The sequence below is a fragment of the Pantoea sp. X-Soil-YNGN-775 genome (assembly GCF_059730575.1).
Genome location: NZ_AP035945.1, coordinates 1 through 57461, shown reverse-complemented (window position 1 = coordinate 57461; position 57461 = coordinate 1). Strand labels below are relative to the sequence as shown.

Here is a 57461-nt window from a genome sequence, read left to right as displayed (position 1 = left end):
GATTGAAATTAAGCGTTATCGCGGCGCCTTCATCACCCCACATCAGCACTGGAACTTCCTCGACAGCGACGTTCTGCAATGGTCGTTAAAGCATAATCACGATCCGAAGCTTATCGCCGCGATGAACGACGTGCGGGTGCTGGTCGAGCCACAGCTGGCGCGCTGGTCAGCCGAACGCGCCAGCGCCCAGGATCTAGCCGCTATCGAGCAGGCGCTCAACGAGATGATCGCCCGGCGTGACGATCGGGACGCCTTTAACGAAGCGGATATGCGCTACCACGAGGCGCTGCTGGCTTCGGTTCACAATCCGATTCTGCAACAGCTCAGTATCGCGCTGGTTCAGCTCCAGAAAGCAGTTTTTGCCCGCACCTACCGCGCCGATCGCGACAACATGCCGCAAACCCTGCGTGAACATCAGAACCTGTTTGATGCCATTCGCCATCAGGATAGTGACGCCGCAGAGGCGGCGGCTCGCGCCATGATTGCCAGCTCAACTCAACGCCTGAAGGAGGTCGAGTGAGCCTCCGTATCGCTCCCGACTGGGGCCCGGCCAACCTGCGCGCCTGCGACGACCGCGACCCCGTCGTGGTTGAGAGCCGACACTCAGAGGCGGGTGTCACCCGCTTAAACGGCCGCAGCCACCAGCAGGTGTTTGATGAGCTCTGGCAGTACCCGCTTCACCCGATAATAAGAAACACTCGCCAGCTCCCGCGCGATGCGGGATCCGGGTTCGCTATACCCTACGAGAGGATCTCCCGATGAGTGAACATCTGCATCTCAGTACCGTGAAAAAAATGAACCGGCGCATTATGCCGTTCATCATGCTGCTCTACCTGATTGCCTATATCGATCGCGCCAATATCTCCGTCGCCGCGCTACAGATGAATGCCGATCTGGCGATGACCGCCGAGATGTACGGCATCGCCGCCGGCATTTTTTACGTCACCTACATCATCTTCGAAGTGCCGAGTAACGTCCTGCTGACGCGGGTCGGCGCACGGCGCTGGATCGCCCGCATCATGGTGAGCTGGGGGATCATTGCCGCCGGCATGAGCCTGGTCCAGACGCCCACCCAGCTTTATGTGATGCGCTTTCTGCTCGGGGCAGCAGAGGCCGGGTTTACGCCCGGCATTATCTTCTACCTCTCCTGCTGGTATCCGCGTAGCGATCGCGCCCGTGCCATGTCGATGTTCTATATCGGCGCGGCGCTGGCATCGGTGATTGGCCTGCCGCTCTCCGGCAGCCTGCTGAACATGCACGGCATGTTAGGTGTCGAGGGCTGGCGCTGGCTGTTCCTGCTGGAAGGTATTCCCGCTTTCTTCCTCGGCATCGTCACCTGGTTTTATCTTGATGATTCACCGGCCAACGCGCGCTGGCTCTCCGGCGAGCAGCGTAGCTGGCTGCAGCAGACCATTGAACGTGACGAGAAGCAGTCCGCCATTCACCATCATAACTGGCGGGTGGCGCTGAAAAGCGGTCGCGTCTGGGCGCTCAGCCTGCTGTGGCTGCTGCAGGCGTTTGGCACCATCGGCGTGACGCTGTTTCTGCCGCTGATTGTCAAGGCCGTGGCGGAGGACCGCAGTAACCTGATGGTCAGCCTGCTGTCGGCGGTGCCGTTCCTGTTCGCCTGTCTGTTTATGTATTTTAATGGCCGTCATTCGGACAAAACCGGCGAGCGAGCCCGCCATCTGGGATTGCCGTTGATCGCTGCGGGCCTGCTGCTGCTGGGCGCGATGGCGGTTTCGCAACAGTGGCTGGCTTACGGTCTGCTGGTGCTGATGGTGGGCCTCAACTGGGCGATTACGCCGGTCTTCTGGGCCGTCACCACCGAAACCATCTCCGGCGTCGCCGGTGCCGCGTCGATTGCGCTGATCAACGCCGTGGCGAATATTGCCGGCCTCGGTTTTCCGCCGATCATGGGCCGCATCAAAGATGCCACCCACAGCTACAATGACGGTTTGCTGATTGTGGCGGGTGCGCTGGTGCTGGGCGGCTTACTCGGCCTGCTGCTGGGACGAAAAAAAGCCGTCGGGGATGACGGCCAGGTACGCAGTGAGGCGAAATCGAAGCTGCATCTTTAGCCGGTTTGGCGTAGCGTGTGGGGCAACATTTTTATCAGGTTGCCTCCATGCGCGAAAAACAGATCACCTTTGCTGCCCGCCAGCATCAGCTTACCAATATCAATGTCTGGACCGCCGACAGCCAGTGGCTGGCGTTTGACCTGCGTCCCTCAGGCGCGTCGTTTACCAGCCAGACCATTGAGCGCGTCAATGTGACCACCGGCGAGGTTGAGGTGCTGTATCAGGCACGCCACGGTGCCCATGTCGGGGTGGTTACCGTCAGCCCCGATCTGCCGCCGCGCTATGTCTGTATTCACGGCCCGGAGCATCCCGACGCAAGCTGGCAGTATGACTTTCACCATCGGCGTGGCGTCATTATTCAGAACGGCGAGGCGAGCAATCTCGATGCCTGCGATATCACTCCGCCCTTTACGCCCGGCGCGCTGCGGGGTGGTTCGCACGTGCATGTGTTCAGTGCCGACGGGTCACGCCTCAGCTTCACCTACAACGATCATGTAATGCATGAATGGGATAGCCGCCAGGACCTGCGTAACGTCGGCATCGCCGTGCCGCTGCGGGCGGTGACGCCGCAGAAGCAGCATCCACGCGAATATGACGGCAGTTATTTTTGCCTGCTGGTCAGCCGTACCCATGCGCAGCCCGCACCCGGCAGCGACCAGATTAATCGCGCTTATGAAGAGTGCTGGGTTGGCGATCGCGGCTACCAGAAGCCGGACGGCAGCTGGCAGCGCTGGGCCATCGCCTTTATTGGCGATACGCTGGATGCGCAGGGTGAAAAACGGCCTGAGGTGTTTATTGTTGACCTGCCCGAGGCGCTGGAGGATTACGCCCGCGCGGGCGAGGCACCGCTGGAGGGCAATGAGCGACAGTTACCTGCACCGCCTGCTGGCGTGCAGCAGCGTCGCCTGACGGTAAGTCGCGGACTGGCGCTGCAACCACGCCACTGGCTGCGCGCTGCGCCGGACGGCAGCCAGATCGCCTTTCTGATGGCGGACCCGCAGCAGGTGATTCAGCTGTGGAGCGTGTCGCCCAACGGCGGCGAGCCGCGCCAGATCACCCGGCTGAACCACAGCATCCAGTCGGCGTTTAGCTGGCACCCTAATGGTCAGGCGATCGCTTTTATCTGCGACAACAGCGTGATGCAGTGTGAGGTCGCCAGCGGATCGTGTCAGCGGCTGACTGACCGGACAGAGCAACCGCCATCCGGTGACGCGGTAGTCTGGTCGCCTGATGGCAGCCAGATTGCTTATATGCGTGAGGTAAACGGCTGGCGGCAGCTGTTTACGGTTGCGGCGACGACGGCTGCATAGTCGGCATCGGCTGGGCCTGCGCCAGATGTTCCTGGGTATGCGCCAGCTTCTCGCTTTGCAATACCCGCTCGCGCGGTGAGTCGATCGATCTGTCACTGTCGTTGCGATAATAGTCCCACGGTAGTAACAGCGTATCCAGCGCAGCGGAGAACGGCAGATCGATCAACGCCAGCGGTTTCAGTGCCCAGCTGGTGTCGTCATCGACCAGCAGATCGGCGCTGGCGCGGGTGCCAGGATAGTAGCCCTGACTGGCGCCGGTGTGCGACATGACGCTGGAGCAGCCGCTTGCCACAACGGCACAGCAGACTACACCCGCCAGCGGTAACGTTTTCATCAATTTCATTATTATCATCCCTTCAGCCCTGACAGAAGCCTGACTGAGTTGGCTTGCCAGACAACGCCATCACTCTGGGGTGAGGTCCGTACTGGTCCGGCAAAGGTAGTCCTGAGTGTATGTCATTTTCTCAATCTGGCGAAAAAAATTGCGTTTTCCCCCTTGAAAGCTGACGTCCGGCACCCATTTTTAGATTACGGACGCACTCACCGTTGCCGCAAGGGACAGTGAGGTGCCGTATAAAAACCTGTCCCGTAGTGGAAGGTTGCCAAAACTTGCTGAAACTCAGGAGTCTTAATATGCGTAATTTTGATCTCTCTCCACTTTATCGTTCTGCCATCGGCTTTGACCGCCTGTTTAACCTGCTCGAAGCGAATCAAAATCAGAGCAACGGCGGCTATCCTCCGTACAACGTCGAGCTGGTCGATGAAAACCACTATCGCATTACTATTGCCGTAGCCGGTTTTTCTCAGAGCGAACTGGAGATCACCGCCCACGATAACGTGCTGATCGTGCGGGGTGCCCACCCGGAAGAGCAGACCGAACGTAAATACCTGTATCAGGGTATCGCCGAACGTAATTTCGAGCGTAAATTCCAGCTGGCCGACCACATTGTGGTACGTGATGCCCGTCTGGAAAATGGTCTGTTAAGCATCGATCTTGAACGCCTGGTGCCGGAAGAAGCGAAACCACGCCGTATTGAGATTCTGAAATAATCATAAAAAACGCCGCGTCAGCGGCGTTTTTTTTGCCTTCAGGATTGCGTTCGCATCGCTAAACGCTGACCCACTACCCCGCCAAATACGTTCACCAGCAGCCCCAGAATAATGATGGTAGCGCCCAGCATCTGCTGTCCCGACAGGTGCTCATCCAGCACCAGCGCGGCGGTGATAATCCCGACCACCGGCACCAGCAGCGACAGCGGCGCAACGCGCCAGGTTTCGTAGCGGCTCAGCAGGTTACCCCAGATCGCATAGCCTATGATGGTGGCGATAAACGCCAGATAAATTAACGCCAGTATGGTCTGTAGCCCGATATGCAGCAGGCTGTTGAGGATGGCGGCCTGGCCGTCAAACAGCAGCGAGCAGGCAAAGAAAGGCGCGATCGGTACCAGCGCGCTCCAGACCACCAGCGACATGATCGGCACCTTGCGGTTGCGCATAATGATCTTGTTGGTGATGTTACCCAGTCCCCACGACAGCGCTGCCGCCAGCGTCAGCATCATTGTCGTCAGCGTGATACCGGCCGTGGTCTGGCCCTCCATGCCCGCCGTGGCCAGCATAAACATCCCCAGCGTGGCGATAATAATCCCGACAATGTGATTCCAGCGCAGCTTCTCCGCCAGCAGCAGCGCGCCCAGCAGCAGCGTGAAGAACGCCTGCGCCTGCAGCACCAGCGACGCCAGACCGGCGGGCATGCCCAGCTTGATCGCCAGAAACAGAAACGCGAACTGACCAAAACTGATGGTCATCCCGTAGACCACCAGCCAGCGCAGCGGGATCGGCGGACGGCGTACAAACAAGATGGCGGGAAACGCCACCAGGCTGAAGCGTAGCCCGGCCAGTAAAAAGGGCGGCATGCCCTGCAGCCCCAGCTTGATCACCACAAAATTGACGCCCCATGCCACCACCACGCACAGCGCTAACAGCATATCTTTTACCGACATCGGATACTCCTTGTGCCGCTTCAGGCAGTGATCGCCACCGGCGTGGCGATATCCGCACAGCAGTCGTCACCGACAATGCGAAAATAGTCCTCTACCGCCAGCGCAATCGACTTATCCAGCGCACCCGCGTTAAACCATAACGTCCCGACCTGTTGCAGCCGCGTATCGACCCGCAACGCCAGCCGGTCATCAAAACTAAACGGCGGCACCGCCCCCATTACGCAATCGGTCAGCGCCTGGGCCATCTCCGGTGCGGCAAAGGCGGACTTCTTACCGCCGATGGCGCGCGCCGCGCTTTTGAAGTTGATCCGGCAATCGCCCGGCACAATCGCCAGCAGATAACGCGCATCGGCACCCTCCGGCATGCTGACCTCAAGCACCATCGCTTTGGCCGCCTGATTGAGCGCGTTACCGCGTATCTCACTGATCAGATCGGTCTGGCCCACCGCCTGATGCTCTGCCACCCGATAGTTCGCCTGATGCTGATCCAGCAGCGCGATGATTTTTTCAAACGTCGTCATTCCCCTCTCCTTATCTGGCGCAACCTGGATTAACTCCAGGCGATAGCGTGCTTCATTTTTTTATCGGTCAGGCCGAAAAAGAAGCCCATGGTGATGCGGGTATCGCCTTCGACCCGGTCAATTTCGTGATAAAAGGCGGGGTTAAACAGGTAGATATCGCCGCTGCGCGGTGAAAACTCGCAGGTTTCGCTGCCCGCCACCACGCCGCTGCGATAACCCAGCTCACCGGCGGTTTTGAACTGTTCATCCTCCGGCGACCATTTTTTGTTGTAGATGCGCAGCGCGCCGCCGGCGTTGCACTCCTGCAGGCAGACCACGCAGCTGAGCTGATGCAGGATCTGGGTTACCGCCAGCCCGCTGTTGGCGGCATCGCGCACGATGTTGTCGTTATGCAGCGGATTCGCCACGCCGTCGGCATGAAAGCGCACAATCGAACCGGCATACTCACCCCGGCCCGGCTCCTGCGCGGTAGCGAGGCTCTCCAGCCGCAGCGCATGTTGTACCCAGTAGTAGATCTGTTCGCGCAACGTGCTAAGCGACGGCGGCAGCGACGGTTGAATGTCGCGCAGCTCGGTAAAATAGTTGTCCGGCGCCGCCGTATGCCGGGCCAGATAGGGACCGAGCGTGGTGAGCGCACCGTTGGGGTAGTGGGATACGCGGATCTTTTCCCGGCAGTGCTGGAGATCGGTCACCACCGCCTGGCGGACGTCCGGCGTGAGGAAGTTGCGCAGCACCAGCAACGGCACGCGCGCCGTTACGATGTCATCCAGCCAGGTCGACTCCACAAACATGTTGGGATTAATCACGCGGAACTGATTGAAAATAGCCATGTTTCTCACTCCCTAAACGGTATTTCATAGAGTTCATGATTGTTCATTCGCCGCCAGTTGCCGGCGCTGCCTGGTATTGCCACCGGTTCAGAGGCGATCAGGGTACAATCGTCCTGTTGCCGAAAATGCATCGTAAAGTAGTCGGGATAGGGCGTGTCGTGCGGATGCCACTGCCATGCCCAGGCCTTGTCGCGGGTGACAAAAATCGCATTACCTGCACTGCCGCCTGGCGCAACCTGAGCCATTTTTGCCTGCAGATAGTCACGGGTGAAATCAGCCGGGGTGATCTGATCGACCAGATAGTGCAGATACTCTTCCGAATCGAAGCGTGATTCGGCCAGGCCGAGCTGACGATAAATGGTCGGCAGAAAACCGTTGTGCATCATGTACCAGCGATGTCCTGCGCTGTTGCGCCACAGCGGATGCGAGAATTCCAGTCCGTGATTTTTACTCAGGGTGGCGTGGCGCACGTGAACCGCCAGAAAGCGGCTGCGTAGCCGATCGACATCAATGCCCGGCAGCGCGTCGGCAAACGCGCCGGTGCCATGCAGGGTGCGGATCTCACCGTTCTCCAGCCACAGACAGCCCCAGCCGTTAGGATGCTGTTTGATCGGTCCGTCGTGGTCGGCGCTCTCGCCACAGCTCATGACGCGCGCCGCCTCCAGAATGGCGGCGCTGTCGAACCGGCCGTGTGCCAGAATCATTCTGCACATACTGTGTTTCTCCCTGCCGCCGCGGGCTGCGCGGCGATCACCTGATGAAAGGCCGCCAGAATCGGTTCACGTGTCGCCGCGGTCAGGCAAAAGGTCGCCAGAACCCCGGCGTGTCGGGTCAGATCGGCGTATAACGACGATCGCGGTGAAACCTGCAGTGCAGGCAGCCGCAGCGTCGGCATCAGCTGACCCTGCTGATGCTGATCGATCCAGCGCTCGGCCGCCTGCAGCTGTGCCGGTTGCCGCAGCCGCAGCTGGCCCACCGCGCGCGGCGCGGTGAAGGCAAACGCCGGCAGCACCGCGCCCGCCTCGAGGCCAAAGGTCACGTCTGCCCAGTCGATGCCGGTGGCTTCCTGAACCAGCGTTGTCACGCCCATGCCTGACAGCCGAAATCCCATCTCCAGAAAATGCGGAATACCGTTCACCAGGATGAAATCGATATGGAAGGCACCCTGACGATAGCCAAAGGTTTCGCAACAAAACGCCATCAGGCTGGTGAACGAAGATGGCAGCGCGGCCGCTGCCAGCGCCACATGTCCCGATTCGTAAAAGCTGACGCAGCCCTCAGCGTCACGGTGCTGCTCAATCACCTTCTGGCAGCAGGTCAGCGCCTGCGGATGTCCCTGATGCACCACGCCCTGCAACGAGAATTCCTCACCCGATAATCCGCTCTCGACAATGAAACCGCTGAAGCCGCGTCCGCCGTAATTCATCGTCTGTACCAGCTTGTTCACCACCTGGCACAGCTGATCGGCCCGTTCAATCAGCCAGATCCCCAGCCCGCCACCGCCATCCACCGGTTTCACCACGCAGGGATAAAGCAGCGCCTCTTTCGCATCCAGAATGCTGAGCGGTGAGGCGAAGAAGCGGAACTCCGGCTGCGGGAAAGCAGGCCAGGCTTTTTTCAGCGCCATGCGCTGAGCATATTTATCCAGCGGGATAAACGCGGCTGGTGCATCGGGTCCGGCCAGCATTTCCCGAACCCGCCCGGCGCTGGCGTTATAGGCTTCAAAACCGGCCAGCACCACCTGCGGATGCGACAGCAAACCGGCGTGCAGATAAGCCTGGATCACCTCCCACGGGTTTTCCGGTCTATCCAGGCGAACGATCAGATCAAAGGGCAGCGTCAGGCTCAGCGACTGGTAATCAACAAAGTCGCCCATCTCAGCCAGCACGGTAAAATAGCCGTCGCGCTTCGCCACCGCGCAGTAGGGATTGTGCCCGTCACGGGTCGCGCCAATCTGCAGAAAAATCTTTCTCATCGCCTCGCCTTACCGGACTAACGTCCGGAAATGACTTCAGTCACGGTGTCGTTCAGCTCACCGTGGTTAACCTGAATCACCGCTTTATGGGGATCAAAACGCAGTACGCGCGACAGCGGATCGGCGCTCTTGCCGTCCAGCAACGAACTGACCGGGTTGCTCTGCCAGCAGTGACGCATCTGCGTCAGCGTCATGCCGGAAAGCTGGGTTAACTGCTGCGCCAGCGTGCTATCTTCGCTGCGCTGTTCAAGGAGATCGCGGATCGCTGCCTCATCCAGCGCAATCTGCTGGCGGGTCAGCCACTGGCTAAGCTGTTGCCCGTGGGCGAGGAACGGTGAGTAAATCATGCAGATCAGCTGCTCTTCACTGAGACCGAACGCCTCAATAGCGAAGGTCGCTGCCCGCTGACGCTGCTGCTGGATCGCCGCGTCATCCTGATACCGCGCCGCCATTTCGTCGATCAGCTGCGGCGGGAAATCCTTCTTCACCATTAAGCCGAGGGCAAAGCGCACATATTCGCGGATCCCTTCGGCGTAGTTGCGCTGCAGCAGCGTTTCCGCCCGCAGCCCGCGCAGATGGGCCATTAAGGTCGGATTGCCGCAGTCTGACTCGGAGAAGCTGAACATCAGCTCATCGAAACGGAAGCGCATAAATTCACTGAGCAGCGCCCAGTGCGCGCCCGCTTCATAGGCGGTGTCCTGATAGATATTGAAAAACAGCGGATCGCGCGCTAACTGATGGGTAATGCGGTGCGCTGGCGTCAGCTGATCGGCACCGTAGATATCGCTGAAATAGCGTTCGGCGACGCCATCCAGCGTCTGCAGGAAACCGCTAAAGCCGCGGCTTTTATCCGCCACCGGCGCGTCGAACAGCCGCGACAGATGGCGCGCCCAGGCAACATAGGCTGCCTGCTCCTGCGGCGAGTCGCCGGTGATGATCACATCCACGCCACCGTCGTAATCCGCCGCCAGACCAAATGAGTTGACCATGCTGAGGTTGCAGGCGTTGCAGAAGGTCGAGCGCGCATCGGCGCGAAACCGGTGGCCATTCATCAGCACATCGTTGCGATTCTGCTGCCGCACCGCCTCTGGCATTGGCAGATGCCGGGCGTAAGGACGAATCTGTAACCCATCCACCACCAGACATTCAGCCAGCGGATCGTCATGCATCGCCAGCGATTGATAAACCCGGTTGATGTTCTCCATCACGCTGTCGTTCATCGCCGCATGACGATTGGTGCTGACGCGCAGGCGAAAGGTGGCACCGCGCTGCTGCCAGATGATGCCCTGAATATAGCGGACATAGGCCACCACGTAGCTGCTGTCTTTCCCACCGCCATAGGCGAGCAGAACACGGTTATTTTCCAGCTGCTGGCGATCGGGTAACGCCGCCAGCAGACGGTCAGAACAGCGCTGTGCTGAGTCGATGATGGCCGGCGAAAGGTAGCCCTGAATCTCCTTCATCATGGTGGACAGATTATTCATTTTTCACTTTTTCCTTACGCGAATAGAATCACTCAACCGCCTGAACGCCTGATGTCGCAACCGGCGGCCTGCGCGGATGACGATGACGCCCGGCATACCTCTCAGACGCACAATCGCCATGGCGACAGGTCCGTTTAGCGTCATGAATAATTAAGAGATGCAGGCTAAAGTACTTTGAATGTACTCTGTTGAATATGCACAGATCAGCGCGATATGGGGTGGTACAGATGGCCGAAGTTGTCGGGGAACAGGAGAGTCAGAACAGTCGTTACCGCCAGATAGCCGAACAGATCAAGCAGGCGATTCATGCCGGTACGCTGGCACCCGACAGCCGCCTGCCGTCGGTGCGTACCCTGGCGACGCAGTACAACGTCAGCCTCACGACCGCCCTGAAAACATTACGTACGCTGGAGGATGAGCGTTACGCCGTCGCCCGGCCGAAGTCGGGCTTTTTTGTGGCGCCGCAACGGCACCGACCGCGACAGCTGCCTGCCGTCAGCGAACAGCCGCGTGCCATCGCCCCGCTCGACGAACAGACTGAGCTGCATCTGGCGATGCTCGGTTCAGACTGCCGGGTGCGTCTCGATCTGGCGAACGGCGACAGCGCGCTCTATCCGGTGAAGAAGCTCGGCTTGCTGATGCGCCAGATGGGCTACAGCAAGCCCGCCCTGCTGGGCAACACGGTGAAAGGCACCGGCTACGCGCCGTTAAAAGTCGAAATCGCCCGCCGGGCGGTCGATTACGGCTGCAATATCAGCACCGACGATATCCTGATCACCAACGGCTGTATCGAAGCTATCTCCCTGTCGCTGCGCGCCACCACCCAGCCTGGTGACGTGGTGGCGGTCGAGTCGCCCTGCTATTTCGTGCTGCTGCAAATGCTGCATAACCTCAATCTGCGGGTGATTGAAGTCGAGGCCGGGCCGGAAGGCTATGTCAATGTGGCGAAGCTGACCGGGCTGTTTCAGCGCAAGGCGGTGCGGGTGTTTCTGACTCTGTGCAACATTAATAATCCGCTGGGGAAAAGCATTCCTAACGAGCAGAAAGCCTATATTGCCCGGCAGGCGGATGAAAATGATGTGGTGATCATTGAGGACGATATTTTTGGCGATACCGCCTTTGGTGAGCGCCGCCCTTTCCCGATGCGCGCCTTCAGCCCGAATGCCATTCTGTGCAGTGGTTTCTCCAAAACGGTGGCTCCTGGCATCCGCATCGGCTGGGTCCACAGCGTCAACTACATGCGCAAAATCGCCTCGCTGAAATATACCTCGACCATGGGCACCTCGGTGTTGTCGCAGGCGGCGGTCGCTGAGCTGCTGCGCAGCGGAGGCTATGACGCGCATCTGCGCAAACTGCGGCGCGAGCTGGCGCGGCAAATCAGCGCCATGCGTCAGTCGGTGCTGCGGGAATTCCCGGCCGGAACCCGGGTTTCGGATCCCGAAGGCGGCTATGTGTTATGGGTAGAAATGCCCGCGCAGGCGCTGAACGTGCGCGCACTGTTTCTTAAAGCGCGGAATGCAGGTATTGGCATTGCGCCCGGCCATATTTTTGCCACCGATCAGCGCTATGACCACTGTTTCCGGCTTAATGCCGGTTTCGGCTGGAATGACGAGGTTGAACAGGCAATACGACAGCTGGCGCAGTGGTGCCAGCTGTCATTAACCGAGCCGCAGGATTAGGCGTCGCGCCAGGCGGTCTCAATCTCTTCGGCCAGAATCTGCACCGCCCGCTCGATATTCTCCGCATCCGGCACGTAGTTCATGCGCATGCATTGATGGGTGTGCGGCCATTCATGTTCCAGTCCCGGAAAGAAAAAGTGGCCCGGCACCATCAGTACGCCGCGCGCTTTCAACCGCTGGTAAAGCGTCTCAGTGCTGATCGGCAGGTCGCGGAACCACAGCCAGAGGAAAATCGCCCCTTCCGGTTTGTGGATCAGGCAGCGCTCTTCCGACAGATAACGACGCAGGATAGCGATGGTCTGCTGCACCTTCTGCTGATAAAACGGCTTAATCACCTGTTCTGACAGGCGCAACAGATCGCCACGGCGGATCATCTCACCGGCAATCGCCGGGCCGATGCTGCCGGGTGCCAGGCTGATGATGCCGTTCATGTTGCTCAGCGCCCCGATGGTTTTCTCATCGGCGATAATAATGCCGCAGCGCGCACCTGGCAGGCCAAGCTTCGACAGGCTCATACAGAGAATAATGTTGGGATTCCACAGCGGGCGGACCTCGCTGAAGATAATGCCGGGAAACGGCACGCCGTAGGCGTTGTCGATCAACAGCGGAACGTCGTGCTGCTGCGCCAGTGCATCCAGCTGCAGCAGCTCATCGTCGGTGATCACGTTGCCGGTCGGGTTGGTCGGACGCGACACGCAGATCAGCCCGATATCCTCTTTCATCGGCAGATGTTCGAAATCGACGTGATATTTGAACTGGCCGGCCGGCAGCAGTTCAATGTTCGGTTTGGCCGAGACAAACATGCCCTCTTCCAGCCCGGCATCGGCATAGCCGAGATACTCCGGTGCCAGCGGGAACAGCACGCGCTTTTTGCTGCCGTCGGCCCGGCGGCCGGCAAACAGGTTAAACAGATAGAAGAAGGCACTCTGGCTGCCATTAGTCAACGCAATGTTCTGTGCGCCGATCGGCCAGCCCAGCTGGTCGCGCAGCAGTTCTGCCAGCGCCTCCAGCAGTGTTGCTTTGCCACGCGGGCCATCGTAATTGCAGAGCGCCTCGCTGAGCTTGCCTTCCTCGTGCATCTGCTGCAGCAGTTGCTGAAAGTAGTCGTTCATGGCCGGGATTTGCGCCGGATTGCCGCCACCCAGCATGATGGTGCCGGGCGTACGCAAGCCTGCGCCCATATCTTCCATCAGCCGTGAGATGCCGGAATGTTGGGTAAATTTGTCGCCGAACTGAGAAAAGGACATAGCGGTTAAAAATTTGTGATAACGAATCGGGGGTCCACCATAACGCCCGCCACCGGCGGGCGCAATGGGAAGGCGCAGGGATTACTTCAGCGCCTGCGGGTTAACACAGTTTTTATCGACCTTGCCGCTGAGCGCAGCGATCAGATTATCCACGGCATCCAGCATCATGCCGTAGCGGGTTTCGTGAGTCGCGGAACCGATGTGCGGCAGCGTCACCACGTTGGGCAGCGACAGCAGCGGAGAATCGGCCGGCAGCGGCTCTTTCTCGAACACATCCAGTCCGGCGGCGTGCAGTTTTCCCGCCTGCAGAGCCGCGATCAGCGCGTTCTCATCCACCACCGGCCCGCGACCGGCGTTGATCAGCACCGCTTCCGGCTTCATCAGGGCAATTTGCTCTGCCCCGATCAGATGATGGGTCTGTTCAGTCAGCGGCAGGCTGATGCAGACAAAGTCGCTCTGCTTCAGCAGCGTCTCCAGTTCGCAGCGCTCTGCGCCAAATCGCGTCTGCGCTTCCTGATGCTCACGGCGCGCGTTATAGAGGATTTTCATGCCAAAGCCAAAGTGGGCGCGCTGGGCCAGCGCCATGCCGATGCGGCCCATACCGAGGATGCCCAGCGTTTTATGGTGCACATCGATGCCAAAACGCTCCGGACCGATGCTTTTCTGCCAGTTGCCCGCTTTTACCCAGGCGTCCAGCTCCGGCACCCGACGCGCGGTGCTCAGCACCAGCGCCATGATGGTATCGGCGACGGTTTCCGTCAGCACGGTCGGGGTGTGCATCAGCACCACCTGACGCTGATTCAGCGCCTCGACGTCAAAGTTGTCATACCCGACTGAGACGCTGGAGCAGGCGCGCAGTTTTGGCATTTTCGCCAGCAGTTCGCCATTCACTTTCCCGCCCGATCCCAGCAGGCCTTCGGCCTGGGCCAGCGCCGCAGCGTGTTGCTGCTGGCTGGCGGGTGACAGATCGCTGATTTCAGTGACTTCGGCATGCGCCGCCAGGCGCGCGCGCAAATCGTCGGGCAGTTTTTTATACAGAATCACAGCGGGTTTCATTCGGTGGCTCCCGGTCATTAAATAAGTGACGGGCGGCGCGCAGGCCGCCCGGAAAATGCGGGCTAACGTCTGGGTTTACGCATTCAGGCGTGTTTCGCCCCGTGCAGCGGTGGCGTCGTCTTGTTCTGCGCCGGTTTGACAATCAGCGTCAGCCACACCGACACCAGCAGCGCCGATCCCATAAAAATATAGGACGCTGACGGACTGCCGGTCGCACCATTAAGATAGCCGACAATCCACGATCCGATAAACGAGCCGAGCGCGCCCATACTGTTGATCAGCGCCATCGCCCCGCCGGAAACATTGCGCGGCAGCATCTCTGGAATAATGGCGAAGAACGGGCCGTAAGGGGCATACATCGCCGCACCGGCAATCACTAACAGGGTGTAGGAGAGCCAGAAGTTGCCCGATCCCACCAGATAAGAGCCGAGGAATGCCAGCGCGCCGATCAGCAGCAGTGGCCAGACAAACAGCTTACGATTTTGCGTTTTATCAGAGGCCCACGAGACCACTACCATCGCAATGGTCGCCGCCAGATACGGCACCGCTGACAGCCAGCCGGCTTCAACCATTCCCATCTGGGTACCGTTACGCAGAATCGAGGGCAGCCACAGCACGAAGCCGTAAACGCCAATGCTCCAGGCAAAATATTGCAGGCAAAGAATAATCACGTTGCGGTTACGGAACGCTTCACTGTAGTTACGCACCGCTTTGATATTGTCCTGCTCTTTTTGCAGTTCCGCCTGCAGTGCGGCTTTCTCTGCATCACTCATCCAGCGCGCCTGTGCCGGTTTGTCCTGCACCATAAACCACCAGGCGATGGCCCAGACAACCGCCGGGATCCCTTCGAAAATGAACATTTCACGCCAGCCGAAGGATTCGATCAGGTAGCCCGATACCACCGACATCCACAGCACCGTCACCGGGTTACCGAGGATCAGAAAGGTATTGGCGCGTGACCGTTCAGATTTGGTAAACCAGTTACTGATGTAGATCAGCATGGCTGGCATCACCGCCGCTTCGACCACCCCGAGAATAAAGCGAATCGCCGCCAGCATTGGAATATTGCTGACCACGCCGGTCAGCGAGGCACAGCCGCCCCACAGGATCAGGCACCAGAAAATCAGTTTTTTGACGCTGCGGCGTTCGGCGTAGATCGCCCCAGGAATCTGGAAGAAGAAGTAGCCGAGGAAGAACAGCGCACCCAGCAGAGAGGACATGCCTTTGGTAATGCCGAGATCGTCGTTTATCCCCGCCGCCGAAGCAAAGCTAAAATTAGCGCGGTCGAGATAGGCCAGGCTGTAGGTGATAAACACGATGGGCATGATGAACCACCAGCGTTTTGGCGCAATTGTCTGCGTTTTCATCGGGAACTCCTGTGTCAATATGTGAGGCGCGGGCTATGCGTCGCCGAGTTGCTGACGCGTCGGCAGACCTTCGCTGTCGCCAATCACCTGAATCGCCATCGAACCAATTTTGTTGCCGCGCTGAATCGCCTGCGGCAGGCTCAGACCTTCCAGCAGCGCACTGATCACGCCAACGGCAAAACCGTCGCCAGCGCCCACGGTGTCCACCACGTTATCGACTTTGATCGCGGCAACCTGACCTTTTTCGCCGCTGGCGGTTTTATACCAGGCGCCGTCACAGCCGGTTTTAATCACCACCGCTTTCACCCCTTTATCGAGGTAGAAGTCGGCAATCGCTTCCGGCTGACGATAACCGGTCAGAATCAGTCCCTCTTTCTCGCCAGGCAGCACCCAGTCGGCGTACTCCGCCAGCAGATTAAGCTGGGTACGCATCTCCTCTTCGCTGCGCCACAGCACTGGCCGCAGGTTAGGATCGAACGAGATGGTTTTGCCGCGCGCACGCATCTCTTTTGCCGCATGTTTCAGCAGCGCCAGCGAACTGTCGGAGAGCGCAGCCGCCACGCCGCTCAGGTGCAGATGGCGTGCCGATCCAAAATAGTCGGCGTCGAAATCGTCTACTGACAGATGGCTGGCGGCCGAGCCTTTACGGAAATACTCCACCAGCGGATCGGAGCCATCATCCACTTTGGATTTAAGCTGGAAACCGGTCGGATAACGGTTATCGACCGTCACCTGGCGATGATCAATGCCCTCTTTCTCCAGCTGCTGGCAGATAAAGCGCCCAAAGGCGTCATCCCCGACGCGGCTGACCCAGCCGGTTTTAAGGCCGAGACGCGCCAGGCCAGTCGCCACATTCAGTTCAGCCCCTGCCGCACGTTTAACGAAGGTTTCCGCGGCGGCCAGGTCGCCGGTTTCACGGGCGATAAACATCGCCATCGCTTCCCCGATAGTGACAACATCAAGCGTACCGTTGTGATGCGTAGTCATCTTCACTCCTCAAACGTTGCGCAGCAGCGACACATAGTGCCGCGTGACCGCTATCAGGTCTTCGCCTTCCAGCGGAAACTCAATCCCGCGTGGTGCCGTGGCGGGCAGCTGTTGCAGCAGAGTCCGCCAGCCGTTATCAGCCTCATCCAGCGCGATTGCCCGGTAGCTGTCATGATGCGGGATCGCCGCTTTCACATGGATATAACCGACCTGTGCCGCCAGCTGTTGCGCAGCCTGGGCGGCATCTTCGCCGGTCCAGCACCAGTTGCCCATATCAAAGGTCATGCTGATCGGCAATCCGGCCGCGCGGACCGCCGCGAAAAACTGCACGCTGACGGCGAGTTTGCCGTGTTCGGTCTGATCGTTTTCCACCGTCAGCGACAGTGGCTGGGCAGCCAGCAGTGACGACAATGACGCCGGAAGCGTGCCGGTGAAGTGACCCAACGCCAGCTTGAGACGCTGGGCGTTTAACTGGCGTGCTTCTTCAAAGTAGTGAGTTATGCGCGGATTTACGTCACCGTCGTCACAAAACAGCGTATCCGGTACCGAATAACTGGCGTGCAGCTGATGCTGCGCCACCGCAGCGGCCAGGGCAGGCAGATCGGCCAGCGTGGCCTGATCACACAGTTCGCGACGGATTTCAACGCCGTCAGCGCCCGCCTGCTGAATGATCGGCAGCAGTGCCGTCTGACCGCCAAGAGCGGCGATCTGCGAATGGCCGTAAGCGGCGGTGACCACGATAATGTCAGGCTTCATGTTGTGCTCCATCGAGGCGTTCGCCTTAAGTTCTGTAAAAACCCTAGATGGAACCGGTTCCAAAGCAAAGCAGCAAACGATGAATTTATGATCGTGCTCACGAAGCGAGCACGGAGTGGACGCGTAAAAGTCTGAAAATTAGCGCAGAGGCTGGCTGGAACCGCGAACGATCAGTTCGCCAGAGAAGACCTGTTCGGCGACCGGCAGATCGCTGCTTTCGATACGTGCAATCACCCTTTGCAGCGCGCTGTAACCGATCTGCCAGGTAGGCTGTTTCAGCGTGGTGATCCCGACGCCTGCCAGCGCGGCCCACTCCAGTTCGTCGAAGCCAAGCAGGCCGATATCGCTGCCCCACTGCAGATTGATCCGCTGCAGCGATCGCGCCACCTGCAACGTCAGCGCGCCGTTGGCCACCATCACCGCGCTGCGTTTGCCGGCGTGACGCTGATGAAAGGCGCGCAGCGCCTGATCGAGCGCGGCGGGTTGATGCAGCGGCAGCTCCGCATTCTCATGCTGCACCTGCGGATAGGCCGTCAACAGCTGGCGGAAAGCCTGCAAACGCTCACGTCGGGTGTTGACGCTGCCCAGCGGCTCACTCAGAAACAGCAAGGCTTCGTAACCGTTATCGACCAGATGACGTGTCGCCGTCTCCGCCGCTTCGGCATTATTCAGCCCCACCACGTCGCAGGGAAAATCGGGAATTTTGCGGTCAATCAGCACCATCGGCAGCAAAGATTGCTGCAGATGGCTCAGTACTTCTTCACGCATCCCCACCGCATTCACCACGATGCCCTCTACCTGATAGCTGCTCAGCAGCTGCAGATAGTGCTGCTCCAGGTCCACTTCGTTGTTGGTGTTACACATCAGCAGGGTGAAACCCTGCTCGCGGCAGGCGGCTTCAATGCCACTCATCACATCAACCGAATAGGGATTGGTGATGTCGGCGATGATCAGCCCAATCAGGCGGGTGCGGCCGCGCTTCAGGCCGCGCGCCATCTGGCTGGGGCGATAGCTGAGATCGGCAATAGCCTGCTCAATCCGGGCTTTAAGATCGGCTGAAAGAAGATGCAACTCACCATTGAGGTAGCGTGAAACGCTGGTTTTTCCGGTTCGTGCCGCGTGAGCAACATCGCTGATGGTGGCGCGAGGCGGCCTGATTTTCATGAAATATCCTGCAAAAGTAGAAACCAGGCAGAGACTAGCACAGCCGCGTCCAGTCGCAAAAAGCCCCCGACGCTACAGCGACGGCGGCAATTGCAGCCATGGCTGCCACAACGTCTGTAATTGCCGCGGCGGCGTGCCCTTCAGCAGCTGTAATACCATCTCTGCCAGCTGCTCGCCGACCTGATGCTGCGCCGCCTGACGTATGGTGATAATGGGATGATCGAGAATCGCATCGCGCGGCAGGCCATCCCAGCCGATCAGCGTAATAGCCTGCTTGCCTGCTGCCCGTCCGGCCTGTTGCAGCGCCACCATCGCCCCTTCTGCTAACGGGCCGCAGTCCGTAATAATCGCGTCGGGCGGATTTTCCGCTGCCAGCCAGGCACAGGTCTGCTGGTAGCCGGCGCGGCGCGAAGCGGGCATTGCGGCCTGTGCATAAGGCGCCAGGGTGCCCAGCGCATCCAGATAGCCCTGGCGACGATCGCGAATCCGGCTGCTGTTTTCGTTGCTGCCGAGCCAGGCAATCTTCTCTCTGCCCTGTGACAGACAATAGGCAACCGCCAGCTGCGAACCGGCCGCGTGGTCGACATCAAACCAGGCATAATCTTGTGGCAAATCGCTGCGGCCCAGCGCCAGAAAACGAAAATCGGTTTGCAGCAGATACGCCAGTCGCCGGTCCTGCGGGGTGATATGGGTGACGATGATGGCATCGACCGCGCGGCTGCGCAGCAGACGGGTTAGCAGTGGCTGGCTCTGCGGCTTATCCGCCAGCAGCAGCAGATCGATTTCGTGGTGGGCAAGCCGTTGATCCAGCGCCAACAGCATCTCACTGAGGTGACCGTCGCTCAGCGGCGGCGCGCTGACCGGATAGACCAGACCGACCGCATTGGCACGTCCGGTTTTCAGACGGCGGGCGGCAGCATTGGGCCGGTAGCCGCGACGCTGCGCTTCTTCCTCAATCCGTTTACGGGTTTCCTGCGCGACATCTTCGTAACCATTGAGCGCGCGGCTGACCGTGGTGACAGAAAGTCCTAATGCCGCTGCTATCGCTTTAAGTGACATAAGAGATGACTCACTGATCAAATTTTGATCAGACTAACATAAAGCCTGAAGTGGCTCTATCTGCAGATGCCTTACTGGAAGCTTTAAAACGAGCATTTACAGAAAATGACAGCGAGATGAATGCGCCCCCGGACGGGGGCGACAGCGATTAACCAAGCGGGCTGAGGGTAATTTCAACGCGACGGTTTTGCGCTTTTCCGGCTTCGGTACTGTTGCTGGCGACCGGATTATCCGGCCCTGCGCCCTGCGTCCGCAGACGATTGCTGGCGACACCCTGCACAATCAGCGCGCTGGCGACACTGTCGGCACGCTGCTGTGACAGACGCATATTCAGCGCGCGCGTTCCGGTGCTGTCGGTGTAACCGACCACGTTTACTGCGGTTTTTGGATACTCTTTTAGCACCATTGAAACGCCAGTCAGCGTATTCGCGCCCGCTGGCTTCAGATTGCTGCTGTTGGAGTCGAACGTCACGTTGTTCGGCATGTTGAGGACGATATTATCGCCTTCACGGGTCACGCTGACGCCGGTACCGCGCATCTTGTCTCGCAGCTTCGCTTCCTGCACATCCATGTAGTAACCGACACCGCCACCCAGCGCCGCACCACCGGCTGCGCCAATCAACGCCCCTTTACCGCGATCCTTCTTCGATGAGGAGAGCACACCCACGCCGGCACCCACTAAGGCACCCAGACCGGCACCCACGCCTGACTTACCCGCCTGCGATTCGCCGGTGTAAGGATTGGTGGTACAGCCAGACAGGGCCAGACTTCCACTTAATAACACGGTAATCGCAACTAATTTCTTCTGCATTTTTCTTCCCTTACGTTCGACACACAGGGGAAAACTGTCCCCATAAGCGGCACGATTATGCCGCGTAAAAGTGAGGAAAGGGGTGGGGAAAGTCTTAATTTTTCAGGAATCGCGCTTAAAGATTGTCAGGATGGCAAAAACAGCTGGTCTGATGATCGTTTATCAGCCCGCAGGCCTGCATAAAGGAATAACAGATTGTCGGGCCGATGAATTTAAAACCACGCTGCTTAAGCGCTTTAGAGAGCGCGATAGCGTGCTCTGAGGTGGTGGGTGCCAGCTTGTAGTCAGGATAATGATGGACAATTTGCGCATTATCGACAAATTGCCAGACGAAGCGCGCAAAATCCTCCCCTTTTGCTTCCATCGCCAGCAGCGCGCGCGCATTAGCGATAATAGCGGCGATTTTGCCTGAATGACGAATAATGCCGCTGTTGTGCATCAGCGCCTCAACCTCCGGCTGATCCATTAAGGCAATCGCCTGTGGATCAAAATGGTGAAACGCCGCACGGTAATTCTGTCGCTTTTTCAATACGGTGATCCAGGATAATCCCGCCTGCTGCCCTTCCAGGCAGAGCATCTCAAACAGCGCGCGCTTGTCGGTTTGCGCCACGCCCCATTCGGTATCGTGGTATGCCAGATAGAGGGGATCCTGGGTCACCCAGCCACATCGTTGCATTATCTGATTCCTTTTCGCGGAAATATTTTATCGGGCCGCTTGATCTTAGGAACAACCGGTTAATAGTTAAACAACTAACGGCTATACGACGATGGGTTATATAACGACGGGTAAAACAAGATCGCAAACCGGTGGTTAATCCAGCTTCCCCGGGAATAACTTCAGCCCCGACTGGAGATCGTATGTTGCAGAAAAGTGGGTGGAGAGGCCAGCGCTATCGAATCCGCGGCTGGTGTGGTGCAGCACTGTTACTGTTGGCGCAACCGACCTTTGCCTGGGGCGGCGACTTTGCTGCGCCCGCGATAATCAGCCCACAGCCCGACTACAACACCATTCTGGCAGAGAAAATTTCCCGCACCTCGCTCGACTTCAGTGACGAAAATCGCGCCCTGTTCGAGGCCGCGCTTAATTCTCCGGCTGCGCTGCCGGTGGAGCTGCACAGTGAAACCGGCATCGTCGGCAGCACGCCGCTGGGAAAACGCTATCGCGCCGGGGTCGATCTGCCGGTCGGCGAGTCATTCACTACCGGTCCCGTAGCGCAATATGCGGTCGATCCGCCGCAGATAAACTGTCTGCAGTGCGATTACAGCGATCAGCAGAGCCGTGAGCAGATTGCCAGCGTCGGCTGGCGTGTCGATATGCAGCAGGGATGGATTATGCCGTGGGCCCAGCTCAGCTATAGCCATCCCGTGGCGGAATCACCACAGAACGATCGGCGTGACCCGGTGAATTCACAGCAGGAGAGCGGCATCGACCTCAGCGTCGGTGCGCAGCTGCCGCTGAACAGTAATCTGGCAGCTTTCGCCGCGTTTTCACAAAACAGTGCGCTGAATGGTGATGAGCCGTTGCTGTATAGCCTCGGCATCAGCGCCAGCTTCTGAGCGGGGGCATAAAAAGAGAAAGGGCGCAGAGCGTTTAAAATATAATGAGTTTGCTAATCATTATACTGGTAACACTATGCGCAACGATTTGACAATTATTGGCCGTGAAATGACGGTCTTCATACTGGCAGCACTCTTTCTCGCTCTGATGATATTGCCCATCTATATTGATGTGGCCTGGATGAATGATGCGTTGCACGAGACTTCCTTTACTGAAACCACCCAGGAAATCATGCTGGCGGTGATTGCCGCCCTGTTCTTCATTGCCGCCCAGCGCCGTCCGGCGCAGCGCGGCGCGCTGACCTTAGTGGCGGGCTTCTATAGCTGCATGCTGATTCGCGAACTCGACTTTGTGTTTGATACCATCCAGCACGGCAGCTGGATCTGGTTTGCGCTGGCAGTGACTGCCGGATGTCTTGCGGTTGCGCTGCGGACGCCGAAAAAGACTCTGCACGCGCTGGCCAGGCTGCTGCAGCACCGTAGCTGGCCGGTGATGGCCTCCGGCTTTCTGGTGGTGCTGGTCTTTTCCCGTCTGTTTGGCATCCATGCGCTGTGGCAGCACCTGATGCTGGGCGATTATAACCGTGTGGTTAAAAACATGGCGGAAGAGGGAACCGAACTGCTGGGTTACGGACTGTGCTGGCTGGCCTCGGTGCGCTATTTATGGCAAACCCGCCCGGTTGCCGTTGCCGTCAGTGCGACCCAGCCCGCTTCCGTCCGTCACGCAACCTCCCCGGTGACCTCTCACTCATAATGGTCGCGCTTTTTGAGCGATCCGCAACGTTAAAAAAGGTACAATAAACACTTCTGCGTCGGCGGCACGGCCCCGGCGCAAGGTGTTCGTTAACCTCAGGTCTTTTCATGTCAGTCAAAATCTTAACTTCAACGCTCATTGGCCTGGATGCCTTCCGTCAGGACCCGCTGACCGCGCTGCAACAGGCGGAAAACGGTACGCTGGCGGTGTTAGAGGATTACGCGCCGGTGATGTACGCCATCACCCCGGCGCGTCTGGCGCAGTTACTGGCGCTGGAAGCCGCTGCCCGCCAGCCGAATGATGTGGCGCTCGATGACAGCCTGTATGACGATGCGCCTGCGGCAATCTCTGCGCCGGTCGGCAAGTTCGCCATGTACGCGGGCTGGCAGCCAGATGCGGATTTTACCCGCCAGGCCGCCATCTGGGGCGTGGCGCTCAGCGAACCGGTTACCGCCACCGAGCTGGCCGCTTTTGTCGCCTACTGGCAGGCAGAAGGCCGGCTGTTTCACCATGTTCAGTGGCAACAAAAGCTGGCGCGAAGCATCCAGATGAACCGTGCCGCCAACGGCGGGCAACCGAAGCGCGATATCACTCAAATCAGCAGTACTGACTACGATATTCCCGATGGTTTCCGAGGTGAATAATGAAAACGCCAAACGACCTTTTTAGTCGCCTGAAAAGAATGATGCCAGCAGGTACCCGACCAAAGTTCACTAATGGTGAAGAACTTCTGGCCTGGAACCAGGAACAAGGCCGTTTACGCTCTGAAGCCATCGTGCGTGAAAATCGCGCCATGAAAATGCAGCGCATTATGGGCCGATCCGGTATTCGCGAACTGCATATTAACTGTTCTTTCGACAACTACCGTGTCGAAAATGAAGGTCAGCGTAAGGCACTGGAACAAGCGCGACAGTATGCGGCCGAATTCGAGGATAGCATCGCCAGCTTTGTCTTTTCGGGCCGCCCCGGCACCGGTAAAAACCATCTGGCGGCGGCGATTGGCAACGACCTGATCCTGCGCGGTAAAAGCGTGCTGATTGTGACGGTCGCCGACCTGATGTCGAGCATGAAGGGTACCTTCAGCGGCAGCAGCGGCATTACCGAAGAGCGGCTGATTCAGGATCTCAGCAGCGTTGACCTGCTGGTGATTGATGAGATCGGCATGCAAAGCGAATCCCGCTATGAAAAAGTGATCATCAACCAGATTGTCGATCGCCGCTCCTCGTCGAAGCGCCCGACTGGCATGTTAACCAACCTTAATCCCAATGAAATGAACACCCTGCTTGGCGAACGCGTCATGGACCGGATGCGCCTCGGCAACAGTCTGTGGGTACGTTTCGACTGGGAAAGCTACCGCAGCCGGGTGCGCGGCGACGAATATTAATACCCTGCCCGCTACGGCGGGCAGCCTGCTGTCTTGCCCGCCGGGCTACCCACACGACTGAGTGCCGCCTCTGCCCTTAGCCTGCGTAACGCCGCCGGACCGATTCGTATTTAGTCATTCTGCTGTTGGTCCGCCTTCCGCGCTGCGCCGTGCCGCCGGATTGTCGGACAGGCGCGTGACCCGGTGGAGCCCGCCATGAACCTGCTCGATTACGCTGTAATAGCGCTCTACGCGCTGATGATTGTGCTGATCACGCTGTGGGCGATGCGCAGGGTCGGCAATACCCGTGACTTCTTTACGGCTGGAGGCCGGATGCCCTGGTGGCTCTCCGGCATTTCCCATCATATGTCTGGCTACAGCGCCGCGGTTTTTGTTGCCTACGGCGCGGTGGCCTACAACATGGGCATTACCATCTGGTTCTGGTGGGCGCTGCCCATTTCGCTGGCGGTGTTGATTGGCTCCTCGCTATTTGCCCCGCGCTGGGCCAGGCTGCGTCGTTATATGCAGATTGAATCCCCCACCGAGTATCTGCTGACCCGCTATAACCTGCCGACCCAGATGGTGCTGGCGTGCAGCGGTGTACTGCTGAAAACGGTGGATGTCGGAGCCAAATGGGCCGCCATTGCGGTGATTATCAACGTCTTCACCGGCCTCGATCCGCTGATCGGCATTTGTATTGCAGGCGGATTAAGTCTGTTTTACAGCGTGATCGGCGGCCTGTGGGCCGATGCCTGCAACGATTTTGGCCAGTTTATCGTGCAGTTTGTCGCTGCCATTGTGATGCTGGTGGCGGTAGCGCTGCAGCTCGGCGGCTTCGGCGCGCTGTTGACTATCTGGGATCGGCTACCGGCCAGCCACCTGCAGATAGTGCAGGGCCCTTACACCACCGGCTTTATCTTTGCCTACCTGCTGATCTACACCCTGAGCTACAACGGCGGCACCTGGAATCTGGCACAGCGGTTTATTGCCGCACCGGACGGACGCGAAGCGCGCAAAGCGGCACTGCTCTCTGCCGCCCTCTACCTGATCTGGCCGCTGGTGCTGTTCTGGCCGATGTGGGCTGCGCCGCTGCTGTTTCCCGATCTGGCCGACCCATCACGCGCCTGGTCACTGATGGCGATGCAGCTACTGCCCAACGGGCTGATCGGGCTGATGCTGGTGGCGATGTTCACCCATACGCTCTCCATGACCTCTTCTGACGCCAACGCTATTACGGCGGTGGTGACCCGCGATATTCTGCCTGCCCTCTGGCCGCGCGCCTTCCCACGGGGCCAGAGTTCGCTGCGGGTGGCGCGGTGCACCACCTTTCTGTTTATTATCACCACCCTGGTTATCGCCCTGAATGCCAGCCGGTTCGGCGGCGTACTGTCGCTACTGGTTATCTGGTTTGGCGGGCTGGTCGGGCCGATTTCGATTCCGATGCTGCTGGGTCTGCTGCCCGCTTTCCGTCGCTCTGGCAGCACCGCGGCGCTGGTCAGCTGGGCGGCAGGCGTCGGGACCTTCTTTTGCGTGCGGCTTGTCATTGACGATGCCAGCCTGGCGACCCAGGTGGCGGCACCGGTATTGTCCTCGCTGTTGCTGTTTACCCTGCTCGGCTGGCTGCGTCGCTCGCCGGTCAGCCCGCAGGTCGAGGTGCTGCTAAGCGCGCTTAATCAGGATCGAGCGACCCCGCCGGACGCTGGCTGGCGGCATAAAACCCTGAGTTGAGCCGGTCAGACAGCGGCCGGTCAGCCGGATCTCGCCTGGTTGTGTGAAATAGCACGCAAAAGTGTGGGATGACGAATACGTACAGGCTGATACACTGAATTCTTTCTCCTCTGTGGGGTGGATTCGCCATGAAAGCGAACGGAAAAGGACCCGCGTTACTGCGACTTAACAACCAAAAGCGGGTCATGACGCAGTTGCGAAAACTGCGCATCACCTCGCGCCAGGATCTGGCCCAGACCTTATCGCTCAGCAAAAATACCGTCTCATTGATCATTGATGATTTGCTGGAGCAGGAACTCATTGAGGAGCTGGGACCGGTCAGCGTGGCAGCGGCTGGACGCCCGAAAATCGAGATTACCCTGCGGCCGGAGAAGCTAAAGAGCGCAGGCGTGATGGTGGAACGCAATGTGATTCACTGGCGGGTCTGCGACTACTTTTCTCAGGTACTGGCCGAACAGACGCTGCGTACCGACACTGAAAACCCGACCCGCCTGCTGGCCGAACTGGCGATGCTGTGTCGTGAGCTGGCCGAACGCTACCCCGATTTGCTGGGGATCGGCCTCGGCTTTCCCGGCATCGTTGATCCCCGGCGCGGCTGGATGCATCTCTCATCGCACCTCGACTGGCAGGATGTCGATCTGCTGACCGTGCTGCGTAAGCATGTACGGCTGCCGATCCGCATCATGAATAACGTGAAGGCCGCAGCGCTGCTGGCAGTACAGCAGCGTGGGCTCTCCGTCGACAGCGGCCACTTTTATCTGCGTATCTCAGAAGGGATTGGTGGGGCGCTGGTGCAGCACGGCGAAGTTTTTACCGGTCACAGCTGGACCGCGGGTGAAGCGGGCCACCTGACCGTTCAGCCTGACGGCCCGCGCTGCAGCTGCGGCAGACGGGGTTGTCTTGAGGCGTTGATTAGCCAGCCGGCAGTAAAACAGCAGCTGGCGCAGCGCCAGCCCGGGCTGAGCTGGCAGAACCGCGACAGCGCGCCACGGGTAGTGGATGAGGTGATGGCGCAGGCCGGCAGCTATCTGGGCGCGGCCCTGAGTCAGATCATGCTGCTGCTCAATCCGGCGACCATCATGATCGATTGTCCGTGGAGCGTCAGCCCGGCCTTCTGTAAGGCGGTGCGCGATACCGCCCAGGCCTGCACCCTCGCCTTTACCGCCGCTCATACCCAGCTGCTTTTCCTTGAAAACCGCATCGATCCGGCCAACGGGCTGGCGCTGGCGGTGATTGAGCAGACCGAGCAGCGGGTCGGTTAACCTCCCAGACAAGGCAGCCTGCGCTGCCTTTTTTATGATCGGACGTCACTGACCGGCGCGCTAACCGCCTCGTTCGCTTCGCGTGGGTCGATATTAAACTGCTCCAGTACGCGCGCGTGGATTTTCTCCAGCGGCATCCCGGCCGTTTCCGGCAGGTAACGGAAGGTGAAAAAGTACATGCCGAGCGAAAACAGCGCGAACAGCAGCAGCGGGAAGCCGCCGTGGAACATTTCCAGCAGCACGGTGTTGCTGTTGAGGATCGGGAAAGTGGTGCTGATAATAAAGTTCGCCACCGACATGGCGCAGATTGAGATGCCGACGCAGATGGATCGGATTTCGGTAGGGAACAGCTCCCCCAGCACGGTCCAGACAATCTGTCCCCAGGTCATACCAAAGAACACCATATAGGCAAATAATCCCACCACCGCCAGCAGACCCGGCAGGCGGTAATAGAACGCGATAAAGGTGTAGGCGAGGAAAATGGCCGAGGTGATCGCTCCCAGCAGCAATAGCTTACGCCGTCCGACCTTATCGATCAGCGCCATCCCCAGCAGCACGCCGACAAACTGGCAGACTGACAGCCAGAATGTCTGCAGTAGCGCCGAATCGGTGCTGCCGGAGACATTTTTCAGCAGCGTCGGGCCGAAATACTGAATCACGTTGATGCCGCTGATCTGATTACCCACCGCCAGACCAACACCGATGATTAACAGCGGCAGCGTGGTTTTATTCAGGCGGAAACGGGCCTTATGGCGGCTGGCGGCTTCATCAGAAAACGAGTGCTTAATTTCGTTGAATACGCTCTCAGCGTGCGCCGGATCAGAGATTTTGCTCAGGGTATCCAGCGCCTCTTTGTCTTTGCCTTTCAGCACGTTCCAGCGGGGAGATTCCGGAATAAAGGCAATAAAAAAGATGAACAGCGCACAGGGCACCAGCGCGGTAGCCAGAATGTAACGCCAGCCGATATCCACCATCGCTTCGGGCAACATCGATTTGTTAATGAAGTAGTTAGTCAGCAGTACCACCGATTGACCGCCGACGCAGCAGACAGCGTAGAGGGCGCTGGTGCGGCCGCGAAACTTCGACGGCGACAGCTCCGCCAGATAAATCGGCGAGATCACCGACGCCAGGCCAATCGCCAGACCACCCAGGATACGGAACGCGACAAAGGTGAAAAAGTTATGGGCGATTGCGGTGCCAACCACCGAGGCAGTAAACAGCAGCGCAGTAATCGCGAGCGATTTTTTGCGGCCGAATTTATCGCTGAGCTTTGGCGCAATAAAACAGCCGACCAGGCTGCCCAGCAGAATGTTTGATACCGCCCAGCCGGTTTCTGCCGGGGTGAGCTGAAAATAGTCACTGAGCGGTTCGATTGCGCCGGAGATAATCGACGAGTCATAGCCCATCAGCAGACCGCCAAAGGCGGCGACGGTGCAACAGAGCATGACATATTTCATGTTGTAGCGTTTTTGCCGGGTTTCCATTTTTCAGGCTCCTGTTCTCTACAGCCTGAACCGAAACGGTTCAGAAAGAGGGGGGCATAGTTGTCAGAGGTTTACGAGCTTCAGCGATCAAGCACCAGTGAAATATATTTTCTAAATCGGATAATTTGGATTAATTCTTTCGGAAATGTGAGCGGGGTTCGAAAATTTTGTGGTGACGCTGAGGTAAAACCATCATTAAAAGGGTTATTAATCAGTAAAATAAACAGAAATACGCTGCCTGAGTCTGTTTTGGCTCAACGGCAGCGAACTGGCCAACTGAAAATTTTGACGCTGACAGCAGCATGAAAGCCCGGCGAAGGCGTAACTAAGACCGCGGGATGAGAGGGAAGAAGCTGCTTGGTAATCCGATGATTTATAAGGTCATCAGAGGTAGCTCGTGATATACGCCCGGTCGGCGGCCGGGCCTGAATCCGGTCCGATGGCTCGGCCCTGTCCGGATAATGAAATATAATTTCCAGCATGATATTTTTTTGAACGAAGAAATTGAGTGGCGAGCGGTCGGCCAGTACCACCGGGACCGGCCTGGCCACACTCCTACAACACGTTTTCACCATACAGCTGGCGATACTCTTTCGGCGTGGTGTCGTACCCTTTCCGGAAAACCGAATAGAAATACTGCAGGGACGGATAACCGCACATCTGCGAGATTTCATTGATATTGAGTGACGACGATGCCAGCAGTTCGCGGGCTTTCTCCAGCTTTTCGCGGTGGATCATCGCATGAATGGTGTCGCCGGTTTCATCACGAAACCGTTTTTCCAGATTCGATCGCGACAGGCCGATGGCATCCAGCACCTGCTCCACTTTAATGCCCTTACAGGCGTTAAAGCGGATGTAATGCATCGCCTGGATTACAGCCGGATCGCGCAGCGAACGGAAGTCGGTAGAGCGACGGGCGATCACTTTGACCGGCGGCACCAGGATGCGCTGAAGCGGTAGCGGCTGCTCATCCAGCAGGCGGTGCAGCAGTTTGGCCGCCTGATAACCCATTTGCCGCGAGCCCTGCGCCACTGACGAGAGCGCGACGCGCGACAGATAGCGCGTCAGCTCTTCGTTATCAATGCCGATCACCGCCAGCTTTTCCGGCACCGGAATTTTCAGGTGTTCACAAGCCTGCAGCAGATGGCGCGCCCGCGAGTCGGTGACGGCGATAATGCCGGTTTGCGGTGGCAGCGTCTGCAACCAGTCGGCGAGCCGGTTCTGAGCGTGTTGCCAGTTTTCCGGCGCGGTTTCCATGCCCTGATAGACCACCCCCTGATAGCGCTCCCGCATCACCAACTGACGAAACGCCTGTTCCCGCTCCTGCGCCCAGCGCTTGCCACCTGAAGCTGGCAAACCGTAGAAGGCAAAGCGATTGATGCCTTTCTCTTTGAGATGCATAAACGCCCGCTCCACCAGCGCGGCATTATCGGTGGCGATGTAATGCACCGGCGGATAATCCTCCTGCCGATGATAAGAGCCGCCAACACCGACGATCGGCACCGGCACATTCGACAGCAGGGTTTCGATTGAACGATCGTCGTAATCGGCGATTACGCCGTCGCCCAGCCACTCCCGAATGTTGTCGATGCGGCAGCGGAAGTCCTCCTCAATGAAAATGTCCCAGTCGGTTTGCGACGCCTGAAGATATTCCCCGACGCCCTCGACAACCTGACGGTCATACACCTTGTTCGCGTTAAACAACAAGGTAATGCGATAACGTTTATCATGCATGGTGGCGATTCCCTTAAAAGCTCAGCGCATTGCATAGCACGGCTGACAGGGGCATAAAAATGGTTTGCGCCACAATGTGATCCTCCACGCGATTACACCCGACGCCGCGTGGCGGTATCCATCCACACCGCCAGCAGCAGAATGGCGCCCTTAACGATGTACTGCCAAAAGGTTGGCACGTCCATCATGCTCATGCCGTTATCCAGCGAAGCCATGATAAATGCCCCCATCACCGCACCGGCTACCGAGCCGACCCCACCGGCCAGGCTGGTCCCGCCAATCACACAGGCGGCGATGGCGTCGAGTTCCGCAATGTTGCCAGCCGAAGGCGAACCGGCACCCAGCCGCGAACTGAGGATCAGACCCGCAATGGCCACCATCACGCCGTTAATCGCAAACACCGCCAGTTTGGTACGCGCCACGTTAATCCCTGACAGTCGCGCCGCATCGATATTGCCGCCGATTGCGTAAATGCGTCGGCCAAAAGCGGTCCGGGTCGCCATAAACATCCCGGCCAGCAACAGCAGGGCGAGCAGTAATACCGGGGTCGGTACACCGCGGTAATCGTTCAGCAACCAGATCGCGCCCAGCACCAGTATCGCAGTAATCGCCTGACGTGCCACGGTGCCGCTGGCCGGGCTTTGGGCCAGTCCAATCTGCTGACGGCGCAGGCGTAAACGCCATTGCCACAGCATAAACAGCGCCAGACCGGTGAAACCAAAGCCGAAACCGACGCCGCCCGGCAGGTAGCTCTGGCCGATCTGCGACATGCCCGGCGTGATTGGCGCAACCGTGGTGCCGTCGGTGATCCCCACCAGGATGCCACGAAAGGCCAGCATCCCCGCCAGCGTGACGATGAATGACGGCACTTTGCGATAGGCGACCCACCAGCCGTTCCAGGTCCCCAGCAGCAGTCCCATCACCAGGGTAACCACAATGGTCAGCGGCAGCGGCCAGCCCAGCCAGACGTCAAAAATCGCTGCGGCGCCGCCCAGTAATCCCATCATTGAGCCGACCGACAGATCGATCTCCGCCGAGATAATCACAAAGACCATCCCCACCGCCAGAATGCCGGTAATCGCGGTCTGTCGCAGCAGGTTGGAAACGTTACGCGGGCTGAGCCACGCGCCATCGGTGGTCCAGGTAAAGAACAGGGCAATCAGCACAATCGCTCCCAGCATCACCAGCACCTGGAGATTGGGCAGCGGGAATTTGCCGGGCGACGGCTTGCCCGGGGTTCCTGACAGGCCACTTTGGGTACTTTCACTCTTAAGCATAATGTTCACTCCGCAGGGCGGCTTCCATCACCTGCTCCTGAGTCAGGTTATCGTTGATCAAATCAGCTTTAATTTGCCCTTCATGCATCACCAGTATCCGATCGCTCAGGCCCAGTACTTCCGGCAGCTCGGACGAAATCACAATCACTGCGATCCCCTGCTGCACCAGCGCATTGATCAGCAGGTAGATCTCCTGACGTGCACCAACATCAATGCCGCGCGTCGGCTCATCCAGAATCAGAATTTGCGGGTTAAGCAGCAGGCACTTCGCCAGAATCGCTTTCTGCTGATTGCCGCCGCTCAGCCGGCCAATCGGTAATTCAGAGGAGGAAGTCTTCACCCGCAGACGGGTAATCGCCGCGTTGATCGCCTGCTGTTCCTGCGCTTCATCGAGGGTGGAAAGCCGGTGGCTGAACTGATCCAGCGCCGCGAGGGTGATATTTTTTCCCACCGCCATCAGCGGCACGATGCCATCTTTTTTACGGTCTTCCGGCACCATGGCGATGCCGTGTGCAATGGCGGCGCGGCAATCGGTGATCCTGACCGGCTTGCCGTTGATCCAGATATCGCCCTGCCAGCGTCCCGGCCAGACCCCGAACAGGCACTGCACGGTTTCGGTTCTGCCCGCCCCGACCAGCCCGGCGATGCCGAGAATTTCCCCGCGCTTCAGGCTGAAGGAGACGTTGTTGACGCGGCGAATATGCCGGTTAACCGGATGCCAGGCCGTGAGGTTCTCTACTTTCAGCACCGTATCGCCAATCTGATGCGGCGCATGGGGATAGAGCGCGGTCAGCTCGCGTCCGACCATCATGGTGATGATGTCATCTTCACTCAGGCCGGTTGCCGTGCGGGTGGCGATATGCTGACCGTCGCGAATGACGCAGATGGTATCGGAGATCGCTTTGACCTCGTTCAGCTTGTGGGAGATGTAGATGCAGGCGATGCCGTGTTCACGCAGGTTACGGATAATGCCGAGCAGCACCTCCGTCTCCTGTTCGGTGAGTGAGGAGGTCGGCTCATCCAGGATCAGTAACCGGACCTGCTTGTTAAGCGCGCGCGCGATCTCCACCAGCTGCTGCTGACCGAGGCCCAAATCGCCGACCCGCGCGGCGGGAGAGACGTTCAGCCCGACCCGGGCCAGCAGTTGCTGGCAGCGCAGCGTCATGGTTTCATCATCAACCATGCCGAAACGCCCCAGCTCGGCACCGAGGAAAATGTTCTCCATCACCGTCAGTTGCCGCACCAGTGCCAGCTCCTGATGGATGATCACAATCCCTTTGCGCTCGGTATCACGAATGGTCTGCGCCTCTATTTTGTCGCCGGCAAAGTAAATCTGGCCGTCAAAATCACCGTGCGGATAGAGCCCGCAGAGGATTTTCATCAGGGTCGATTTACCTGAGCCATTTTCGCCACACAGCGACATCACTTCGCCCGCATCCAGCTGCAGGCTGACATCATTCAGCGCTTTCACCGCGCCGAAACGCTTGGTGATATTGTTCATTTCCAGCAGCATCGACTGTTCTCCCTCACGCCAGGCGCGGTCAGAGTTCGCTCTGTTTGTGGAAACCGTCTTTCACCACGGTGCTTTCGATATTGTCTTTGTTGACCTGAATCGGGGTCAGCAGCCGCGATGGAACCTCTTTAAGTCCGTTGTTCAGCGTGCTGTTGCTGGCCGGCTTTTTGCCATCGCCCAGTTCGACTGCGATTTTTGCTGCTTCGGTGGCGAGTTCGGTGATCGGCTTGTATACCGTCATGGTCTGGGTGCCGGCTTTAATCCGTTTGATGGCCGCCAGGTCAGCATCCTGGCCGGAGATCGCCACTTTGCCGGCCAGTCCCTGGGCGCTCAGCGCCTGAATCGCCCCGCCGGCGGTAGCATCATTAGACGCCACAACCGCATCGATATGGTTACCGTTGGCGGTCAGCGCGTTTTCCATAATTTTCAGAGCGTTTTCCGGCAGCCAGGCATCGACCCACTGATCGCCGACAATTTTAATGCTGCCATTATCGATAAAGGGTTTTAATACTTTCATCTGGCCGGCGCGGAACAGGCGGGCATTATTATCTACCGGGGAACCGCCCATTAAAAAGTAGTTGCCCTTAGGCACCTGTTTCACAATGCTTTCGGCCTGCAACTCACCCACTTTTTCATTATCAAACGAGATATAAAAATCGATGTCAGCGTTATTTATCATCCGGTCGTAGGCCAGTACTTTAATCCCTTCACGTTTCGCTTCGGCGACCACGTTACTCAGCACCTGGCCGTTATAGGGAATAATCACCAGCACATCGACGCCGCGGTTGATCATATTTTCAATCTGCGACATCTGGGTCTCTTCATTGCCGTTTGCCGACTGGACAAACACCTGCGCACCCAGCGATTCCGCCTGCTTCACGAAAATATCGCGGTCTTTTTGCCAGCGTTCCAGACGTAAATCATCAATTGCCATGCCGATCTTCACTTCTTTGGCCACGCTGGTCTGGCTGAACAGAGCCAGCGCAGCGCAGACGGCTAACAGCGCATGTTTCATCTTCATTGCGTTTATCCTGTAGGTTGAGGCTATTGTCGTTGCAGGCCCATGAACCAGGCGGATGAATTGTTGCCCTGATTTTCCCGTTACATCAATTACTGATTTTTATCCGGCCATTACGTTTTTTGGTTTATTTCTTTTTTTATGAGCGCGATCGATATTTCATCTTTTTCGGACTGAGCAAGAGATCCGGCAATAACCGCGCTGAGATCAGCTTTATTTTGCGAGCCAGCGCACAAATAATAATTATCTGATACGCAGTGTGAAATATCGTAATTGAGCCGCGCCGACAGCCAATATCAAATATCGCTTCAATGCAGACCATTCGGGTCCCGATGCTAAGGAGCAAACCATGCACGCTTATTTCGATCAGATCGATCGCGTCCGTTACGAAGGAACCAAATCGACTCAGCCTCTCGCGTTTCGTCATTACAATCCTGACGAAGTGATCCTCGGCAAGACCATGGCGGAACATCTGCGCTTTGCGGCCTGCTACTGGCATACCTTCTGCTGGAACGGAGCGGATATGTTTGGCGTCGGCGCGTTTGATCGCCCATGGCAAAAAAATGGTGATGCGCTGCAGCTGGCGAAGCAAAAAGCGGACGTCGCCTTTGAGTTCTTTCACAAGCTGAACGTGCCTTATTACTGCTTTCATGATGTGGATGTTTCGCCGGAAGGCGATTCGCTGCGCAGCTATCAGGACAATTTTGCCATCATGACCGATAAGCTGCTGGAGAAGCAGCAGGAGACCGGGGTGAAGCTGCTGTGGGGCACGGCGAACTGCTTTACCCATCCACGCTACGGCGCGGGCGCGGCGACCAATCCCGATCCGGCGGTCTTCGCCTGGGCCGCGACTCAGGTGTGCAGCGCCATGCAGGCCACCAAAACCCTTGGCGGTGAAAACTATGTGCTGTGGGGCGGCCGCGAAGGGTATGAAACTCTGCTGAATACCGATCTGCGCCAGGAGCGCGAGCAGATTGGCCGCTTTATGCAGATGGTGGTTGAGCACAAACACAAAATCGGTTTCCAGGGCACACTGCTGATTGAGCCGAAGCCGCAGGAACCGACCAAGCATCAGTACGACTACGACGTCGCCACGGTGTATGGCTTCCTCAAACAGTTCGGTCTGGAGAAAGAGATCAAAGTGAACGTCGAGGCCAATCACGCCACGCTGGCCGGTCACTCTTTCCACCACGAAATAGCTACCGCCATTGCGCTGGGCATTTTCGGCTCGGTCGATGCCAACCGCGGCGACGCGCAGTGTGGCTGGGACACCGATCAGTTCCCGGTCAGCGTGGAGGAGAATGCGCTGGTGATGTATGAGATCCTCAAGGCGGGCGGCTTTACCACCGGCGGCTTAAACTTTGATGCCAAAGTGCGTCGCCAGAGCACCGACAAATACGATCTGTTCTACGGCCATATCGGCGCGATGGATACCATGGCGCTGGCGCTGAAAGTCGCGGCCCGGATGATCGACGACGGCGAGCTGGATAAGCGCGTGGCACAGCGTTACAGCGGCTGGAATGGTGAGTTCGGCCAGCAAATTTTGAAAGGCGAGTTTTCACTGGCCACGCTGGCGGCGCATGCTCAGCAACAGCAGTTGAATCCGCAACATCAGAGCGGACGCCAGGAGCAGCTGGAAAACCTGGTGAATCACTATCTGTTTGATTTCTAAAGGCTCAGGAGCAGAACATGTTTATCGGGATCGATTTAGGCACCTCTGGCGTCAAAGTGGTGCTGGTGGATGCCGCCGGCCAGGTGCAGGCGACAGAAACAGCGCCACTGCAGGTTTCACGTCCACAGCCGCTGTGGAGCGAACAGGATCCCGAAAGCTGGTGGCAGGCGCTGGACCACGCTATGCAGGCGCTGAGCGGGCAGCACGATCTGCGCGCCGTTGAGGCGATCGGGCTGAGCGGCCAGATGCATGGCGCGACCCTGCTGGACAGCGCCGGCCGCGTTCTGCGTCCGGCGATACTGTGGAATGATGGGCGTAGTGAGGCGCAGTGCCGTGAACTGGAACAGAAGGTGCCGGACGCCCGGGCAATCACCGGCAACCTGATGATGCCCGGTTTCACGGCGCCCAAGCTGCTGTGGGTGCAGCAACACCAACCGGTCATTTTCAGTCAGATCGCGAAGGTGCTGTTGCCAAAAGATTACCTGCGCTGGCGGATGAGCGGTGACTTCGCCACCGACCTGTCAGATGCGGCAGGCACGCTGTGGCTGGATGTGGCGCGGCGAGACTGGAGCGATGAGATGCTGCGCGCCTGCGATCTCAGTCGTGAGCAGATGCCACAACTGTATGAGGGCAATGCCATAACCGGCACGCTGGATGCTGCCCTGGCGGCGCGCTGGAAAATGAATCCGGTGCCGCTGGCGGCGGGCGGTGGCGATAATGCGGCGGGCGCGGTCGGCGTTGGCATGACTGAGCCGGGTCAGGGCATGCTCTCACTGGGCACCTCCGGCGTCTACTTTGTGGTCAGCGAGGGCTATCTGAGTAATCCTCAGCGCGCCGTTCACAGTTTCTGTCATGCCTTACCGCAGCGCTGGCATCTGATGTCGGTGATGCTCAGCGCCGCTTCCTGCCTCGACTGGGCGGCTGAACTGACCGGCTGTCACGATGTACCGGCACTGCTGGATGAGGCGGCGCGGGCGCGCGATGACGTGCCGCCGCTGTGGTTTTTACCCTATCTCTCCGGCGAACGCACGCCGCACAACAATCCCAACGCCAGAGGCGCTTTCTTTGGCTTTACCCACCAGCATGGTCGTCCGGAACTGGCGCGGGCGGTGCTGGAAGGCGTGGGATTTGCGCTGGCGCAGGGGATGGATGTGCTGCATGAATGCGGCGTGCAGCCAAAAAGTATTATGTTGATCGGGGGCGGCGCACGCAGTGCGATGTGGCGGCAGATGCTGGCGGACATCAGCGGTCAGACGCTCGATTACTGCCACGGTGGTGAGGTCGGACCGGCACTCGGCGCGGCCAGGCTGGCGCAGCTGGCACTGGATGGTCAGGCTGCGGCACCGACGCTTACCCTGGTGCAACGCCACCAGCCGGACAGCGCGCGCAGGGCGCATTACCAGCCGCTGCGGCAGACGTTTGCCGCGCTGTATCAGCAACTGCTGCCGTTAATGCACTAAACCGCGACAAACCCCGACGCGCTGACCGGTAACCGCCGTGTCGGTGCGTTTCGCTTATCCGTTTTACCGACCGGTAGCATCACAGCCGGGATGGGTGTTCACATCCCGGCAGATCCGCGCCCTGCTTTCAGCCAATCGCGCCCAGCGTGTCATCCTGACTGTGCTTTTTCGGCAGCAGGAACAGGGTGGCCACAATATCCAGCAGATAGATCAGCGCCAGCAGCGTAATCGCCGCCGCAAAGGAGAACTGGCTCGCCAGCAGGCCAATCACCACCGGGCCGAAGCCGCCGACGCCCCGCCCGAGGTTAAACAGGACGTTTTGCGCCGTGGCCCGCACCTGTGGCGGGAAGGTATCGGAGATCAGCGCGCCGTAGCCACCAATCATCCCATTAACGAACATCCCCATGATCGCCCCGGTAACCAGCATGATGCCGGGATCGCGTAACTGAGCATAAATCACCACCATCACTACCGCGCCAAACTGATAGAGCAGGAAAATCTTCCAGCGCGCAAAGCGATCGGCCAGCACACCAAACAGCCAGATACCGAAGGTCATACCGACCACCGTTACCGCCGTCCACAGACCCGATTTGGTCAGGCTGAAGCCGAAGCTGGAGGAGAGGTAGCTCGGCATCCAGATCATCAGGCCGTAGTAGCCAAAATTCTGTACCGAACAGAGGATGAAAATGCCGAGGCTGGCTTTTGCAGTCGCGCGATCGCGGACCAGCAGCTTGAGGCGCGCCGGGAAAGAGAGCGAGGGAACGTTTTTGACCTGTCGGCGATAGGCCTCCGGTTCGCCCATGCTGCGACGGATCACAAACGAGACCAGCGCGGGTAATAAACCGACCAGAAACATGCCGCGCCAGCCGATCACGCTCAGCAGCGGCGGCGTAATAAAGGTCGCCAGCAGCACACCGAGCTGCCAGCCGATACCGACCCACGCCGAGGCGCGGTTGCGCTTCTCTGCCGGCCAGGCTTCGGCAATCAGCGCCATACCGATGCCGAACTCTCCGCCCAGCCCGACGCCCGCCAGGGTACGCCAGGCCAGCAGATCCCAGTAGCCCTGCGCCACGGCGCACAGGCCGGTAAACACCGAGAACACCAGGATAGTGATGGTCAGCATACGAATACGACCAAAGCGATCGCTGAGATGGCCAAACACAATACCGCCGATGACCGCGCCGATCAGCGTCCAGGTGACCAGCGATCCCGCCTGCGATGGATTGAGCGCCAGCGAGACGCTGATCGCCGGCAGCATAAAGCCAAGGATCAGCAGATCAAATCCATCCATCGCATAACCGCTGACGGCGGCCAGCATCGCTTTACCGGGCGTGACGCCGGGTTTACCCTGGGGAGAAGGAGACATTATTCAGCACCTCAGAAGGAAAAGTGCCGCAAGTATAAAGAGTGTTGCCGGGGGGACCAATCGAAAACGCCGAACCGTACGCCAGCGCGGCGTACGGTTGCGGTCACTCAGGAGGGCTTATTGCTGCCATCATCGCCTGACAGCAGTTCGTCGAGCCGGTCACCGCCAACGTGGCGGAAATCCTGACCTTTGACGAAATAGAAGATGATTTCACAGATGTTCTGGCAGCGATCGCCGATGCGCTCAATCGCCCGGGCGCAGAACAACGCCGTCAGTACGCTGGGAATGGTACGCGGATCTTCCATCATGTAGGTCATCAGTTGACGCACAATGCCCTCGTACTCTTTATCCACCTTTTTATCTTCACGGTAGATAGCGATCGCTTCGTTGAGGTCCATGCGCGCAAAGGCGTCCAGCACATCATGCAGCATCTGTACGGTATGACGACCCAGCGACTCGAGACTCACCAGCAGCGGCAGATGTTGCTGGCCGAACTTCTCCAGCGCGGTGCGGCTGATCTTCTCCGCTACGTCACCAATCCGTTCCAGCTCAGAAATGGTTTTGATGATCGCCATCACCAGCCGCAAATCGATAGCGGTTGGCTGACGTTTGGCGATGATGCGCACGCAGGCCTCATCAATCTCCACTTCCATCATGTTGACCTTCTGGTCGCCGTCGATCACCCGCTGCGCCAGTTCACCATCGAGGTTATGCATCGCGGTGATGGCGTCGGTCAGCTGCTGCTCGACCATGCCACCCATGATCATCACCTGGGTGCGAATGTGCTCCAGCTCGGCATTGAACTGACCGGAGATATGTTTGTTCAGATTCAGATTATCCATGGCGATCTCCTGTCAAATCAGCCGTAGCGGCCGGTAATGTAGTCTTCAGTTTGCTTCTGTGCCGGCTTGGTGAACAGCGTGTCGGTATCGCTGAATTCAATCAGTTCGCCCAGATACATAAATGCGGTGTGGTCGGAGCAGCGTGCGGCCTGCTGCATGTTGTGCGTCACGATCACCACGGTGTAGTCCTGCTTCAGCTCGGTAATCAGCTCTTCAATACGCCCGGTTGAAATCGGGTCGAGCGCCGAACAGGGTTCATCCAGCAACAGCACTTCCGGGCGAATCGCGATACCGCGGGCGATGCACAGACGCTGCTGCTGACCACCGGAGAGACTGTAACCGCTCTGATGCAGCTTGTCTTTGGTTTCGTTCCACAGCGCGGCTTTAGTCAGCGCCCACTGGACCCGTTCGTCCATATCGGCACGTGACAGCTTCTCAAACAGGCGAACACCGAAGGCGATATTGTCATAAATCGACATCGGAAACGGCGTCGGCTTCTGAAACACCATGCCGACCCGGGCGCGCAGCAGCGCGATATCCTGTTGCGCCGCCAGAATGTTGTCGCCGTCCAGCAGGATATCGCCTTCAGCCCGCTGATCCGGGTAGAGCGAGTACATTTTATTGAAGGTCCGCAGCAGGGTCGATTTACCACAGCCGGATGGCCCGATAAATGCGGTGACCTGATTTTTGGCGATATCCAGATTGATATTCTTTAACGCGTGAAACTTACCGTAATAGAAGTTCAGATTACGGACCTGAATTTTATCGGCTGATGCAGTCGCGATACTCATTGCTCGTCTCTCTTATACGGCGCCGCGCAGGGCAGCGCCGGAAGTTAACCGTGTTTACCTTTGGCAAAAATCACCCGCGCTACGATATTCAGCAGCAGCACGCACAAGGTAATAATCAGTACGCCAGCCCAGGCCAGGCTCTGCCATTCGGCGAACGGGCTCATGGCGAACTTAAAGATGGTGACCGGCAGATTCGCCAGCGGCTGCATCATGTCGGTGCTCCAGAACTGGTTCGACAGCGCGGTAAACAGCAGCGGCGCGGTCTCACCAGCGATGCGGGCAATCGCCAGCAGTACCCCGGTGATAATGCCGGAGACCGACGCCTTCAGGGTGATGGCGGAGATCATCTTCCACTTCGGCGTGCCCAGCGCATAAGCCGCTTCACGCATGCTGTCCGGCACCAGCCGCAGCATGTTCTCGGTGGTACGAATTACGATCGGCACCTGCAGCAGCGCCAGCGCAATCACCCCGGCCCAGCCGGAGAAGTGCTGCATCTGCGACACCACAATGGTGTAGACAAACAGCCCGACCACAATCGACGGCGCTGACAGCAGAATGTCGTTAATAAAGCGGATCACTTCCGACAGAAACGACTTGCGGCCATATTCCGCCAGGTAGATGCCGGCCATGATGCCCAGCGGCGTGCCGAAGAAGGTCGACCAGAAAATCAGTAATCCGCTGCCCGCTAAGGCGTTCGCCAGGCCGCCGCCGGCAGTATTCGGTGGCGGCGTTGATTCGGTGAACAGCGACCACGACAGGCCATCAAGGCCGCGTGATACGGTGGTGAACAGGATCCACACCAGCCAGAACAGACCAAATGCCATGGTCAGCAGCGACAGCGTCAGCGCTATCTTGTTTTTGGTGCTGCGCCAGGACTGCATCTTACGACGGGACGCGTCCAGTTCGGCGCGCGCCTGAACTTCAATGGTGGTCATGATCGCGCTCCTTCACTTTTCGCCAGCCGCATAATCATCAGTTTTGAAATCGCCAGCACGATAAAGGTAATCACAAACAGGATCAGGCCCAGCTCCATTAACGCCGCCACATGCACGCCGGACTCCGCTTCAGCGAACTCATTGGCGAGGGCGGAGGTGATGCTGTTGCCCGGCATAAACAGCGACGGGCTGTCGAGCTGGTAGGTGTTACCGATGATAAAGGTCACCGCCATGGTTTCACCCAGTGCGCGGCCCAGCCCCAGCATCACGCCACCAATCACGCCGTTTTTAGTGAACGGCAGCACGATGCGCCAGATCACTTCCCAGGTGGTGCAGCCGATGCCGTAGGCCGACTCTTTCATCATCACCGGCGTCTGCTCAAACACATCGCGCATCACGGAGGCGATGTAGGGGATGATCATGATCGCCAGAATCACGCCAGCGGCCAGAATACCGATACCGAATGCCGGGCCGGAGAACAGCTCACCGACAATCGGAATGCCTGACATCACGTCGTTGACCGGCGTCTGGAAATATTCAGCAAACAGCGGCGCAAACACGAACAGGCCCCACATGCCGTAGACAATGCTGGGGATAGCGGCCAGCAGCTCAATGGCGGTACCCAGCGGGCGACGCAGCCAGCCTGGCGCGAGTTCGGTCAGGAACAGCGCGATACCAAAACTGACTGGCACGGCAATAATCAGCGCGATGATAGAGGTGACGAGGGTGCCGTAAATCGGTACCAGCGCACCAAATTGTTCGTTGGGGGCATCCCAGGTTTTGGTCCACAAAAAGGAGAAACCAAACTTCTGAATGCTTGGCCACGAGGAGATGATCAGGGAGACGATAATGCCGCCCATCAGCAACAGGACGATCAGTGCGGCAAGCTTGACCAGCGCACCAAATATTCTGTCACCTTGCTTGCCTGGGGCTTTGAATGCCGGCTTGGTTGCAGCCATAGAAGTCTCAGTCTTCAGGAGTTAACAGGGCGGCAGTACGCCGCCCGTTGGGTCTGACCGAACCGGAGTCCGGCCAGGGTCGGTCAATTACTGATAAAGCGCCTTACCAGAACTGTCTTTGATATTGGCTTTCCAGGCAGCGCGAATCTGCTCGGTCACGCTTTCAGGCAGGGCGGCATAATCCAGCGCGGTGGCGGTTTTGCTGCCGTTTTTGTACGCCCAGTCAAAGAACTTCAGCACTTCGCTGCCTTTGGCCGCATTAGCCTGATCTTTGTAAACCAGGATAAAGGTGGTGGAAGAGATAGGCCAGGCATCCGCACCTTTCTGGAAGGTCAGGTCCTGAGCGAAAGATTTGCTCCAGTCTGCGCCTTTCGCCGCGTTGCTGAAGCTGGTTTCGCTCGGTGCGACCGGCTTGCCATCAGCGTCCATCAGTTTGGTGTAGGTCAGGTTGTTCTGTTTGGCGTAGGCATATTCCACATAGCCGATTGAACCCGGCAGACGCTGGACAAACGCGGCCACGCCGTCGTTGCCTTTGCCACCCAGACCGACCGGCCAGTTTACGGTGTTGCCTTTACCAATTTTGCTGTTCCACGCCTCATTCACTTTCGCCAGGTAGCTGGTGAAAACGAATGAGGTACCTGAACCATCAGCGCGGCGCACCACGTTGATATTCGTCTCTGGCAGTTTTACGCCTGGATTGAGTTTAGCGATCGCCGGATCGTTCCACTTTTTGATGGTGCCGAGGTAGATGTCGCCGACGGTTTTACCGTCCAGCGTCAGTTCACCTGATTTGATGCCCGGCAGGTTAACCGCCAGCACCACGCCGCCGATCACCGTCGGGAACTGGAACAGGCCATTTTTCTGCAAATCTTCATCTTTCATTGGCGCATCGGACGCACCGAAATCGACGGTTTTGGCGATGATTTGTTTCACGCCGCCAGATGAACCGATGCCCTGGTAGTTAACTTTGCTACCGGTGGCTTGCTGATACTCTGCTGCCCACTTGGCATAAACCGGCGCCGGGAACGTCCCGCCTGCGCCCGTCAGATCGGTGGCCGCAAAAGCAGATACCGCGCTGACTGCAAAGGTGGCGGCGAGGATTCGGGCTACGGTGCTACGCATCAGTGTCATGTTCCCTCCAGGGGAGAAAATTCAGGCTCGGGGCCGTTTTAGTAAGAGTCAGTGATTGCTGCAGGAGGGAAAATAGGACAGTTTGATGACAGTGAAATGTACGAAATATGACAGTTATATGACAGCGGGCAAAAATGAAGCGGGCCCGCGACCGGGCCCACTTTGTTATTCTACGGTAACCGATTTCGCCAGGTTACGCGGCTGATCGACGTCAGTGCCTTTGATCAGCGCGACGTGATACGACAGTAGCTGCAACGGCACGGTATAGAAGATTGGCGCAATCACCTCTTCAACGTGGGGCAGCGGGATAATCTTCATCCCGTCACTGTCGCTGAAGCCCGCATCCTGATCGGCAAACACATACAGCAGACCGCCGCGTGCCCGCACCTCTTCGATGTTGGATTTGAGCTTCTCCAGCAGTTCGTTGTTGGGTGCCACCACGATCACCGGCATATCGGCATCAATCAGCGCCAGCGGGCCGTGCTTCAGCTCGCCCGCCGCATAGGCTTCGGCGTGAATGTAGGAGATCTCCTTCAGCTTCAGCGCCCCTTCCATGGCGATCGGATACTGATCGCCGCGGCCGAGGAACAGCGCATGATGCTTATCTGAGAAGCCCTCTGCCAGATTTTCAATCAGCTTATCCTGCGCCAGCATCTGTTCGATCCGGCTGGGCAGCGCCTGCAGCGCATGGACAATCTCATGCTCGGTTTCCGCCGCCATGCCTTTCAGCCGGCCCAGCTTCGCCACCAGCATCAGTAACACTGCCAGCTGCGTAGTAAAGGCTTTGGTCGAGGCAACACCGATTTCGGTGCCCGCTTTGGTCATCAGCGCCAGATCAGATTCCCGCACCAGCGACGAACCGGCCACGTTACACACCGCCAGGGAACCGAGATAGCCCAGCTCTTTGGAGAGACGCAGCGCTGCCAGGGTGTCGGCCGTTTCGCCCGATTGCGATAAGGTGATCAGCAGGCTGTTTTTCCGCACCGCCGACTTGCGGTAGCGAAACTCAGAGGCGATCTCGACATCACACGGAATATTGGCCAGCGACTCAAACCAGTAGCGTGACACCATGCCGGAGTTATACGAGGTGCCGCAGGCGATAATCTGGATATGCTCCACCTGCGCCAGCAGCGCTTCTGCACCTGCGCCCAGCTCGCTGAGATCGACCTGGCCGTGACTGAAACGGCCGCTCAGGGTGCTTTTCAGCGCCATCGGCTGCTCGTAGATCTCTTTCTGCATGTAATGGCGGTAGATGCCTTTGTCACCGGCATCATACTGCAGGGTCGATTCGATCTCTGCGCGCGTCACCGGTTTACCAGTACGATCAACGATGGTCACATCGCGACGGCTGATTTCCGCGATATCACCCTCTTCCAGATAGATGAACCGACGCGTCACTGGCAGCAGCGCCAGCTGATCGGAGGCAATAAAGTTCTCGCCCACGCCACGGCCAATCACCAGCGGGCTGCCGGAGCGTGCCGCCACCAGCAGCGACGGATCGCGGCTGTCCATGATCACCATGCCATAGGCGCCGCGCAGTTGCGGGATGACGCGTAGCACCACTTCACGCAGCGTTCCGCCCTGCTTCTGCTCCCAGTGAACCAGATGCGCCACCACTTCGGTGTCGGTTTCAGAGGCAAACACGTAACCACGCTCGATCATCGCAGCGCGCAGCGGCTCATGGTTTTCAATGATGCCGTTGTGCACGATAACGATGTGCTCAGAAACGTGCGGATGCGCATTGGCTTCCGACGGTTCGCCGTGCGTTGCCCAGCGCGTATGGGCGATACCGGTGCCGCCAATCAGCGGCTGCTGTTCGGCTGCGTCGGCCAGCTTCTGCACCTTCCCTAAACGTCGCAGGCGCGTAACGTGCCCCTGACGATCGACCACGGCCAGACCGGCCGAATCATATCCGCGATACTCAAGACGACGCAGGCCTTCCAGCAGAATTTCTGCGATATCGCGTTGTGCTACTGCACCAACAATTCCACACATAATGATGTTTTCCTGACTACATGGCTGTTCGCCACTTTCGTTGTCATGCGACCTGATATCCGGCTTTGCCGGTTCCCCGAGCCTTGTAGAGAGTGGGGATTATAGTTTTGGCACTGCATCGGCCCGCATGAAGCGGGCCGTTAAAATTATTTTTTCTTCTGTGGGCGCTGCCAGTCCGCTTTGTGATTCTGCTCTTTACGGTTGTAGACCAGTCCCGCTTCGGTGACATCTTTCATGATGGTGGTGCCCGCCGCAATGGTAGCACCTGCCGCCACGCTGACCGGCGCCACCAGCTGGGTGTCCGAGCCGACAAACACGTTATCACCGATCACGGTTTTTGATTTATTCGCGCCATCATAGTTGCAGGTAATGGTGCCGGCCCCGATGTTGACGTTAGCGCCGATCTCCGCGTCGCCCAGATAGGAGAGGTGACCCGCTTTCGAACCTTCGCCCAGACGGGCTTTTTTCATCTCAACGAAGTTGCCGACATGGGCGGCATGTGCCAGCTCACTGCCGGGACGCAGTCGGGCGAAAGGTCCGACGGTACAGGCGCTGGCCAGATTCGCATCCTCGATCACCGAATAAGGGCTGATTTCGCAATCGTCGCCAATCACGCTGTTTTTGATGATGCAGCCCGCGCCGATTTTTACCCGATCGCCCAGCGCCACCTGACCTTCAATGATGACGTTGGTGTCGATTTCCACATCCCGGCCGTAGGTCAGGGTACCGCGCAGGTCAAAGCGGGCCGGATCGCGCAGCATCACGCCCGCCAGCAGCAGGCGCTCAGCCTGTTCAGTCTGATAAGTGCGTTCCAGCGTTGCCAGCTGCAGACGATTATTCACGCCATCGGTCTCACTGATGCGCGTCGGATGAACCGCCTCAATCACCCGGCCTTCCTGATGCGCCAGCGCGATGATATCGGTGATGTAGTATTCACCCTGCGCGTTATTGTTGGTGAGCTGCGCCAGCCAGCGTTTTAGATCGCCGCCGTTGGCGATCAGGATACCGGTGTTGATTTCAGTGATGTGTAGCTGCTCTGGCGTGGCATCTTTCTGCTCGACGATGCCGACAATGGTGCCGTTCTCGCGCACGATGCGGCCATAGCCGGTCGGATTCTCCAGCACCACGGTGAGCAGGCCGATGCCGCCCTGCGGTTTGGCCTCACGCAGGCGCTGTAACGTCGCTTCAGCGATCAGCGGTACGTCGCCGTAGAGCATCAGAATGTCTTCATCGTCAGCGAAGCAGGGCGCGGCCTGCTGCATGGCGTGACCGGTGCCGAGCTGCTCGGCCTGCAGCACCCAGTTGAGGGCGCTGTCGGTGAGGGTGGCTTTAAGACGATCGCCGCCGTGACCATAAACCAGATGCACCTGCTGCGCGCCCAGTCCTTTGGCCGCGTCAATCACATGCTGCACCATCGGTTTACCTGCCAGCGTATGCAGAACTTTTGGCAGATCGGAATACATACGGGTGCCCTTGCCAGCGGCAAGGATCACCACACTCATCGCACTGTTAGACATATCTATCCTGAGTGAATTTTTACGGGTGAAAGTAAAACGGTTTGAGGGTGAGATTACTACATTTTTCTCAGGCCGAAATTAGGCGGGAGGGCGCAGATGACCCGACAGACAAAAAAAATGCCAGCCCGAAGGGCTGGCATTTCGTGACGCATAAAGCTGGATTACATCGCTTTTTTGGTCAGTTCGATCACGCGCAGTTTAGCAATGGCTTTCGCCAGCTCCGCAGAGGCCTGAGCATAGTCCACGTCACCGTGGCTGCTGTTCATGTGCTCTTCTGCTTTGCGTTTCGCTTCCAGGGCGCGGGCTTCGTCCAGATCGGTACCGCGGATAGCGGTATCGGCCAGAACGGTGGTGCTGCCCGGCTGCACTTCCAGCACGCCGCCAGAGAGGTAAATAAACTCCTCTTCGCCGTGCTGTTTCACGATACGGATCATTCCAGGCTTAATGGCAGTCAGCAGCGGCGCATGGCCAGGGAAAATCCCTAACTCACCTTCGCTACCTGACACCTGAATTTTCTGTACCAGACCAGAGAACAACTGATTCTCTGCGCTGACCACATCCAGGTGATAAGTCATAGCCATAATCTTCCTCCCGGGAAACCGTTATTACAGTTTCTTCGCTTTTTCCACGGCTTCTTCGATGGCACCAACCATGTAGAAGGCCTGCTCTGGCAGGTGGTCAAACTCACCTTCCATGATGCCTTTAAAGCCACGGATAGTGTCTTTCAGCGTAACGTACTTGCCCGGAGAACCGGTGAAGACTTCCGCAACGAAGAACGGCTGAGACAGGAAGCGCTGAATCTTACGCGCACGTGCCACCAGCAGTTTATCTTCTTCAGACAGCTCGTCCATACCGAGGATGGCGATGATGTCTTTCAGCTCCTGGTAACGCTGCAGCAGTGACTGAACGCCACGCGCTACGTCGTAGTGCTCCTGACCCACAACCAGTGGATCCAGCTGACGGCTGGTAGAATCCAGCGGGTCAACAGCCGGGTAGATACCCAGAGAGGCGATCTGACGGCTCAGCGTTACCGTTGAGTCTAAGTGCGCAAAGGTGGTTGCTGGTGACGGGTCAGTCAGGTCATCCGCAGGGACGTAAACGGCCTGTACGGAGGTGATTGAACCGGTCTTGGTGGAGGTAATACGCTCCTGCAACACACCCATCTCTTCGGCCAGCGTTGGCTGGTAACCTACCGCAGATGGCATACGACCCAGCAGTGCAGAAACTTCGGTACCGGCCAGGGTATAACGGTAGATGTTATCGATGAACAGCAGAACGTCACGGCCTTCATCACGGAATTTTTCCGCCATGGTCAGACCGGTCAGTGCCACGCGCAGACGGTTACCCGGCGGCTCGTTCATCTGGCCATACACCAGGGCAACTTTGTCGATAACGTTGGAGTCGGTCATTTCGTGGTAGAAGTCGTTACCCTCACGAGTACGCTCACCCACACCGGCAAACACTGAGTAACCTGAGTGTTCAGCCGCGATGTTACGGATCAGTTCCATCATGTTGACGGTTTTACCTACACCCGCACCACCGAACAGACCCACTTTACCGCCCTTGGCGAACGGACACATCAGGTCGATAACCTTGATGCCGGTTTCCAGCAGTTCCTGCGAGTTAGACTGATCTTCATAAGAAGGTGCCGCGCGGTGAATAGAGGCGATCTCTACTGCGCTGCCATCTTCTTCTTTCAGCTCGCCTTTCATGTCGATTGGCTCGCCGAGAACGTTCATGATACGGCCCAGGGTCGCTTTACCGACCGGAACCTGAATCGGTTTCTGCAGGTCGTTGACGCTCAGACCACGCTTCAGGCCGTCAGACGTACCCATTGCAATGGTACGGACCACGCCGCCGCCCAGCTGCTGCTGAACTTCCAGCACCAGACGCGCATCACCATTCATAACCTCGAGGGCACTGTACACTTGCGGTACCGCGTCCTGAGGGAATTCGACGTCAACAACGGCGCCGATAATCTGGACAATCTTTCCAGTTGCCATCTTGAATCCTCTACCTAATTCCAAACCTGGTTAAACCGCGGAGGCCCCCGAGACGATCTCGGTAAGTTCCTGGGTGATGCTGGCCTGACGAGCTTTGTTGTACACCAACTGCAGCTCTTTGATCAGATTTCCGCCGTTATCGGTTGCGGCTTTCATCGCTACCATACGTGCGGCCTGCTCACTGGCCAGATTTTCCACCACACCCTGATAAACCTGCGATTCGACGTAACGACGCAGCAGGGTATCCAGCAGCGCTTTCGGATCGGGTTCGTACAGGTAATCCCAGGTCTTCGCCTTCATCTCTTCTTCACCTTCCGCTGGCGGTAACGGCAGCAGTTGGGTAATGGTCGGAGTCTGAGACATGGTGTTATTGAACTTGTTACTGACGATCATCAGTTTGTCGATGCGGCCTTCATCATAAGCCTGCAACATCACTTTTACCGGGCCAATCAGGTCAGACAGGGTCGGTTTATCGCCCATGCCGCTGACTTGCGCCACGATGTTGCCACCAACAGAACTGAAGAATGATGCCCCTTTAGAACCGATAATCGACAGATCGCTCTGCACGCCTTTATCGGACCAGGACTTCATATCTGCCAGTACTTTCTTGAACAGGTTAATGTTCAAACCACCACAAAGCCCGCGGTCAGTTGAAACGACCAGGTAGCCGACGCGCTTAACGTCGCGCTCTTGCAGGTAAGGGTGCTTGTATTCCAGATTACCCAACGCAAGGTGACCAATCACTTTGCGCATGGTGTCTGCATACGGACGGCTGGCCGCCATGCGTTCCTGCGTTTTACGCATCTTGGAGGCGGCGACCATTTCCATCGCTTTGGTGATCTTCTGCGTGTTTTTCACGCTTCCGATCTTGCTTCGTATCTCTTTTGCGCCGGCCATTAGCTTCTCCTCAAAGCCTTGCGGCCTGCCTTTTCAGACAAGCCGCCAGACATTACCAGGACTGGGTTGCTTTAAACGTATCGATCAGGCCTTTCAGCTTGGCTTCGATATCGTTGTTGTAGTTACCCGACTGGTTGATTTCAGCCATCAGCTCGGCGTGATCGCGATCCGCGAAGGCCAGCAGTGCAGCTTCAAAGCTGCCAATTTTTGCCAGCTCAACGTCGTTCAGATAGCCACGCTCGGCCGCGAACAGAACCAGACCCTGCTGCGCGACTGACATCGGCGCATACTGTTTCTGCTTCAGCAGCTCGGTGACTTTCTGACCGTGGCTCAGCTGTTTACGGGTTGCATCGTCCAGATCAGAGGCGAACTGCGAGAACGCCGCCAGTTCACGATACTGTGCCAGCGCGGTACGGATACCACCGGACAGTTTCTTGATGATCTTGGTCTGTGCAGCACCACCAACACGCGATACCGAAATACCTGGGTTAACCGCCGGACGAATACCGGAGTTGAACAGGTTCGATTCCAGGAAGATCTGACCATCAGTAATCGAGATTACGTTGGTCGGAACGAACGCAGAAACGTCGCCCGCCTGGGTTTCGATGATCGGCAGTGCAGTCAGTGAACCGGTTTTACCTGTCACGGCACCGTTAGTGAAACGCTCAACATAATCAGCGCTTACGCGTGATGCACGTTCCAGCAGACGGGAGTGGAGATAGAACACGTCGCCAGGGAATGCTTCACGACCTGGTGGACGGCGCAGCAGCAGAGAAATCTGACGGTAAGCAATCGCCTGCTTAGAGAGATCATCATAAACGATCAGCGCATCTTCACCGCGGTCACGGAAGTACTCACCCATCGCACAGCCTGCGTACGGAGAGAGATACTGCAGGGCAGCGGATTCAGAAGCAGAGGCCACCACAACGATGGTGTTCTGCAGCGCGCCGTGCTCTTCCAGCTTGCGAACCACGTTAGAGATGGTTGAGGCTTTCTGACCAATCGCAACGTAGACGCACTTGATGCCTGAGTCGCGCTGGTTGATGATTGCATCGATCGCCATCGCGGTTTTACCGGTCTGACGGTCACCGATGATCAGCTCACGCTGGCCACGGCCGATTGGAATCATCGCATCGACCGACTTATAACCGGTCTGAACCGGCTGGTCGACTGACTGACGGTCGATAACGCCTGGTGCAATCACTTCAACCGGTGAGAAACCGTCGTTGTCAATTGCGCCTTTACCGTCGATTGGTGCACCCAGGGTGTTCACCACACGGCCCAGCAGACCACGGCCTACCGGTACTTCCAGAATACGGCCAGTACACTTCACCTTCATGCCTTCGGCGAGGTCAGCGTAAGGACCCATTACCACTGCACCTACTGAGTCACGCTCGAGGTTCAGGGCAATCGCGTAACGGTTGCCCGGCAGGGCAATCATCTCACCCTGCATCACATCGGCCAGGCCGTGTACGCGGATGATACCGTCACTTACAGAAACAATCGTACCTTCGTTGTGAGCTTCACTCACGACATTGAACTGAGCAATGCGCTGCTTGATCAGTTCGCTGATTTCGGTGGAATTCAGTTGCATATGCTCCAGTCCCCTTAAGACTGCAAGACGTCAGCCAGACGGTCAAGACGGCCGCGTACGCTGCCATCAATAACCAGATCACCCGAACGGATGATCACGCCTGCCATCACAGACTTATCAATTTTGCAATTCAGCTTAACTTTGCGTGACAGACGTTTTTCCATCGCGGCGCTGATTTTATTCAGCTGGTCGTCACTCAGCGTACTGGCGGAGATAACATCAACTTCTGCGGTGGCTTCATAAGCGTCACGCAGGTCGATGAATTGGGCCAGTACTGCCGGAAGCGCTGTCAAACGTCCGTTTTCCGCCATCACCTTAATCAGGTTCTGCGCGGGTTCATCCAGTTGATCACCACAGACTGCGTTAAACGACGCTGCCAACGCTTCGGGTGCTAACGCACCTGAAAGAAGATCAGCCATCTGTTCATTGCGAGCCACTTCTGCGGCAAACGCCAGCATCTGTTGCCAGCGTTCAATACTTTGATGCTCAACAGCAAAGTCAAAAGCTGCTTTGGCGTAGGGGCGAGCTACAGTAATCAGATCAGACATCAGCCCCTCCCTCCTTACAGTTCAGCGACCAGTTTATCAACGATGTCGCTGTTAGCAGCTTCATCCACGGAACGTTCGATGATCTTCTCGGCACCGGCCATAGCCAGCAACGCGACTTGCTTACGCAGTTCTTCACGAGCACGTTTGCGTTCGGCGTCAATCTCAGCCTGCGCTTGTGCCACGATGCGAGCACGTTCGTTATCAGCTTCGGTTTTGGCTTCGTCCAGAATCTGCGCGCGACGCTTGTTCGCTTGCTCGATAATGACCTGAGCGTCTTCTTTAGCTTTTTTCAGCTGGTCGGTCGCATTAGCCTGCGCGAGATCCAAATCTTTCTTCGCGCGTTCAGCAGAAGCAAGGCCTTCAGCAATTTCTTTCTGGCGCTTTTCGATGGCAGCCATAATCGGCGGCCATACGTACTTCATGCAGAACGCGACAAACAGGATGAACGCGATGGCCTGGCCGAGGATTGTTGCATTAATGTTCACAGCACAATGCCTCTAATTGAGTATTTAACTTTTCTGCCGTTATCAACGATAAGCGGCAGAATCCGTTCACCCTTGCACACTGTGCGCTGAGTGAACACAGGAGCTTTAGGCGACAGCAAACATCACGTAGAGACCCAGACCAACAGCGATCATCGGGATTGCATCCACCAGACCCATTACAACAAAGAACTGCGTGCGCAGCAGAGGAATCAGGTCAGGCTGACGAGCAGCGCCTTCCAGGAATTTTCCTCCGAGGATGCCGATACCGATCGCAGCACCGATTGCCGCCAGGCCCATCATCACAGCGGCAGCCATGTACAGCAGATCCATATTCAGGTTTTCCATGACAGTCTCCAGTTTGTTTCAGTTAAATGCTCCCTTCATCTTCCGGGCTGCAGCCTGATGGCTGTCACCCGGAATAGAGAGGGAAAGTAGTGTTGAGAAAAAAATCAGTGTTCTTCAGATGCCATCGACAGATAGACAATCGTGAGGACCATGAAAATGAAAGCCTGTAGCGAAATGATCAGGATGTGGAAAATGGCCCACGGCACATTCAGCACCCACTGCGACCACCACGGCAACAGACCGGCAATAAGGATAAAGATCAGCTCACCCGCATACATGTTGCCGAACAGTCGTAAACCGAGAGAAACCGGTTTAGACAGCAGGCTAACACCTTCCAGAATCAGGTTGATCGGGATGAAGATCGGGTGGTTAAAAGGCTGCAGCGTCAGCTCTTTAGTGAAGCCGCCAATGCCTTTCATTTTGATGCTGTAGAACAGAATCAAAATAAAGACGCCCAACGCCATTGAGAGCGTGATGTTCACGTCTGCAGACGGCACGACGCGCAGCGCCGGCAGGCCCAACCAATGCTCACCGATATACGGCAGCAGATCGATTGGCAGCAGATCCATGAAGTTCATCAGGAAGACCCAGACAAAAATTGTCAGCGCCAGCGGGGCGATAAGTTTGCTCTTACCGTGATACATGTCGCGCACGTTGTCATCAACGAAGCCGACAACCAGTTCGATAGCCGCTTGTAATTTCCCTGGCACACCGCTGGTAGCTGTTTTAGCTACTTTACGGAACAACACCAGGAAGATGAATCCCAGCACCAGAGAGAAAAACATGGAATCGATATTTAATACCCAGAACGTCGCGGGAGCGTCGTGCGGATTCACTAACTCGAAAGTACGCAGGTCCAGCTGAAGGTTATTCAGGTGGTGTCCTATGTATTCTTGCGGAGTAGAGATTTCTCCTGCAGCCATGATGCCTCTTACCCTTTGTTGTTAATTACCGCCGGTGCCAGCATTTGTACCACCAGCACCGATAACCAGGTTATTCCGACCGGCCAGAAAACCGCCCCGAATAGACCCAACGCCACAATGAGCAAAATGATGGTCGCGAACACTTTGGCTATTTCACCCAAAGCGAAGCTCCACGCGACTCGCCCCGAAGCCGGGGTTTGCCCCTGCAGGCGCCAGGCTAAAAACAAAAACAACACGTTCGGCAGCCAGGCTGCCGCTCCGCCAGCTACAGCAGAGACGCCCCAGGTGACATCTTTCAGGGCAAAGAGTGCGCCGATGATGACGATTGTCACCAGCTGAATCATCAGCACTGTCCGGGCGAATTTTACACTGTAAAGAGACACTGACATGACGCTGATACTCTCCTGCCCCATTCGGGGTATGTCGCGTGTCGTATAAGACTGCCTTTACGCATTTGAGTCAAGCAGCAAAAGCCGTGCAAATTATACGGGCCGCACCTGCGATTTCAATCGGTAAGTAGCGAAAAGGTGAACAATTATTTAAATTTCTTTCCGGAGGGCTATTTTTCCAAACATCCCCCGCTAAGGATTGGCCATTTTCCGGCTGAAAATTGGCTGGCGACTTGCTTTTAAAGCGTGCTTTAGATCACATAATAAGCATTCACGCCGCCAGGACTTTTCTCAGTATGCTAATTGCCAGCCTTACACATACCCAATTAAACCAACAAAATCATGATATTGAAAATAGATCGTCCGCCAGAAAAGCCTATTTACGCTAAAAACACGCTATTGACATCGAACTGTGCATGAGAAACGTGAAATTCATATTACGCACGCCAGGTAATTACCTTGATATATTTTCTGACGTGACTATTTTTATTCCGTTAGTCCGCTATACAAGTGATCTTTGTGCTAACTAAATGTGAATTAAACGTTAAATGTAACAGAGTTTTTCGGATAATTTCCGACGGCTTTTTTAACTTTTCGCCGTCAGAGGCTTAATGAAAATCCGTTATTATTAGCGCATCAAATGCACTTTTTTTGACCAGCCAGCGGGATAAGGCAAAATGCCGCAGCGGGTTAAATCCTTACGTATTTCAGGCTTATTGCTGACGAAGGATCACCAGGTGACGGTCGCCTTCCAGCTGCGGGACCTGCAGTTTAATCACCTCATCACAGCGATAGCCTGCCGGTAAGCTGGCGATTTCATCATCCGGACGAACACCTTTAAGGGCAAAAAAGCGCCCTTCTGCCCCGGGCAGATGATGACACCAGTTCACCATGTCAGTCAGCGAGGCGAATGCCCGGCTGATTACGCCGTCAAACGGCGGCTCTGCCGGGAACGCTTCAACCCGGCTCTGCACCGGCGTAATGTTAGTGAGTCCTAACTCATGCTGCACCTGACGCAGGAAGCGCACCCGCTTACCGAGGCTGTCGAGCAGCGTAAAGTGCGCATCAGGCATCACAATCGCCAGCGGTATGCCTGGCAGGCCCGGTCCGGTACCGACATCAATAAAGCGTGAACCGATCAGGTGTGGTGCCACCACAATGCTGTCGAGAATATGGCGAACCAGCATCTGTTGCGGATCGCGCACTGACGTCAGGTTGTAGGCTTTGTTCCACTTGTCCAGCAGGCCGACATAGGCAACCAGCTGCTGTTTTTGTTGATCGGAGAGGGAAATCTTGGCTGCCTGCAGCAGCGAGGTGAGTGTGTTGATCACAGCGTAAGTCCAGTCAGCGGGGGCGAGTCGCCTCGCCCCGTTTCAGGTCAGGCGCTTTTGCGCAGCAGACCCTGTTTTTTCAGATAAATAAGCAGAATAGAGATCGCCGCCGGCGTGATGCCGGAAATGCGCGTCGCCTGACCAATCGAGGTGGGTTTGTGGTCATTCAGCTTGGCGATCACCTCATTCGACAGGCCGTTGACCTGGCGATAATCCAGATCCACCGGCAACAGGGTGTTCTCGTTGCGCTGCTGACGATCGATCTCTTCCTGCTGACGCGCAATGTATCCTTCATATTTAACCTGAATCTCAACCTGCTCCGCCGCCTGCTCATCAGCCAGCGCCGGGCCAAAGGTATCCAGCGTCATCAGGGTGAGATAGGTCATTTCCGGACGACGCAGCAAATCTTCGCCGCTGGCTTCTTTGGTCAGCGGTGCGCTGAGGACGGTGTTCACCTCGGCAACGCGCTCCGATTTAGGGTGTACCCAGATATCGCGCAGACGCTGACGTTCCTGCTCAATTGCTTCCAGCTTCTGGTTGAAACGCGCCCAGCGGGCATCATCGACCAGGCCCAGGGCACGGCCGGTTTCGGTCAGACGCAGATCGGCATTATCCTCACGCAGCATCAAACGATACTCGGCGCGGGAGGTAAACATGCGGTACGGCTCTTTAGTACCGAGGGTGCAGAGGTCATCAACCAGCACACCGAGGTAAGCCTGATCGCGACGCGGGGCCCAGCCCTCTTTGTCGGCAGACTGCCGCGCGGCGTTGAGGCCGGCCAGCATCCCCTGCGCGGCGGCTTCTTCGTAACCGGTGGTGCCGTTGATCTGTCCGGCAAAGAACAGACCGTTAATGAATTTGCTCTCCAGCGTCGGTTTCAGATCGCGTGGATCAAAGAAGTCATACTCAATGGCATAGCCCGGACGCACGATCTTCGCATTTTCCATGCCCTGCATCGATCGTACGATCTGGATCTGTACGTCAAACGGCAGGCTGGTCGAGATGCCGTTCGGGTAAATTTCGTTGCTGGTCAGCCCTTCCGGTTCCAGGAAGATCTGATGGGCGTTACGATCGGCAAAGCGCATCACCTTGTCTTCGATTGACGGACAGTAACGCGGGCCGATCCCTTCGATGATCCCAGCGTACATCGGGCTGCGATCGAGGTTATTGCGGATCACTTCATGGGTTTTTTCGTTGGTATGGGTGATCCAGCACGGCACCTGCTGCGGATGCTGAGCGGCATTGCCCATGAACGAGAACACCGGCATCGGGTTATCGCCATGCTGCGGCGCCAGTACGCTGAAGTCGATACTGCGTGCGTCAATGCGCGGCGGTGTACCGGTTTTCAGGCGATTAACCCGCAGTGGCAGGGCACGCAGACGTTTTGCCAGCGGAATGGAAGGTGGATCGCCAGCGCGACCGCCGCTGTAGTTATCCAGTCCGATATGAATTTTACCGTCGAGGAAGGTCCCTACCGTCAGCACTACGGTCTTCGCCCGGAATTTCAGCCCCATCTGGGTAACGGCACCGACGACCCGATCGTTTTCCACAATCAGATCGTCGACCGCCTGCTGGAAGATCATCAGGTTGGGCTGATTCTCCAGCGCAGTGCGAACCGCCTGCCGATAGAGCACGCGATCGGCCTGAGCACGGGTTGCCCTGACGGCCGGGCCTTTGCTGGCGTTTAGTATCCTAAACTGGATGCCAGCCTGATCGATTGCATGGGCCATCAGACCCCCCATGGCATCCACTTCCTTCACCAGATGTCCTTTGCCAATGCCACCGATCGCCGGGTTACAGGACATTTGTCCAAGCGTATCAATGTTATGGGTGAGTAACAGGGTTTGCTGACCCATTCGGGCTGCCGCCATTGCGGCTTCGGTGCCCGCATGACCACCACCAATTACGATGACGTCAAAAGGATCCTGATAAAACATGAAGTGGTACCTCGGTTGATAAACGTGCCGGATCGTCGTCCTGGGGCGTGGATTCTACTCAAATTCCGTCTGGGGTGAAAGCCGCGGGATCGTCCGGTTTTAAAAGAAAGGATCTTAGATCTGTATATGATCTTTCTGTTAGATCTCTTATTAGGATCGCCGGTTTCTGTGGATATGTGCCAGAACAGCTGTCAAATCAGGTGATTACTTAGGATCACTAGTTGTTAATGATCGGTGATCCTGATCCGTATAAGCTGGGATCTAAATGGCGACTTATGCACAGCTCAAAAAGCATACTACGGTTATTATTTGGATAACTACCGG

At 57.4% G+C, this 57461-nt stretch carries 53 protein-coding genes (1 of these 53 running past the window's edge); 13 read left to right on the top strand and 40 right to left on the bottom strand.

Annotated features, from left to right (window positions below; all coding sequences use genetic code 11):
• The 3 genes from AC6I8I_RS00265 to AC6I8I_RS00255 form a co-directional block, all read left to right on the top strand.
• Positions 1–520, top strand: the 3' portion of a protein-coding gene (locus AC6I8I_RS00265) for a FadR/GntR family transcriptional regulator (RefSeq protein ID WP_312759181.1). Its footprint begins 179 nt before the window's first position; only the last 520 of its 699 coding nucleotides appear in the window; its start codon lies off the left edge, out of view; the stop codon is at positions 518–520.
• A gap of 238 nt (positions 521–758) precedes the next feature.
• The gene (locus AC6I8I_RS00260; RefSeq protein WP_312054889.1) at positions 759–2081 is read left to right on the top strand and encodes an MFS transporter; all 1323 of its coding nucleotides are present in this window, start codon (positions 759–761) and stop codon (positions 2079–2081) included.
• 47 nt (positions 2082–2128) lie between these two features.
• Positions 2129–3391, top strand: a complete 1263-nt coding sequence (locus tag AC6I8I_RS00255; RefSeq protein WP_497828219.1) for a YidR family protein — start codon at positions 2129–2131, stop codon at positions 3389–3391.
• On the opposite strand, the gene AC6I8I_RS00250 is transcribed toward AC6I8I_RS00255, so the two are convergent.
• Complete coding sequence (locus AC6I8I_RS00250) at positions 3363–3734, bottom strand: YceK/YidQ family lipoprotein (RefSeq protein ID WP_312054893.1); 372 nt, start codon at positions 3732–3734, stop codon at positions 3363–3365. The two genes, AC6I8I_RS00255 and AC6I8I_RS00250, sit on opposite strands and share 29 nt — an antisense overlap.
• 290 nt (positions 3735–4024) lie before the next feature.
• Between AC6I8I_RS00250 and ibpA the strand changes: the two genes are divergently transcribed.
• Positions 4025–4441, top strand: coding sequence for a small heat shock chaperone IbpA (ibpA, locus tag AC6I8I_RS00245; RefSeq protein ID WP_046289498.1), 417 nt, complete (start codon positions 4025–4027; stop codon positions 4439–4441).
• A gap of 38 nt (positions 4442–4479) precedes the next feature.
• Here the strand turns inward: ibpA and AC6I8I_RS00240 are convergent, their stop codons facing one another.
• Genes AC6I8I_RS00240 through AC6I8I_RS00215 form a run of 6 tightly spaced genes read right to left on the bottom strand, consistent with a single transcriptional unit; the run spans position 4480 to position 10201 of the window.
• On the bottom strand, positions 4480–5391 hold the full coding sequence (locus tag AC6I8I_RS00240) for an EamA family transporter (protein WP_312054895.1): 912 nt from the start codon (positions 5389–5391) through the stop codon (positions 4480–4482).
• A 20-nt stretch (positions 5392–5411) separates the two neighbouring features.
• Complete coding sequence (locus AC6I8I_RS00235) at positions 5412–5912, bottom strand: YbaK/EbsC family protein (protein WP_312054896.1); 501 nt, start codon at positions 5910–5912, stop codon at positions 5412–5414.
• 29 nt (positions 5913–5941) lie between these two features.
• Positions 5942–6742 (bottom strand): 2OG-Fe(II)-dependent halogenase WelO5 family protein, encoded by an 801-nt coding sequence (locus AC6I8I_RS00230; RefSeq protein WP_312054897.1) that lies wholly within the window; start codon positions 6740–6742, stop codon positions 5942–5944.
• A gap of 5 nt (positions 6743–6747) precedes the next feature.
• Complete coding sequence (locus tag AC6I8I_RS00225) at positions 6748–7455, bottom strand: class II glutamine amidotransferase (protein ID WP_312054898.1); 708 nt, start codon at positions 7453–7455, stop codon at positions 6748–6750.
• Positions 7443–8717, bottom strand: coding sequence for an ATP-grasp domain-containing protein (locus tag AC6I8I_RS00220; RefSeq protein WP_312054899.1), 1275 nt, complete (start codon positions 8715–8717; stop codon positions 7443–7445). The genes AC6I8I_RS00225 and AC6I8I_RS00220 overlap by 13 nt, the downstream gene beginning before the upstream one ends.
• 17 nt (positions 8718–8734) lie before the next feature.
• Complete coding sequence (locus AC6I8I_RS00215) at positions 8735–10201, bottom strand: hypothetical protein (protein WP_497828218.1); 1467 nt, start codon at positions 10199–10201, stop codon at positions 8735–8737.
• Positions 10202–10428: 227 nt separating this feature from the next.
• Between AC6I8I_RS00215 and AC6I8I_RS00210 the strand changes: the two genes are divergently transcribed.
• Entirely contained in the window at positions 10429–11880 is a 1452-nt protein-coding gene (locus AC6I8I_RS00210; RefSeq protein ID WP_312054903.1) for an aminotransferase-like domain-containing protein, read from the top strand.
• Here AC6I8I_RS00210 and AC6I8I_RS00205 read toward each other — a convergent pair.
• From AC6I8I_RS00205 to AC6I8I_RS00165, 9 genes are all read right to left on the bottom strand, one after another.
• Positions 11877–13127 carry a valine--pyruvate transaminase gene (locus tag AC6I8I_RS00205; RefSeq protein WP_312054905.1) on the bottom strand — a complete coding sequence of 417 codons (1251 nt, stop codon included), beginning with the start codon at positions 13125–13127 and terminating at the stop codon, positions 11877–11879. The genes AC6I8I_RS00210 and AC6I8I_RS00205 overlap by 4 nt on opposite strands.
• A gap of 81 nt (positions 13128–13208) precedes the next feature.
• Complete coding sequence (ghrB, locus tag AC6I8I_RS00200) at positions 13209–14183, bottom strand: glyoxylate/hydroxypyruvate reductase GhrB (RefSeq protein ID WP_312054907.1); 975 nt, start codon at positions 14181–14183, stop codon at positions 13209–13211.
• An 83-nt stretch (positions 14184–14266) separates the two neighbouring features.
• Positions 14267–15550, bottom strand: coding sequence for an MFS transporter (locus AC6I8I_RS00195; RefSeq protein WP_312054909.1), 1284 nt, complete (start codon positions 15548–15550; stop codon positions 14267–14269).
• 33 nt (positions 15551–15583) lie between these two features.
• Positions 15584–16537, bottom strand: a complete 954-nt coding sequence (locus tag AC6I8I_RS00190; RefSeq protein ID WP_031376140.1) for a sugar kinase — start codon at positions 16535–16537, stop codon at positions 15584–15586.
• A 9-nt stretch (positions 16538–16546) separates the two neighbouring features.
• Positions 16547–17293 carry a sugar phosphate isomerase/epimerase gene (locus AC6I8I_RS00185; protein WP_312759168.1) on the bottom strand — a complete coding sequence of 249 codons (747 nt, stop codon included), beginning with the start codon at positions 17291–17293 and terminating at the stop codon, positions 16547–16549.
• A 138-nt stretch (positions 17294–17431) separates the two neighbouring features.
• On the bottom strand, positions 17432–18457 hold the full coding sequence (locus AC6I8I_RS00180; protein WP_312054914.1) for a LacI family DNA-binding transcriptional regulator: 1026 nt from the start codon (positions 18455–18457) through the stop codon (positions 17432–17434).
• Between the two features lie 72 nt (positions 18458–18529).
• On the bottom strand, positions 18530–19516 hold the full coding sequence (locus tag AC6I8I_RS00175) for a LacI family DNA-binding transcriptional regulator (RefSeq protein WP_497819492.1): 987 nt from the start codon (positions 19514–19516) through the stop codon (positions 18530–18532).
• A 148-nt stretch (positions 19517–19664) separates the two neighbouring features.
• A complete protein-coding gene (locus tag AC6I8I_RS00170) occupies positions 19665–20327 on the bottom strand; it encodes an OmpA family lipoprotein (protein WP_312054918.1) in 663 nt (220 codons plus the stop codon).
• Between the two features lie 115 nt (positions 20328–20442).
• A complete protein-coding gene (locus tag AC6I8I_RS00165; protein WP_312054920.1) occupies positions 20443–21003 on the bottom strand; it encodes a DNA-3-methyladenine glycosylase I in 561 nt (186 codons plus the stop codon).
• 182 nt (positions 21004–21185) lie between these two features.
• On the opposite strand from AC6I8I_RS00165, the gene AC6I8I_RS00160 reads away from it, so the two are divergent.
• The 6 genes from AC6I8I_RS00160 (at position 21186) to AC6I8I_RS00135 (ending at position 26991) form a co-directional block, all read left to right on the top strand.
• Positions 21186–21884, top strand: a complete 699-nt coding sequence (locus AC6I8I_RS00160) for an autotransporter (RefSeq protein ID WP_312054922.1) — start codon at positions 21186–21188, stop codon at positions 21882–21884.
• 76 nt (positions 21885–21960) lie between these two features.
• Positions 21961–22638 carry a hypothetical protein gene (locus AC6I8I_RS00155; RefSeq protein WP_312759164.1) on the top strand — a complete coding sequence of 226 codons (678 nt, stop codon included), beginning with the start codon at positions 21961–21963 and terminating at the stop codon, positions 22636–22638.
• Positions 22639–22745: 107 nt separating this feature from the next.
• The gene (gene dnaT / locus AC6I8I_RS00150; RefSeq protein WP_312759160.1) at positions 22746–23282 is read left to right on the top strand and encodes a primosomal protein DnaT; all 537 of its coding nucleotides are present in this window, start codon (positions 22746–22748) and stop codon (positions 23280–23282) included.
• Positions 23282–24022, top strand: coding sequence for a replicative helicase loader DnaC (dnaC, locus tag AC6I8I_RS00145; protein ID WP_312054927.1), 741 nt, complete (start codon positions 23282–23284; stop codon positions 24020–24022). The genes dnaT and dnaC overlap by 1 nt, the downstream gene beginning before the upstream one ends.
• 195 nt (positions 24023–24217) lie before the next feature.
• Positions 24218–25729: a sodium:solute symporter family protein gene (locus AC6I8I_RS00140; RefSeq protein ID WP_312054929.1), complete on the top strand. Its 1512-nt coding sequence runs from the start codon at positions 24218–24220 to the stop codon at positions 25727–25729.
• Positions 25730–25857: 128 nt separating this feature from the next.
• Positions 25858–26991 carry an ROK family protein gene (locus AC6I8I_RS00135; protein ID WP_312054931.1) on the top strand — a complete coding sequence of 378 codons (1134 nt, stop codon included), beginning with the start codon at positions 25858–25860 and terminating at the stop codon, positions 26989–26991.
• Between the two features lie 32 nt (positions 26992–27023).
• Here the strand turns inward: AC6I8I_RS00135 and AC6I8I_RS00130 are convergent, their stop codons facing one another.
• The 5 genes from AC6I8I_RS00130 to xylF form a co-directional block, all read right to left on the bottom strand.
• Positions 27024–28475, bottom strand: a complete 1452-nt coding sequence (locus tag AC6I8I_RS00130) for a sugar porter family MFS transporter (protein ID WP_312054933.1) — start codon at positions 28473–28475, stop codon at positions 27024–27026.
• A 555-nt stretch (positions 28476–29030) separates the two neighbouring features.
• Entirely contained in the window at positions 29031–30209 is a 1179-nt protein-coding gene (xylR, locus tag AC6I8I_RS00125; RefSeq protein ID WP_312054935.1) for a D-xylose utilization transcriptional activator XylR, read from the bottom strand.
• Positions 30210–30301: 92 nt separating this feature from the next.
• Positions 30302–31486, bottom strand: a complete 1185-nt coding sequence (xylH, locus tag AC6I8I_RS00120; protein ID WP_497828217.1) for a xylose ABC transporter permease XylH — start codon at positions 31484–31486, stop codon at positions 30302–30304.
• Positions 31479–32999 (bottom strand): xylose ABC transporter ATP-binding protein, encoded by a 1521-nt coding sequence (locus tag AC6I8I_RS00115; RefSeq protein ID WP_069728652.1) that lies wholly within the window; start codon positions 32997–32999, stop codon positions 31479–31481. The genes xylH and AC6I8I_RS00115 overlap by 8 nt, the downstream gene beginning before the upstream one ends.
• 28 nt (positions 33000–33027) lie before the next feature.
• The gene (gene xylF, locus AC6I8I_RS00110; protein ID WP_069728653.1) at positions 33028–34020 is read right to left on the bottom strand and encodes a D-xylose ABC transporter substrate-binding protein; all 993 of its coding nucleotides are present in this window, start codon (positions 34018–34020) and stop codon (positions 33028–33030) included.
• 346 nt (positions 34021–34366) lie between these two features.
• On the opposite strand from xylF, the gene xylA reads away from it, so the two are divergent.
• On the top strand, positions 34367–35689 hold the full coding sequence (gene xylA / locus AC6I8I_RS00105; RefSeq protein ID WP_031376156.1) for a xylose isomerase: 1323 nt from the start codon (positions 34367–34369) through the stop codon (positions 35687–35689).
• A gap of 17 nt (positions 35690–35706) precedes the next feature.
• The gene (gene xylB, locus AC6I8I_RS00100) at positions 35707–37149 is read left to right on the top strand and encodes a xylulokinase (RefSeq protein WP_497828216.1); all 1443 of its coding nucleotides are present in this window, start codon (positions 35707–35709) and stop codon (positions 37147–37149) included.
• 127 nt (positions 37150–37276) lie between these two features.
• On the opposite strand, the gene AC6I8I_RS00095 is transcribed toward xylB, so the two are convergent.
• The 19 genes from AC6I8I_RS00095 to mnmG form a co-directional block, all read right to left on the bottom strand.
• Entirely contained in the window at positions 37277–38515 is a 1239-nt protein-coding gene (locus tag AC6I8I_RS00095; RefSeq protein WP_497828215.1) for an MFS transporter, read from the bottom strand.
• A 107-nt stretch (positions 38516–38622) separates the two neighbouring features.
• Complete coding sequence (gene phoU / locus AC6I8I_RS00090; RefSeq protein WP_031376159.1) at positions 38623–39357, bottom strand: phosphate signaling complex protein PhoU; 735 nt, start codon at positions 39355–39357, stop codon at positions 38623–38625.
• Between the two features lie 17 nt (positions 39358–39374).
• Positions 39375–40148 (bottom strand): phosphate ABC transporter ATP-binding protein PstB, encoded by a 774-nt coding sequence (gene pstB, locus AC6I8I_RS00085; protein ID WP_031376160.1) that lies wholly within the window; start codon positions 40146–40148, stop codon positions 39375–39377.
• 44 nt (positions 40149–40192) lie between these two features.
• Positions 40193–41083: a phosphate ABC transporter permease PstA gene (gene pstA, locus AC6I8I_RS00080; protein WP_031376161.1), complete on the bottom strand. Its 891-nt coding sequence runs from the start codon at positions 41081–41083 to the stop codon at positions 40193–40195.
• A complete protein-coding gene (pstC, locus tag AC6I8I_RS00075) occupies positions 41080–42042 on the bottom strand; it encodes a phosphate ABC transporter permease PstC (RefSeq protein ID WP_031376162.1) in 963 nt (320 codons plus the stop codon). The genes pstA and pstC overlap by 4 nt, the downstream gene beginning before the upstream one ends.
• Positions 42043–42129: 87 nt before the next feature.
• The gene (pstS, locus tag AC6I8I_RS00070; RefSeq protein WP_312054949.1) at positions 42130–43173 is read right to left on the bottom strand and encodes a phosphate ABC transporter substrate-binding protein PstS; all 1044 of its coding nucleotides are present in this window, start codon (positions 43171–43173) and stop codon (positions 42130–42132) included.
• A 165-nt stretch (positions 43174–43338) separates the two neighbouring features.
• Positions 43339–45168 (bottom strand): glutamine--fructose-6-phosphate transaminase (isomerizing), encoded by a 1830-nt coding sequence (glmS, locus tag AC6I8I_RS00065; RefSeq protein ID WP_031376164.1) that lies wholly within the window; start codon positions 45166–45168, stop codon positions 43339–43341.
• A 146-nt stretch (positions 45169–45314) separates the two neighbouring features.
• Complete coding sequence (glmU, locus tag AC6I8I_RS00060) at positions 45315–46685, bottom strand: bifunctional UDP-N-acetylglucosamine diphosphorylase/glucosamine-1-phosphate N-acetyltransferase GlmU (protein WP_497828214.1); 1371 nt, start codon at positions 46683–46685, stop codon at positions 45315–45317.
• Positions 46686–46846: 161 nt separating this feature from the next.
• Positions 46847–47266: a F0F1 ATP synthase subunit epsilon gene (locus AC6I8I_RS00055; protein ID WP_312054953.1), complete on the bottom strand. Its 420-nt coding sequence runs from the start codon at positions 47264–47266 to the stop codon at positions 46847–46849.
• Positions 47267–47290: 24 nt separating this feature from the next.
• On the bottom strand, positions 47291–48688 hold the full coding sequence (atpD, locus tag AC6I8I_RS00050; protein ID WP_010258870.1) for a F0F1 ATP synthase subunit beta: 1398 nt from the start codon (positions 48686–48688) through the stop codon (positions 47291–47293).
• A 30-nt stretch (positions 48689–48718) separates the two neighbouring features.
• Complete coding sequence (gene atpG / locus AC6I8I_RS00045) at positions 48719–49585, bottom strand: F0F1 ATP synthase subunit gamma (protein WP_031376166.1); 867 nt, start codon at positions 49583–49585, stop codon at positions 48719–48721.
• A 52-nt stretch (positions 49586–49637) separates the two neighbouring features.
• The gene (atpA, locus tag AC6I8I_RS00040; protein ID WP_069728658.1) at positions 49638–51179 is read right to left on the bottom strand and encodes a F0F1 ATP synthase subunit alpha; all 1542 of its coding nucleotides are present in this window, start codon (positions 51177–51179) and stop codon (positions 49638–49640) included.
• 14 nt (positions 51180–51193) lie between these two features.
• A complete protein-coding gene (gene atpH / locus AC6I8I_RS00035) occupies positions 51194–51727 on the bottom strand; it encodes a F0F1 ATP synthase subunit delta (protein ID WP_031376168.1) in 534 nt (177 codons plus the stop codon).
• Positions 51728–51741: 14 nt separating this feature from the next.
• A complete protein-coding gene (gene atpF / locus AC6I8I_RS00030) occupies positions 51742–52212 on the bottom strand; it encodes a F0F1 ATP synthase subunit B (RefSeq protein ID WP_031376169.1) in 471 nt (156 codons plus the stop codon).
• Between the two features lie 105 nt (positions 52213–52317).
• Complete coding sequence (gene atpE, locus AC6I8I_RS00025) at positions 52318–52557, bottom strand: F0F1 ATP synthase subunit C (protein WP_003849523.1); 240 nt, start codon at positions 52555–52557, stop codon at positions 52318–52320.
• 104 nt (positions 52558–52661) lie between these two features.
• The gene (gene atpB, locus AC6I8I_RS00020; RefSeq protein WP_031376170.1) at positions 52662–53480 is read right to left on the bottom strand and encodes a F0F1 ATP synthase subunit A; all 819 of its coding nucleotides are present in this window, start codon (positions 53478–53480) and stop codon (positions 52662–52664) included.
• A gap of 8 nt (positions 53481–53488) precedes the next feature.
• Positions 53489–53869 carry a F0F1 ATP synthase subunit I gene (gene atpI / locus AC6I8I_RS00015; RefSeq protein ID WP_031376171.1) on the bottom strand — a complete coding sequence of 127 codons (381 nt, stop codon included), beginning with the start codon at positions 53867–53869 and terminating at the stop codon, positions 53489–53491.
• Positions 53870–54582: 713 nt separating this feature from the next.
• On the bottom strand, positions 54583–55200 hold the full coding sequence (rsmG, locus tag AC6I8I_RS00010; protein WP_312054957.1) for a 16S rRNA (guanine(527)-N(7))-methyltransferase RsmG: 618 nt from the start codon (positions 55198–55200) through the stop codon (positions 54583–54585).
• A 47-nt stretch (positions 55201–55247) separates the two neighbouring features.
• On the bottom strand, positions 55248–57137 hold the full coding sequence (gene mnmG, locus AC6I8I_RS00005; protein WP_312054958.1) for a tRNA uridine-5-carboxymethylaminomethyl(34) synthesis enzyme MnmG: 1890 nt from the start codon (positions 57135–57137) through the stop codon (positions 55248–55250).
• Positions 57138–57461: the final 324 nt, after the last annotated feature.

Excerpts from the sequence above, each read along its gene's own strand:
- AC6I8I_RS00260 (WP_312054889.1), top strand. The coding sequence starts at position 759 with ATGAGTGAACATCTGCATCTCAGTACCGTGAAAAAAATGAACCGGCGC.
- AC6I8I_RS00255 (WP_497828219.1), top strand. The coding sequence starts at position 2,129 with ATGCGCGAAAAACAGATCACCTTTGCTGCCCGCCAGCATCAGCTTACC.
- AC6I8I_RS00250 (WP_312054893.1), bottom strand. The coding sequence starts at position 3,734 with ATGAAATTGATGAAAACGTTACCGCTGGCGGGTGTAGTCTGCTGTGCC.
- ibpA (WP_046289498.1), top strand. The coding sequence starts at position 4,025 with ATGCGTAATTTTGATCTCTCTCCACTTTATCGTTCTGCCATCGGCTTT.
- AC6I8I_RS00240 (WP_312054895.1), bottom strand. The coding sequence starts at position 5,391 with ATGTCGGTAAAAGATATGCTGTTAGCGCTGTGCGTGGTGGTGGCATGG.
- AC6I8I_RS00235 (WP_312054896.1), bottom strand. The coding sequence starts at position 5,912 with ATGACGACGTTTGAAAAAATCATCGCGCTGCTGGATCAGCATCAGGCG.
- AC6I8I_RS00230 (WP_312054897.1), bottom strand. The coding sequence starts at position 6,742 with ATGGCTATTTTCAATCAGTTCCGCGTGATTAATCCCAACATGTTTGTG.
- AC6I8I_RS00225 (WP_312054898.1), bottom strand. The coding sequence starts at position 7,455 with ATGTGCAGAATGATTCTGGCACACGGCCGGTTCGACAGCGCCGCCATT.
- AC6I8I_RS00220 (WP_312054899.1), bottom strand. The coding sequence starts at position 8,717 with ATGAGAAAGATTTTTCTGCAGATTGGCGCGACCCGTGACGGGCACAAT.
- AC6I8I_RS00215 (WP_497828218.1), bottom strand. The coding sequence starts at position 10,201 with ATGAATAATCTGTCCACCATGATGAAGGAGATTCAGGGCTACCTTTCG.
- AC6I8I_RS00210 (WP_312054903.1), top strand. The coding sequence starts at position 10,429 with ATGGCCGAAGTTGTCGGGGAACAGGAGAGTCAGAACAGTCGTTACCGC.
- AC6I8I_RS00205 (WP_312054905.1), bottom strand. The coding sequence starts at position 13,127 with ATGTCCTTTTCTCAGTTCGGCGACAAATTTACCCAACATTCCGGCATC.
- ghrB (WP_312054907.1), bottom strand. The coding sequence starts at position 14,183 with ATGAAACCCGCTGTGATTCTGTATAAAAAACTGCCCGACGATTTGCGC.
- AC6I8I_RS00195 (WP_312054909.1), bottom strand. The coding sequence starts at position 15,550 with ATGAAAACGCAGACAATTGCGCCAAAACGCTGGTGGTTCATCATGCCC.
- AC6I8I_RS00190 (WP_031376140.1), bottom strand. The coding sequence starts at position 16,537 with ATGACTACGCATCACAACGGTACGCTTGATGTTGTCACTATCGGGGAA.
- AC6I8I_RS00185 (WP_312759168.1), bottom strand. The coding sequence starts at position 17,293 with ATGAAGCCTGACATTATCGTGGTCACCGCCGCTTACGGCCATTCGCAG.
- AC6I8I_RS00180 (WP_312054914.1), bottom strand. The coding sequence starts at position 18,457 with ATGAAAATCAGGCCGCCTCGCGCCACCATCAGCGATGTTGCTCACGCG.
- AC6I8I_RS00175 (WP_497819492.1), bottom strand. The coding sequence starts at position 19,516 with ATGTCACTTAAAGCGATAGCAGCGGCATTAGGACTTTCTGTCACCACG.
- AC6I8I_RS00170 (WP_312054918.1), bottom strand. The coding sequence starts at position 20,327 with ATGCAGAAGAAATTAGTTGCGATTACCGTGTTATTAAGTGGAAGTCTG.
- AC6I8I_RS00165 (WP_312054920.1), bottom strand. The coding sequence starts at position 21,003 with ATGCAACGATGTGGCTGGGTGACCCAGGATCCCCTCTATCTGGCATAC.
- AC6I8I_RS00160 (WP_312054922.1), top strand. The coding sequence starts at position 21,186 with ATGTTGCAGAAAAGTGGGTGGAGAGGCCAGCGCTATCGAATCCGCGGC.
- AC6I8I_RS00155 (WP_312759164.1), top strand. The coding sequence starts at position 21,961 with ATGCGCAACGATTTGACAATTATTGGCCGTGAAATGACGGTCTTCATA.
- dnaT (WP_312759160.1), top strand. The coding sequence starts at position 22,746 with ATGTCAGTCAAAATCTTAACTTCAACGCTCATTGGCCTGGATGCCTTC.
- dnaC (WP_312054927.1), top strand. The coding sequence starts at position 23,282 with ATGAAAACGCCAAACGACCTTTTTAGTCGCCTGAAAAGAATGATGCCA.
- AC6I8I_RS00140 (WP_312054929.1), top strand. The coding sequence starts at position 24,218 with ATGAACCTGCTCGATTACGCTGTAATAGCGCTCTACGCGCTGATGATT.
- AC6I8I_RS00135 (WP_312054931.1), top strand. The coding sequence starts at position 25,858 with ATGAAAGCGAACGGAAAAGGACCCGCGTTACTGCGACTTAACAACCAA.
- AC6I8I_RS00130 (WP_312054933.1), bottom strand. The coding sequence starts at position 28,475 with ATGGAAACCCGGCAAAAACGCTACAACATGAAATATGTCATGCTCTGT.
- xylR (WP_312054935.1), bottom strand. The coding sequence starts at position 30,209 with ATGCATGATAAACGTTATCGCATTACCTTGTTGTTTAACGCGAACAAG.
- xylH (WP_497828217.1), bottom strand. The coding sequence starts at position 31,486 with ATGCTTAAGAGTGAAAGTACCCAAAGTGGCCTGTCAGGAACCCCGGGC.
- AC6I8I_RS00115 (WP_069728652.1), bottom strand. The coding sequence starts at position 32,999 with ATGCTGCTGGAAATGAACAATATCACCAAGCGTTTCGGCGCGGTGAAA.
- xylF (WP_069728653.1), bottom strand. The coding sequence starts at position 34,020 with ATGAAGATGAAACATGCGCTGTTAGCCGTCTGCGCTGCGCTGGCTCTG.
- xylA (WP_031376156.1), top strand. The coding sequence starts at position 34,367 with ATGCACGCTTATTTCGATCAGATCGATCGCGTCCGTTACGAAGGAACC.
- xylB (WP_497828216.1), top strand. The coding sequence starts at position 35,707 with ATGTTTATCGGGATCGATTTAGGCACCTCTGGCGTCAAAGTGGTGCTG.
- AC6I8I_RS00095 (WP_497828215.1), bottom strand. The coding sequence starts at position 38,515 with ATGTCTCCTTCTCCCCAGGGTAAACCCGGCGTCACGCCCGGTAAAGCG.
- phoU (WP_031376159.1), bottom strand. The coding sequence starts at position 39,357 with ATGGATAATCTGAATCTGAACAAACATATCTCCGGTCAGTTCAATGCC.
- pstB (WP_031376160.1), bottom strand. The coding sequence starts at position 40,148 with ATGAGTATCGCGACTGCATCAGCCGATAAAATTCAGGTCCGTAATCTG.
- pstA (WP_031376161.1), bottom strand. The coding sequence starts at position 41,083 with ATGACCACCATTGAAGTTCAGGCGCGCGCCGAACTGGACGCGTCCCGT.
- pstC (WP_031376162.1), bottom strand. The coding sequence starts at position 42,042 with ATGGCTGCAACCAAGCCGGCATTCAAAGCCCCAGGCAAGCAAGGTGAC.
- pstS (WP_312054949.1), bottom strand. The coding sequence starts at position 43,173 with ATGACACTGATGCGTAGCACCGTAGCCCGAATCCTCGCCGCCACCTTT.
- glmS (WP_031376164.1), bottom strand. The coding sequence starts at position 45,168 with ATGTGTGGAATTGTTGGTGCAGTAGCACAACGCGATATCGCAGAAATT.
- glmU (WP_497828214.1), bottom strand. The coding sequence starts at position 46,685 with ATGTCTAACAGTGCGATGAGTGTGGTGATCCTTGCCGCTGGCAAGGGC.
- AC6I8I_RS00055 (WP_312054953.1), bottom strand. The coding sequence starts at position 47,266 with ATGGCTATGACTTATCACCTGGATGTGGTCAGCGCAGAGAATCAGTTG.
- atpD (WP_010258870.1), bottom strand. The coding sequence starts at position 48,688 with ATGGCAACTGGAAAGATTGTCCAGATTATCGGCGCCGTTGTTGACGTC.
- atpG (WP_031376166.1), bottom strand. The coding sequence starts at position 49,585 with ATGGCCGGCGCAAAAGAGATACGAAGCAAGATCGGAAGCGTGAAAAAC.
- atpA (WP_069728658.1), bottom strand. The coding sequence starts at position 51,179 with ATGCAACTGAATTCCACCGAAATCAGCGAACTGATCAAGCAGCGCATT.
- atpH (WP_031376168.1), bottom strand. The coding sequence starts at position 51,727 with ATGTCTGATCTGATTACTGTAGCTCGCCCCTACGCCAAAGCAGCTTTT.
- atpE (WP_003849523.1), bottom strand. The coding sequence starts at position 52,557 with ATGGAAAACCTGAATATGGATCTGCTGTACATGGCTGCCGCTGTGATG.
- atpB (WP_031376170.1), bottom strand. The coding sequence starts at position 53,480 with ATGGCTGCAGGAGAAATCTCTACTCCGCAAGAATACATAGGACACCAC.
- atpI (WP_031376171.1), bottom strand. The coding sequence starts at position 53,869 with ATGTCAGTGTCTCTTTACAGTGTAAAATTCGCCCGGACAGTGCTGATG.
- mnmG (WP_312054958.1), bottom strand. The coding sequence starts at position 57,137 with ATGTTTTATCAGGATCCTTTTGACGTCATCGTAATTGGTGGTGGTCAT.